Raw genomic sequence first — 53,791 nt, 5'->3', positions numbered from 1 at the left:
ACTCGGAGTCTGCTCATAAAATAGTTCAAGATGATATTTAGCCTCTAAATAATCCCCTCCATCCCTGGCTATTATTATGGAAAACTGTGCTTTTGGGTCAATCTCCTTTATAAGCTTCATAAGGTCTTTGAAGTTCTCTCTCTCGACGTTTATCCAAACCCTCTTTCTCGGATGGGGAAGTTTGTTCTCACGAACTTCTCCCTTGACATCAGGGAATTTTGTTAAAATTATCTCTAAGAACTCTTCAGGAGTCATTCTTTCTCACCTTCTATCTTTTTTATGAGTTTTTCCAATCCTAAAACCACACCATAGAGTATTGCCTCCGGCCTAGGTGGACACCCTGGAACAAAAACATCCACTGGGATGTGTTTGTCTAAGGGGGCATTTGTAAAGGGACTTTCAAAAAACACACTACCACCGGTAGGACATGCTCCTACAGCAACAACAACTTTTGGATCCGGAGTTTGCTCATATATCAATTTAACTCTCTCAAGGCTTTGATCTGTAATGGGGCCAGTTACCAGCAAGATGTCGGCATGTCTTGGTGTTCCAACAAGCTTTACCCCGAATCTCTCCGCATCGTATCTAGGGGTGAGAGCGGCTATTATCTCAATGTCGCATCCATTGCATGAGCCGCTGTTAACGTGAAATACCCACGGTGATCTTCCAAGATACTTACAGAGCTTTGATATTCTTTTCTCAAGCATTTCTCTCTCACTCATAGTTTCACCCCCCAATGACAAGCGCTCCAAGCACTATTGCTATAGTGACCAAGAGATATGCAACGTAATCCGTAAGCAGGCCAGTGTGTTCCCTTCTAAACACCAAAAACATTCTATGAGCTCCTCTTATCAAGCCCCACATTACATGTCTTCCTGTGAAATGACCCCTAAGATGCTCAAAATGAGGAATGACTTTATCCTGATCCTCACCGCTAATGTAAACCTTCGTTCCATCTCCTGTCCTTCTAGTGCCCATACTAACTTTTTCTGCCCACTTCATGAGCAAGTAGCTAATCAACAAACCGATGAAGAAAGCATAAATGAAATAGAGAGCATCCCAATAACCGAACATTTCATGCACCTCCAATGAATTTTAAGAGAGCAAGTACGTACTCACCATTGAGTTGTTCAAGCATTTTTGCAGCTGGTATCATTATTTTGTCGCTTATCTGCCACGGAAGAAGTCCCATTACAATTATTGCCGCCACTAAAATTATCATTGGAACTATCATGCCCTTTTCTGGTTCTTTTGCGTCCCTTACCCTCTCACTCTCCCCGCCCAAGAACGTGAAGAGCACTCTGGTATATGCAGCAAGAGAAAACACCGTGCCAACAACAGCAATAGCAGCGAGGATTGGATTATACATGGCAGAGCTTTCGTAAATGATCCACTTGCTAGCAAACCCATTTAGCGGTGGAAGACCGATTATTGCGGCGGCTCCTACTATAAAGGAGAACGTCGTTAACGGCATTCTTTTTGCCAGTCCGCTCAATTCATTGAGGTTCTTTGTTCCTACCTGATGGATAACCGCTCCAGCCACAAGGAAGAGCAGAGCCTTTATCAATGCATGATTCACTATGTGGTATATCGCCCCAGCCAGCGCCAATTCTCCTGCCTCAGTGCCATATGCTAAAGTTCCAATCCCAATTCCAAGCAGAATATACCCTATTTGGCCCACGCTTGAGAAGGCAAAAAGCCTCTTCATGTCAGTCTGCACAACTGCCATGGCATTTCCGACAAGAAGTGTTAGGCAAGCAAAGAACACTATAACCCAGCCAATTACATTCATATCGATTGAGGGAGCATTGAATGTTCTCAGGTATGTATGCAATCCGGGGTTGAAAATGCTGAATATTATCCTCGCTATAGCGTAAACTCCACCAGCTTTGATAACTAAACCTGAGAGCATAGCACTAATTGAACTTGGAGCTGCCGGGTGTGCATCAGCCAACCACATGTGAACCGGAACCGCACCGCTCTTAAAGAGCAGTCCCCCAATAAGGAAAGCCAAAGCAACTTTTGCCACAAGTGTTGGATTTTCGGCTATTTTTATGGCAAGATAACTCATTGTAAGCGTTCCATACTGACCATAAAGCAAGGCAATGCCCAAGAGAATAAAGGAACTTGCTAATGAACCAACGAACATGTACTTAATTCCCGCTTCAATTCCTTCCCATGTGTCGTTTCTGAAGGCGACTAGAGCATAGCTTGCAATGCTCATTATCTCCAAAAATACGTAGAAGTTGAAAATATCACCTGTGATAACAATTCCCAGCATTCCCAGTTCCAAAACAAGCACTAAAGTGTAGTACTTCTCTAAGCCAGTGTCATGCTTCATATATCCGAGAGAATAAATTATTGCCAAAAAGCCCACAAAAGTTATTGTTAATGCCAAAAGTGCTCCAAATAAGTCTACCTCCCACACAATCCTGATTGGGAAATTCACTCCCCGACCAATTGGATTATCGCTTCCGAGGGTATAAAGAAGGATTTCATTGTTTCTCCATACTGTGTAAAATACTTTAGCGGCAACTGCAAACGTAGCGCCGCTGATGATAACTGCCCAATATTCCTTGAGCTTCTTTCCGAGCAAACTAATTATTGGCATTGAAAATGCTCCAAATAATGGAAGTATAATCAGAAACGGGAGCGTCATCCTCTCAACCTCCTTAACTTGTTAACGTCAAGTGTCCCATAGTGTCTGTAAGCGTTTATTGTTAATGCCATTGCTAATGAAAGGACACAAACCCCAATTACTATGCTCGTGAGCACTAAAGCCTGTGGTATCGGGCCAACCATTGGAGTCCCCTTTAACGTTTCATATCCAGTGTAGATGGGTGCAGTAGGAAGGAGGCCGTTTTCTAATCTATATCCGAGGCTTATTAACAGGAGATGTATACCCGCATCAATTAAATTAAGGGCCAAGATTAGCTTAATGAGGTTCCTTTTGTACAAGAACGCATAAACACCCATGAAAATCATTAAGAATGCCGTAACAAATTGGAGAGGTATCACTTCCTCCACCTCCTGAAAAGAGCCATTGCGAAAACAGCACTCACCAGACCGGTATAGACCTTTAGGCCTACAGCCAAGTTCATTATTGGTAGGTAACCTGCTGAGAGAAGCGTACCGGGTTCTCCATTGAAAATTGGGCCATTATGCCATAGTGCGTTGTAGAAGAATGCTACGCCAAGGCCAAGCATGCCAGCTGCTAAAAAAACTAATCCTCCTAATCCTTCAAGGGCAGAGTATAAGCTTTTGTTTATCTTTTCCTTGGCTTCGTTGATTCCAAATGCTATAAGGAATAATATCCCTGCCCCAGCGATTGTTGCCCCACCCTGAAAACCTCCACCGGGTGTTAGATGACCATGAGAGATCACGTAAGCTCCAAAAATCCCAATGAGCGGTATCGTAGCCCTCGCCATTGTTTTGACTATAAGTCCCATGTCACTCCTCATTTTCCTCCCTCCATTTTCTAAGCAATGCAACAGCTCCTGCTATTGAGGTGAAGAGAACTGTTGCTTCTCCAAGAGTATCATAACCTCTATAATCAAAGACTATGTCAGTAACAACGTTGGTTCCCCCCACCTCTTCAACGCCGTGATCTATGTAATACTGGTCGGTATAGCGATATTTTTGCCAGTCTTCTCCCCCTAATCCAAATTTTAAGCCATAATTTGGATTGGCGATTAAGAGCAACATTCCAAATATGAAGAGCAGGGATAATGCCCCAAATGTCTTTCTCATGGACCCTCACGCTCCCATCTCTCGGTTTTTGAGATTCCATAAACAACTATTGCAGTAACAACACCTGCCCCAACAGCTGCTTCTGCTATAGCAACATCTGGTGCATGGAGCATATAGAATTCCAAACTAAGAAGGAGGCTCATAGCTGCAGAAGCTAATGCCGCTGAAAGCAGATCTCTTGTAGTTATCATCCAGTATGAGGAGAGCAGTATTCCAATAAGCAGCCCTGCCTGAATAGCCATATCAACGGTCAATACGTTCATGTCCCTTCACCTCTTAACTTCCCCTCATATGCATCGATAACAGCTTTTGCTGGCTTATAACCGCTCAAATGTGCAGCTTTCGCTATTGCATGAGCTCCCGTTGGGTTTGTGAGCATCAAAGCTATCAGAGCAACCAAGCTGTGAAGAGCCATTTGAAGATACTTTGGATCCCCTGTTTCCTTTATCTGCCAAATCGCATGAACAACTACAGCCAAAACAGCAAATATTGTCCCAAAAGTTGTGCACTTTGTGGCCCCATGCAGTCGGGTATAAACATCAGGGAATCTGTGAAGTGAAAAGCTCCCAAGTAAGTTGAATGTAATGCTAATTGCCAGAAAAACGTAGATTATACTTTTGATCATTCCAATCCCCCCTGGAGATACTTGGCAATTACCAAAGTTCCAATATAGCTGAGCAAGGCATAGACTATGGCTATATCGATATAGATTACTCTGTCGTAAGCTGCCCCTAGGAGAATCATTCCAGCTACAACAAGCGTGTTTAGTGTGTCAACGCCAACAACTCTATCAGGAACACTAGGACCAAGCATGATGCGAATCAAAGTTATAAACGCCCCAAGGGCAATTGCCATCGCTCCATAGAAAAATTCAGCGAAAATCATTTTCCTAACCTCCTTGCCCATTTTTCAAAAGAACCAGCGACAGACTCGGAGCTTTCTGGCTCTTCTTCTTTTGCATAAATCCAATGAACGTAGAGAGCTTTTTCTTCTGGACAAGCATCTACAGTCAAAGTTCCAGGAGTGAGAGTAATTGAATTGCTTAATATCGTATACTGAGCCTCATTTTCAAGATCAACAGGTACTCTAACAATCCCGGGTTTTATTTTTCCGGTAATTACTCTGTAAGCAACGTCTAAATTTGCTTTTGCCATTCCCCAGAAGAGGGGACCCAAGGCATAGACAATAAATTCAAGCCATTTTATTGGATTTAGAAATCTCTGTGTTTTTTCTCCTACGATGTTCCTTGTTGAAAATCCGATTATCATGGCAAATATAAGCCCTGCTATCACCTCTTCCATGCTCCAGAGCATTCCATTGGTACCTGCCGTAAGTACAAGCCAGAGCACGAGCGACCATATAAATGCAACAATGAAACTCATTTTTCCCACCCCGAATTTCAATTTAAACTCCAATTCTCACCATTTTTTGCTTTTATCGATATGGATTTCAGCAGTTTCTTTTAAAAGGCTTTTGTAAAAGTCTAAATTAACAATAAAGGTATAAAAAGCCTTGTTTTTAACCAAAGGTTATGTAGAAAAGCGTTTTTTTCTGCAAAATTATAAGCTATGCCGCACAATAATAGACACTGGGAAACTTTTAATTACTTAGATCATTACCATTGTACATGGTCAAAACAAAATGCAAACCTTTATAAACCTCTAAAAGAACTAAATTCAGCGCTCTTCTAGGGTGCTGAAAATTTGAAAGGAGATTGTTGGAAATGTATGGAGATAGATTTGGTGGAAGAAGATTTGAAGCTCCAGTTAAGGTTGGAGAAAGATATAAGGTAAAAATAGAGAGCATTGGACAAGGCGGAGATGGAATTGCTAGAATTAAAGGATTTGTAGTATTCGTTCCAAACACAAAAGTTGGGGACGAAGTAGAGATTGTAATTAACAGTGTGAAGAGAAAATTCGCCTTCGCCGAGGTTATCTGATATTATTTTATCCCTAAAAGTTATTTAAAGATTTAAATTTGAGCTTTTCTCTTAATTTTTACCTTTGAGCTGCGAAAGGTTTATTTATTATAACCATAGTTAGTTTCTATAGTGGCAGCTATGGAGTATTACCAGGCCATTTTTATTGGGCTCTTGCAAGGGATTACGGAATGGCTACCAATAAGTAGTTCTGGGCAGGTAATGTTATTGCTAATAAACTTTCTGAAGATCCCTCCAGAGCAGGCCTATTCTTACTCCCTGCTTTTGCATTTAGGGACTCTTATGGCCTTATTTTTTAAGTTCAGATATGATTTAGGCAGGATTCTACTCAAATTAGTTCTCTTTAGATGGGAAGAGGAGGAAAGGTTTTTATTCTATTCTACTCTATTCACGGGGATAATAGGCCTGCCAATTTACAAAACTTTCAAAATTGTCGCATCCTCATTTAACGGAGAAGCGATTAACGGGGTAATAGGCATAGCCCTAATACTTACCGGCATAATTTTAAAGAAAGCTCAAGAAGCCCCTCTGGAAAAGCTGGAAAAAGGATTAAAAAAAGAAAAAGAGGAAGTGACAATATTTGACGCAATAGTTGCGGGAGTTGCACAGGGAGTGGCGGTAATCCCTGGAATATCGAGATCAGGAATGACAGTAGGGACTCTATTGCTTCTAGGCGTAAAACAAGAAAAAGCTGTAAGACTTAGTTTTTTAATGGCCATTCCTGCTATTACAGGGGCGCTATTTCTAGAGCTACCTACAGTTTCAAGTACTTCTGAACCTCTAACACTCCCATTAGCTGCAATAATAACTGCATTTGTTGTGAGCCTTCTTATGATTGAGATTATGCTGGAAATTGCCAAGCGACTTGATTTTTCCAAGTTCTGCATTTTCTTTGGTTTCATAGCTTTGATAGCATCTCTCTTGGGGGTGTTGGTATGAAGGGTGTAGTGCTCGCAGCTGGAAAAGGTGAAAGACTGAGGCCTCTCACAGATGATAGACCAAAAGTTATGCTCAAAGTTGCAAATAAAGCAATAATAGATTATGTTTTTGAAAATATATATCCCTTTGTTGATGAGTTCATAGTAATTGTGAGGTACCAAAAGGAAAAACTTATAGAATACCTCGGAGACGAATACGGCGGGAAACCAATAACCTACGTGGAACAGGTAGAAGGAGAAGGAACAGCAAAAGCTATCTATTCCGCAATTGAATACATCGAAAATGAGGAATTTTTAGCCGTCAATGGAGACATATACTTTGAAAGAGAAGGCATAAAGACTCTTTTGCAGTCCTTCAGAAAAAGTAATGCTGATGCTGCGTTGCTTGTGAAGAGATTTGAGGATCTAACTCATTTTGGAATGGTGGAAGTAGAGGGAGAACTCGTAAAGGGTATTAGAGAAAAGCCCGGAGCTGTTTCTGGGTATGCAAACTTGGGAATTTACTTGTTCAAGCCAGAGATTTTTAAGTTCATAGAAAACACCCCACAGAGCCAACGCGGAGAATATGAAATAACAGACACAATAAACCTCATGATAAAAGAAGGTAGAAAAGTTACATATGCAGTTTATGAGGGTTACTGGAACGATATAGGGAGACCATGGAATCTCTTAGAGCTAAATGAGTATATTCTCAAAAACCATCTCCAGCACAGCATAAAGGGTATTGTGGAGGAGGGAGCTACAATTCTTCCTCCCGTGGAAATCGGAGAAGGAACAGTTGTTAGAAGTGGAGCGTACATCATAGGGCCAGTGAAAATTGGAAAAAACTCCAAAATAGGACCTAATTGCTTCATAAGGCCCTACACAAGCATTGGAGATAAGTGCCATATAGGAAACGCTGTTGAAGTCAAAAACTCAATAATAATGGATCACAGCAACGCTCCTCATTTAAATTATGTAGGGGACTCAATTGTTGGAGAAAACACCAACCTAGGGGCTGGAACAATAACGGCTAACTTAAGACACGACAACAAAACTATAAAGGTGGAAATAAAAGGCAAACTCGAGGATAGCGGAAGAAGAAAGATGGGGGCAATAATAGGACACAACGTAAAAACAGGCATTAACGTAACAATATACCCGGGAAGAAAAATAGGAAGCAACTCCTTTATTGGTCCGGGTGTGATAGTTGATAAGAACATTCCCCCCAATGTGCTGGTTGTTGCCAAACAGGAAAAAGAGATTATAGAAAGGTGAGGGGAATGGCTTTCATTCCCTACCTTAATTTCCTATCGAGATGGTTGCTTTTCCTTGCCGTGTTTTATAAAGCCGCAAAAACCAGGGAAAAACGCTGGGGACTAATAACCACAGCATTATTTGTAAATGCCCTCGATGTGGAAAGTTATATCCTAACTCCTCTCGGCGTTTCCATTAGACAAGGGGCATATGACATTGCATCCAATATACCAAACTTCCTTGTAGCTGGTCTCCTAACTTGGGGAGGAATTCAGCTAAGGAAAGAAAGGAGCGAGTTTAAAGACGTTGTAACATTGGGAATATTCGCTATTGCAGCATATATCTGGCTCTTTCTGCTAGCGACAGAGTTTTTTGACAGGTTTGAACATTCATTTGCAATTAAATCATCATTTCCCAGCTTTGTCTTTGGAGCCTCTTTAATTTATGTTGGATACGTGTTGAGGAACTATGTAATCTCCAAGAACACGCTTGAGGAGCTCTTTCCGTGGGGGCTGATTCTTCTGGGGGCAATAAACCTCACATATCCTTTTACAAGAAACATTGAGTCAATAGCCCAAGCAGCGTTTCTGCTAGCGGCAGTTTTTCGATTAATGGCTGCAGCTGGAGCACTAAAATTCGCAATATATCCCTCTAAAATGGCAGTATTCGAGACACCAAAACAGCAAAAACTTCCAGAAATTAAGGGAGCATTTATTTTCAAAAGCAAAGAAGATCTGAAAAAAGCAATCCCGAATTTCTTTGATCAAAATATCATTATGATAACAAGAGACCTGCCAAAAGAAAAAGTCCCAGAAAATACCCTAGTTTACTGGCTAACAAAAATTGAAGAAAGTGGCATCAAAATGGACGGGAAAATCTACCCAGTATCACCAACAAGAATAGATGTCTTAATTCATCTCCTAACCAAGAACCTTGAAAGTGGCTACAATGCGGTTTATATAGATGGATTTGAGTATTTAATGATAGAAAACGGATTTGAGAGTGCCGTTAAGTTCCTATTTGATTTAAAGGACAGAGTTGTAAGCGAGGGGAAGGTTATAGCTCTAATAATAGACCCAAGAACCCTAACCGAGAAGCAGGTGGCACTCCTAGAAAGAGAATTCAGCAGCAGAATATAAAAAGAAAACTCAGAAGCCAAGATACTCTATAAACCTCCTGGTGTGCTTTGTCTCTCTTTGAAGCTCCACTTTTTGAAGTATCTGCCTTTCTATAGCTCTTAAGGCATCATGAACTGCCTGTATTGCTCCCCATGTTTCACCCGTGGCTATAAACTGCCCTTTGTCAGTCACAATTCTCATCCTTGCTTGGTAGAGGTGAACCCCACGTAGTTTCTCCGGGAATCTCCTGATCCTAAGGTAGATTATTCCTTCATTTCCGAGAAGGTCTTCATATCCCTCAACAAATCTCCTTATGTCGGAGATTATTCTCTCCCTTGTAAAGTCACTTAAATAGTGGGCATCTCCACCAAGCTGTAAGTAGAACCTGGCCTTCTGCTCGACCATTCTTGAAATTGGTAGCAGGAGATCCTTAACCGTAAGAACTCCTCTAACTACGTTTTCATTATCAACCACAACAAGGCCATCGATGTTGTGCTCCCTCATTAATTCTACAGCTTCCCTAACGCTTGCTTCAGGCTTTATTGTTATCACTCCTCTAAACATAACTTCCCTAAGCTGAGTTGAGAACGGTGGGATTTTTTCTCCAGCCACTTCTCCAAACTGTGCTCTGAATCTGGGTTTTATAAACCTGATAATCAGGTCATGCAGTGTTACCAAGCCTTCGAGCTTTCCTTCTTCGTTTACAACTGGGATTCTTGAGATAGCATGATCTCTCATTGTTGCAAGTGCCTTAGCCACAGTATCATACGGTTTAAGGGTAATTACGGTACTGCTCATAAACTCTTTTACGAGTCTTTTTCCAAATTCTTCCTTGGCAACCCTCTCAAGTAGGGCAATATCGCTTATTACACCAATAACATTGTTCTTATCCTCCCCAACAGGGAGTGAACGTAAGTCAGTCTCTATCATAAGTTTAGCTGCTAAACTTAGATCTTCATCAGGTTTTACAACGGGTGCGGGCTTGTATACATCCCTAACCTTAGCCTTTGTCGGATCCCACTTTAAGTGGGAGCGGATTATCAAATCTTGGGTCAATACACCCTTATACAGCTTTCCATCAAAAACAACAATTAAATCCGGATCTTCTTTTTCAAAAATTCCAATCGCCTCAGAAAGGGGGGCGTTTATGTCGATTTTTGCAAATTTTTCTGTCATAACTTCCTGGACAGAAATCCCGACCATTCTTGACACCTCCTTCAATTTTATATTGGTTTTCATACCATTTAAACCTTTCCGAGATGAGATTTATTTACATTAGGTTAATAAAGTTTTTGATTGCTTAATGCTTCAAATCCATTTCAAATGGGTACCCTCCTTTGAGAACTAAGTACAGAGCAAACAATCCCCAAATGCGTTCATAATAATGTCCCTCAGTTTATTCTCAGCATCCTCATGAATAAACGAAATTTCGCTTTCACTAAGCTTTTCAACAACTTCCCATCCAAAACTTAAAATGAAAAGAGCCAAAAAAGAATAAAGAACCAATTTTCTTTTTGTTAACCTTAAATACCCTTCATCTGATAAATTAAGGAGAACTTCAGCAATTATAGCCCAAACAGCCATTCCTCCAAGGAAGTGGCTTATCATGTCCGCGTTTCCCCACTCTTTGTGGAATAGGTCAACTGTAGTGAAGGGAACGTTTACAAGAGAAACATGAACCGCTATAAAAATTCCCAAGAGTACCATCGTCTTTTTGTTGTAGATTGGAGCCAAAAATGGTCTTAATTTAGGATTAGGATTTGAGAAATATCTATCAACCATATCAGGAATATAAAGGCCTATCAAAGCCACAAGAGTCCGGTATATGTGATCCACCCTTTGATAGATGAGAGCAGTTATAAATCCTAGGAAAACAATGAATCTGCTTATATTGAGAGCTGTTTTTGACTCTATATGAATCACCAAAATAGCAATACGAGGATATTCCATTTAAAAGTTTCTGAAGAAAAAGTAAAAGAGGATCAGCCGATAGCGGCTTGAACAGCTAAATCCGCTCTAACTATTCCATAACCATAGTCTGCATCCCATCCATTTGAATTGACATCATCAGCTGTCAAGTGTAGGATTCCCCTAACAGTATTATTGCTCATGTCATCAAACGCTCCAACTGGAAGGACATACCCATATTTGTTGTAGTATGCTGCCTGAATTAATGCCACTACTCCACTAACGTGAGGTGTTGCCATTGAAGTGCCACTAAGTGTTTCATAGGTATCGTCCGGATACGTGCTTAGTATATCAACACCAGGAGCACTCACTTCCACTCCTCTGTTGCTCCACCAAGGTACTTGGTCATTAATGTCAGTTGCACCAACGGCTATGACTTCTGGGTAGGCTGCCGGATAGCTTGGACTTGAAGAACCTTCATTACCACTTGCTGCAACAATGACGACACCGTAATTGTACGCTTCTATTATTGCATCGTGAAATGCTTGGAGATCGCTTGGGCCTCCAAGGCTCATGCTTATGACTTCTGCAGCATCATCATCCGGATCACCCACTATTATTCCATCTCCATCCCTGTCGAGAACTCCATCGGGGCCAAGAAGAGCTTGCTCTATTCCAAGGATTATGTCGCTATAAGATCCTCTACCGCTTGCATCAAGAACCCTAACAGCATAAATCTCCACAGCTGGAGCAACTCCAACAACTCCAATGTCGTTGTTAAGTGCCGCTATAGTTCCAGCCACATGAGTTCCGTGTCCGTTTTGATCTTTGTAGTCCTTGGGCTTTGTGGATACTTTGCCCCTAAGTACACTTACCGCCCAAGCAATATTATCCGCTAAATCCGGGTGGTCATAATCAATTCCCGTATCGAGGATTGCAACCTCAATTACTCCACCACTTGAACCATCAGTTATGCTCCATACATCCGGGGCTTTAATCCTTTCAATTCCCCATGGAATCGTTTGAGCTGGTTGTGAAGGCTTTGGCTTGCCTGTTCCCGGTGGTTTGCCTTTTAATATATGGGCCTCCGCATCGTATTCTACTCTAACAACACCCTTAGCATTCTTTAATCTCTCAACTGCTCTTGGAGGGAGTTCTGCAACAACGATTGGAAATATCTTTCCTCTTGCAACAACGTTGCCTCCAAGTGCAAAGATGGAGTTTTCGTTAAAGTCCTTGTCTATTGTTATTATTACTCGAACTTTTTCAACTGGAGCTGCCCCTACTATCCCTGCTGTAGCTCCAAACACGACAAAGACTAACAGCAGAGAAAAAACTTTGTTAAATCTCATAACTTTTCACCTCATACTCTGGAAACTTTTTTGTTTCCTTATGATTTATCTTGATCTCCAAACTATTTAACACTTTAGGTGTTTATTTGAACTAATTACAGCAACCTCTAGTTGGAAAATGAAGGTTTTAAAAAAGCTTTTATTTGGTGTTACCTTATCAAGACTTGGTGCCATCAGATAATCAAAGGAGGTGAACAATGTGCACATCCCTGATGGGCTGTTAAGTCTTCCTGTGATAGTGGTAACATATGCAGTGACGATTGGAATACTCGCATATTCATTAAGGAAGTTAAAGAACTTCCCAGAAGATAAAATTCCTCTCCTAGGACTGTTTGCAGCTGGCATCTTTGCTGCCCAGATGGTAAATTTCCCAATTATAGGGGGAGTAAGCGGGCATTTACTCGGAGCTGTACTCGTGGCAGTGCTCTTAGGGCCATACGCAGCAGTGCTAGTAATGACGGCAGTACTATTGATCCAGAGCCTCCTCTTTGGAGATGGAGGAATAACTGCCATAGGGGCAAACATACTAAACATGGGGGTAGTTGGGGCTTTTGTTGGATACTGGATATACTCCAAGTTCAAGAACTTCAATGAAGCATTTGGAATAGCATTGGCTTCCTGGTCGGCGGTAGTTTTAGGGGCATTGTTGGCTTCAGTGGAGATAGGTATAAGTCACAGTCTCCCCTTTGGAAAAGTGTTAAGCCTAATGGTCGGTTACCATGCAGTGATAGGCATTGGAGAAGCCTTAATAACTCTCTTTGTGGTGAATGCTCTCAAGTCCAAACTTCCTGAGATAGGGGGTGTTCCAGCATGAGAAACATCGTAAAAGGGCTGTTCATAATCCTTCTCCTGCTCGCAATTACTTTGCCATTTGCATCTGAAAACCCGGATGGGCTTGAAGCAACAATGGAAAAAGTACATCTGGAGGAATCCCCAGTTTACAGTGCTCCCCTTGACTACGGCGAAACATGGGGACAAAGCATTATAATGGGAGCAATCGGAATAGCACTTGTGTTTAGCATAGCTTATGGGCTTGGAAAACTGATAAAGGGTGTCTGACTTGTACCTCATTTTTATTTTTATTTACGCACTGCTGATCGTCACAAGAACAAGCTTAACTGAGCTATTTTACTTTCTCCCAGTACTGATGACGTTGATATTATTGCTCAAACCAAAAAGAGCGCTTTTTAAACATTTGGGATTTCTTCTGGGATTTGAAGGGTTCCTGTTTATTCTGGCGTTGTTTACACCCGGAAAACCCGTAGTAACAACCCCTCTTGGAATAATAACCTACGAGGGCATTCAAAGATTTTCCCTCCTACTTGGGAAGGCATTTCTCTCGTCCTCTGCTGTTGTTGTAGTCTCGAATTCTTTGGGATTTCCATATGTACTAGCCGAGATGGAAACCCTTCACTTTCCCCGGATACTGGTGCTAACTCTTGCGTTTACCTACCGATATCTTGAGCTTTTTGAAGAAGAAGCCCTTAGGATGAAGAGGGCACTTGACTCCAGGGCATTTAACATCGGGAAAATAGAGTACTACAGAAAGCTAGGAATGCTTATAGGAGAGATATTTGCCAGAGCATACATGAGAAGTGTGAGGATACACTGGGCAATGCTCTCTAGAGGCTTTGGAGAGTTTCCCAAAGTAGCAGAAGAAAGGAGACTTGAACCCCTACTTTTAACCCTAATTGCATTGGGGGTGGTGTTGCTTTGATAGAACTCGTGAACGTCCATTTTTCGTATAACGACCGAGAAGTACTGAGAGGCATTTCACTTAAAATAGATAAAGGAGAAGTTTTTGGAATCCTGGGCCCAAATGGAGCAGGAAAATCAACCCTTATAATGCACTTAAACGGCATACTGAAACCTAAAACGGGCAAGGTTATTGTAAACGGGATAGAAGTTAATAAAAACCCAAGAGAAGTTAGAAAAATAGTTGGGATAGTATTTCAAGATCCAAATGACCAGCTTTTTTCTCCTAAAGTATTTGACGATGTTGCCTTTGGTCCTTACAACCTGGGTTTGAGGGGAAGAGAATTAGAGGGGAGGGTTGAAAAAGCTCTAAGGCTTGTTGGTATGGAGGAGTATAAAAACAGGGAAACAAAGGAACTTAGCTTTGGAGAAAAAAAGAGGGTAGCTATAGCAACAGTACTTGCAATGGAACCGGAGATTTTAGTGTTTGATGAACCCTTTGCTAACCTTGATTTTCGTGGAAAGAAAATGTTGAGAGAGTTAATTGAGAAATTCAAAGGAGAAAAAACCATAATTTTATCTTCCCACGAGGCTGAATACCTTACACTATGTGATAGAATAGCCCTTTTGGATGAAGGCAGAGTTGTAAAAGTTGGAAGCCCAGAGGAGATTTTAGGAAACGCCGATCTCCTCAGGGAGCATAATCTAGATGTTCCCCCCTTAGTAGATTTATTCTCAGCTCTTGGACTGGAAATGCCCAAGAGCATAGAGGAAGCGAAAATAAGGCTAAGAAAGGTTTTGATATAAATTCGTCCGTCGCTTTTTATTTTCTCCAAAATCCTTATAATGTATCACTGCGAATGAGTAACAAAGTTGCATGAGCTTGTGGGGTGATACCATGGAAACTGTTGTTAATCAGATAAAATCAAAACTCCCAGAAAATTTAGAAGGTCTTTTAGACTTAGCTTATAACTACTGGTGGAGCTGGAATAGAAGAGCCACAAAACTCTGGGAAAAGATAAATCCCGAACACTGGCGGGAATATAAAAATCCAGTTAAACTTCTCCTTGATACCCCAGAAGAGAGATTAAAGGAACTTTCGAAAGATGATGATTTCATAAACCTGTACGAGCTCGTCATTGACCAGTTTAGGCATTATATGAACCCAGAAAGCACATGGTTCTCAACTAATTATCCAAAGTGGGAAGAACCCGTGATATATCTGTGTATGGAGTACGGGATAAGCAAGAGCCTCCCAATTTATTCCGGTGGACTTGGAATACTTGCCGGTGATCACGTAAAAACGGCAAGCGATTTGGGAATACCATTTATAGGTATCGGTCTACTTTACAAGCACGGATATTTCAAACAGGAAATTGACAAAGATGGAAAACAGATAGAGGTGTTTCCAGAGTACAACCCAGAGGAGATGCCGATTAAGCCCTTAACCACAGATAAAGGAGAACCACTTCTCATAGAGGTGCCAATAGAGGACAGAATAGTATATGCAAGAGCTTTTGAAGTCGATGTTGGGAGGGTAAAGCTGTACCTTCTCGATACTGACGTTCCCCAAAACTCTCCCGATGATAGATCCATATGTGATTACCTTTACAACGCTGAGATAGACAAAAGAATAAAGCAGGAGATACTCCTAGGTATTGGCGGGATGAGGCTTCTAAGAATGTTGGGAATTAATCCAGCTGTTATTCACCTTAATGAAGGGCATCCAGCCTTTGCAAACTTCCAAAGAATAGCCTGGCACATGGAGGAGGGTCTAAACTTTTTGGAAGCTTTAACCGTTGTAAGGGGCACAACGATTTTTACGACTCACACTCCTGTGCCAGCTGGACATGACAAATTCCCAATAGTCGAGGTTGAGAAGAGACTTGCCAAATTCCTTAAAGGTCTTCCAAAGGAGGAGTTCCTTAATTTAGGCAGAGAAGGAGATCAGTTTAACATGACCCTTCTCTCAATAAGGACCTCAAGCTATGTAAACGCTGTAAGCAAGCTCCATTCAAAGGTAACTAAAGAAATGTGGAGACACCTCTGGAGTGGTGTTCCTTTAGATGAAATTCCGGTAGAGGGTATCACAAACGGCGTCCACACAAAAACATGGCTTCATAACGAGATAAAGAAGCTTGTTGATAGATACATTGGGAGAGTCTGGAGAGATTACGCAGAGCTCGAGGGTCTTTGGTATGGGGTGGAGAGAATTCCGGATGAAGAACTATGGGAAGCTCATTTAAGGGCAAAAAGAGAGTTCATAGAACTTATCAAAAGGAAGATAAAAGAGAGAAATGAACGTCTTGGAATTGAAGAACCTCTGCCCGAAATAGATGAGAACGCTTTAATAATAGGCTTTGCAAGGCGTTTTGCAACCTATAAAAGAGCAACGCTAATTTTAACCGATTTGGAGAGGCTAAAAAGGATAGTCAACAACCCAGAAAGACCGGTATATATAATCTTTGGAGGAAAAGCCCATCCAAGGGATGAAGCAGGTAAGGAGTTCCTTAAGAAGGTCTATGAAGTATCTCAGATGCCCGAATTCAAGAACAAAATCATAGTGTTTGAGAACTATGATATGGGCTCCGCAAGGGCCATGGTGGCAGGGGTTGATGTGTGGCTTAACAATCCAAGAAGACCATTAGAGGCTAGTGGAACCAGTGGAATGAAAGCGGGATTAAATGGTGTTCTAAACCTAAGCATCTATGACGGATGGTGGGTTGAAGGTTACAACGGCAAAAACGGATGGGTCATAGGAGATGAAAGCCTCGAACCGGAAACAGAGAAAGATGACATTAGAGACGCTCAGAGCCTTTATGATCTCCTTGAAAATGAAGTAATCCCCACATACTACGAGAACAGGGCAAGATGGGTTTACATGATGAAGGAGAGCATAAAGAGCATCGCACCAAAGTTCAGCACTCACAGAATGGTAAAAGAATATGTTGACAAGTTCTACTCAAAAGCCCTAGCGAATGCTATCCTTCTCCGGAGAGACAGCTTTAAAGCAGCAAGGGAAATTGCATCATGGAAAGCGAAGATCTTCAGCTCTTGGGATAAGGTGGAGATAGAGCGCATTATAACCCATGATGCCAGCGGGGTTGAAGTTATAGTAAACCTCGATGGTCTAAGCCCCGAAGATGTGAAGGTTGAAATCTACTACGGAGTTAAAGCGGAAGGATACGCAATAGAAAAACCATACGTCATAGAGCTTAAACATCCTCAAAATCTCGGAGGCAACAGGTGGCTTTATCGCTATGAAGGAAACGCACTCAAAAATCTCGGCCATCCCTGCTGGCATTATGCTGTTAGAGTTTATCCATACCACGAAAAGCTTCCCCACAAGTTTCTACTAGGTCTTATCAAATGGAAGGGATTTTTTGAGTTTTGACCTTTTTATTTTATTTTGGAAAACGTTATAAAGCAAACAGCTCCTACTTAAGGAGGGTTACCATGAGAATAGTGTTCGACATTGGAGGTTCTGTTCTGGTTCCCGATAAGCCCGATGTTGAATTCATAGAGGAGATCGCCTATCAGCTGACAAAAATCAGCGAAGATCACGAGGTAGCAGTAGTTGTCGGAGGAGGAAAAGTAGCGAGGGAATACATCCATGCCGCAAAGGCTTTTACTCCAAACGAAACATTCAAAGACTACATCGGAATACACATAACAAGGGCCAATGCAATGCTTCTCATTGCGGCACTTAGAGAAAAAGCGTACCCATTTGTAGTGAGCGATTTTAGAAAAGCGTGGGAAGTAATGCAACTCAAAAAGATACCTATAATGGGGGGAACACATCCAGGACATACAACAGACGCTGTTGCCGCTCTCTTAGCTGAATATCTCCAAGCAGATTTGCTGGTGGTTATAACAAACGTTGATGGTGTCTATGATAGTGACCCCAAAAAGAACCCAAATGCAAAGAAGTTAGAGAGAATTTCAACTGAAAAGCTCGTAGAAATAGCTATGCAGAGCGAAAGCAAAGCGGGTGGGAGTGGTGTTGTCGACGCCCTAGCTGCCAAATTCATCCAGAGAGGCAAAATAAGAACCCTAATTATCGGCAAGGATGATGCAAGAAACCTGTTTGATGCGATAAAGGGCAAACACAAGGGGACTCTAGTTGAACCTTGAGTTCACAATTTTTTTATACTCTCCGGCTTTTCTCCTATGTGGTGATAGTTATGAGAATAGTGGTTATTGGTTCCGGGACAGCAGGAAGCAATTTTGCTCTCTTTGCAAGAAAGCTTGATAGAAAAGCGGAAATCATTGTGATAGGAAAAGAAAAAACAATGCAATATTCTCCCTGTGCGTTGCCCTTTGTTTTAAGCGGGAAGATACCAAAGCTGGAAAACATCATTGTATTCCCAAACGAGTTCTACGAAAAGCAAAAGATTCAAATGATGCTAAACACTGAGGCAAGGGAGATAGACAGGAAAAGGAAGGTCGTGATTACGGACAAAGGTGAAGTTCCCTATGATAAGCTTATCCTTGCCACCGGCTCTAAGGCCTTTATTCCCCCAATAAAAGGCGTGGAAAGTGAAGGGGTTTTTACCCTAAAGAGGATGGATGACGTAAAGAAGATCCAAGCGTATCTGAAGGAGAGAAAACCAAAAAAAGCCGTTGTAATTGGAGCGGGCTTGATAGGGCTAGAAGGAGCGGTGGCATTTAGGGAGCTTGGACTGGAAGTTGTTGTTGTCGAACTGCTTGAGCATTTGCTTCCAACAATGCTAGATAAGGATATTGCCTCAATAGTCCAATCCCATCTTGAAGAGAAGGGAATAGAATTTAAATTTGGTGTTGCAGTAAGTGAGATTCTTGGAAACCCTGTGAGGGCTGTTAAGATAGGGGAAGAAGAGATCGAAGCAGACCTCGTTCTTGTGGCAACTGGTGTAAGGGCTAACGTCGATCTTGCCCGAAAGGCCGGATTGGAAGTTAACAGAGGCATTGTCGTTGATGAATACCTTAGAACAAGCGATCCTGATATATACGCCATTGGAGATTGTGCCGAAGTCTTCGATGCCGTAACTGGAGAGAGAACATTAAGCCAATTGGGCACTACAGCAGTGAGAATGGCAAAGGTAGCGGCAGAAAACGTTTTTGGGAAAGGTATAAAATTCAGGCCCGTCTTCAATACTGCCATAACCGAGCTCTTTGACCTAGAAATTGGAACGTTCGGGATCACTCAGGAGAGGGCAAATAGAGAGGGTATTGATGTTGTTGTGGGCAAATTCAAAGGTTCAACAAAGCCAGAGTACTATCCCGGAGGAAAGCCAATAATCGTAAAGCTGATCTTTAGAAAGGAAGACAAGAGCTTAATAGGAGCACAGATAGTTGGTGGCGAGAGGGTGTGGGGCAGAATAATGGCCCTAAGTTTTGCTGCTCAAAAAGGAGCTACAGTGGAAGATATAGCTTATGGAGAAACTGCCTATGCCCCACCAATAAGCCCAACCATTGATCCCATAACAGTAGCAGCTGAGATGGCACTGAGAAAGTTTAAGTGACGCTTCTCTTTTTTAATTTTGATGAGCCATGAAAGGGAAAGAGGAATTCTTAAAGAGTAGGGAGAGAGTTAAAATCAGCAAACTCATGAGCTATATCCTAAGGCATGCTCCATGGGAGTTTGGAGTTGACGTCGATGAGGCAGGGTTTGTCAGCCTTGATGAGCTCATCAAAGCCCTCAGAAAAGTCCATCCCTGGATAGAAGAGAAGCATGTCCTATGGATAGTCGAAAACGATCCAAAAGGCAGGTTTGAAATTAGAGGAAACAAAATAAGAGCCAGATACGGACACACTTTTGATGTCTCTTTGGATCATGAAGAAGATGTTGACGTGAAGGTTCTCTACCATGGAACTCCTAGAAGAAACCTTGAAAAGATATTGAGAGAAGGCATAAAATCGATGAAAAGAAAGTTTGTTCATTTAACAACAAGCAAAAAAGAGGCCTACGAAACAGGACGCAGATACGGAAGAGATGTGGTGGTTATTTTAGTAGATGCTGAATGCCTGAGGAAAAAAGGATACAGAATTTATAAAGCTGGAAAGAATGTTCGTATAGTTGAATTTGTTCCTCCTGAGTGCATAATTCTCTACGAATAACCAAAAACCCTTCCTAAACTTCAACTTTTTTGACATAATGACAAACAAAACTGGAAAATATTTTTATAGGGGAAGAACATTCCAATGCGTTGATGCCCTATGACGTTCAGGAGTGAGTGTTTTTGGGAGTATAGTTGGTGAACCTATTCTATTGCTAGTTCAAGGTAGGGATTGTTTTTGGCGCTGATCCAATAAAACCTTTTGGAGGTGTAGTTTGTGGCAAGAGAAACCTGGGGAAGTAGAGTAGGGTTTGTTGCAGCTGCAATAGGAAGTGCAGTAGGCTTAGGAAACATCTGGATGTTTCCAATGAGAGCGGGTCTCTACGGTGGGGCAGCATTCCTGCTTCCATACTTAGTGTTGCTTTTTGCAGTGGGAGTTGTAGGGCTTACAGTAGAGTGGACTCTAGGGAGGGCAACTAAAGGAGGTCCAATAGAGGCATTTGCCAAAACACTGCCAGGAGGAAAGTACCTTGGAATACTTGTAAACGCGATAATGGTCATGATATTTGCCTTTTATTCCTTGGTGCTTGGATGGATACTTAGATACTTCATAGCCTCCCTTACTGGGGAACTTACGGAAGTCAATCCAGGAGCGTTTTTTGACACCTTAGCCTTCAGCAAAGAGGCCATCTTATGGCAGTTCATCGTGATAGCAATAACGGTAGCCATAGTAGCTATGGGAGTTCAAAAGGGAATTGAAAGGGCAAATAAAGTCATGATGCCCGCGTTATTTGTGCTGTTGGTGATATTAACTATAAGGAGCGTTACCCTGCCCAACGCTTATGAAGGGCTTAAATTTTATCTCCTTCCCGACTGGAGTAAAGTGATGAGCGGAAAAACCTGGATGATAGCCCTGTCACAGATGTTCTTTTCTCTAAGCGTCTTAGGAACCACAATGGTAGTTTATGGAAGCTATCTAAAAGAGGAAAGTGACATCCCGTTATCGGCAATAGCAACGGCCTTCGGAGATACAGCGGTAGCTGTTACAGCTGGATTTCTAGTATTCCCTGCAGTTTTTTCATTTGGTCTTGAGCCCACAGCGGGTCCTGGTTTGGTGTTTGTGACATTACCAATGGTCTTTCAAAAAATGCCCGGAGGAATGCTCTTTGGGGCATTGTTTTTCCTTCTGCTGATATTCGCTGGACTTTCTTCAACGGTTTCAATGCTTGAAGTCTACGTAGATTCAGCCATTACAAAGCTCAACATGAGCAGAAGAAACGCTTCGATCCTTTTAGGAATTTTGACCTTCTTGGTAGGAGCACCTTCCGCAGTTAACCCATCCTACTTTGACTGGCTGATCAACATTTCGACAGTTTACATAGGGCCATTGGGAGCTTTGATAGCAGCTCTAGCTCTGATAAAGCTTGGAGTGGATAAAGCGTATGAGGAACTTAAAAAGGGAGCTCTAATAGAAGTACCAGAACTCTGGAAGCCTTGGGTAAAGTTCCTGTATCCAATAGTGATAGCTGTGATATACATCTCACAATTCCTGCTGGGGTGATCTAAATGGATGCAGTTTACATAATAGCCCTGTTTGTAGTGTTTATAATCTATGGACCTTTGATATGGGCTCTTTACAAACTTTCAAAGGTTCCTAACCCCTAATTTTATTTTTGGTGGTGTTGATGCTTCCAAAGAACATTGAGGACATAGGTAGAGATTATGGGAAGAACCTACCAAAAGGAGAATACCTAGACTGTGCCCTCGCGTATAATCCGTTTGGATGTTCTAGCAGAGTGATTGAAGGAATTAAAAACTCTAGCCCTCAAGCTGTCTATCTCTACCCAAAGGAAGAGGAAAAGCTCAAAGAGGCTATAAGCAACTATTGGGGCTTGAAAAATGAACAAATTTTCTTAGGGACAGGTTCCATGGGATGTCTCCAGAAGATCAACAAGCTCCTCTCCCCAGGTTCAGTTGTCCTTGGCTACGCCCCACAGTTTCTCCCATATATCAACGACGCTAGATTAAACGGGGCAGTTTATGAATACATATCCCTTAGAAAAGAAAACGACTTCACAATAGACGTCGGAGAGATAATAGAGAAAATAACAGAAAAGACTTCGTTTGTTTATATTGACAATCCGCACAACCCTACAGGACAGATTTTAAAGCTAAAACAAATTGAAGAAATTGCAGAAGTGGCGGATAGAAAAGGTGCAATCTTGATAGTAGACGAAGCTTTTGGAGAGTTTATGGACAAAAAGAATTCAGCAATAAATATTGAGTTTCCAAACATTGTCGTTACAAGGTCTTTCTCCAAGGGCTTTGGATTAGCTGGTCTGAGAATCGGGTACTGCATCGTTAAAAGCGATGGCATGAAAAAGGCCATCTCCAGAGTTGATTTCCCTTTTTCGGTAACAACGCTTTCAATCCTCGCCGCATTAAATGCCCTAGAAGATCAAGGCTTCCTAAGAAAAACTGTAGAACAGACAAGAAAAAACAAAGAGAAACTCATGAGAGTATTGGGCAAAAACTTCCACATTGCAAAAACTGACAAATCAACGCCAATATTCCTTTGTGGTGGAAGCGGCAACACCTATCAATATTTCCTTAGCAGGGGAATTTTAACGGTACCCGGTGGGGAATTCATGAACCTTGACAACAGCTATGTCCGGATAAGGATTCCCAAAAGTGCAGAGGAATTCATAAAGAAAATCAACGCCGCTTGAGCTTTATAATTGCTTCCACATGGGGAGTATGAGGAAACATATCAACTAAAATGGCATCCTCCACTCTGTAGATATCTCTCAAGTGGGAATAGTCCCTACTAAATGCTTGGGGGTTGCAAGAGACGTAGACGATGTTTTCTGGTTTTTCTTTTTTTATGGTGTTTACACCGTCTTTCAAGCCTTTCCGCGGAGGATCAACGATAACTGTATCATACTCCCCTATCGGGAAAGACTCCGCATCCCCCACCAAAAAGCTTGCCTCCACACCATTTATTCTTGCATTCTTATTAGCCATTTCAATTGCAAAGGGATTTACGTCAACTCCCTTAACCTTAAATCCTTCTTTTGCTAAAAACACTCCAAAAGTTCCCACACCAGAATAAAGGTCGAGAATTTTATCTCCTTCAACAAAATTTAAAACAGCTCTTAAAAGGATTGGAAGGGCATAAGAATTTGTCTGGAAAAAGCTGTTTGGATGTATCAAATAGACAATCCCATCAATTTTCTCCTTTATAAATGGAAACCCGCTTACAAGTTTTGGCATGCCCTTGGGATCGTCTTTAGGATCTCTTTTAAAGCTCCAATAGATGGAATCCGCAAAGTCAAAATAATCCGGGAAACTTTGTGGCGCTTTTTCAACGTGTGCAATTACATTCACCATAATTTCTCTGGTAAACTTTCCCTCTCTAACGGAAAAGTAGTGGACATCGCCACTCTTTTTCCTTGAATTCCAAGGGGAGAGCCTTTCTTCATCCATGAAGTGCTTTAAAGCCTTTATGAACTCTGAAGTGCGGTTGGAAAAAACGGGGCACTGCCTAATGTTCACAATACGCTGAGAATCCCTCTGTTTAAATCCAATGCCCTCTGTTGAAACAATAAAATTGCTTACGTTTCTAAAACCCCAAAGCTTAGGAGAACCTTTTATTGGAGCTGTAATTCCAGTTATGCCCTCAAAAATTCTCTTCTTAAGATTTAACTGCTCTCTGTACTTCACATGTTGCCAAAAACAGCCTCCACACTTTCCGAAATATGGACATTTGGGATTTTGTCTCAAAGGTGATTCCTTAATGATATCAAAGTCCTTTGCAATTAAACGTCCAAACCTTCTAAATGTTTTTTTGACCTCTAAAAAATCTCCAATAAGGGTATAAGGAACATTAACCTTCTTTTCAAGCTTCAAGACTCCGTAGCCGTCTGGACTTATTTCCGTTATATATCCCTTTCCTTTCATTGCTCTCACTAATGACCAAACTTTATCTCATTTTTAAATTCGTCGCTGGTTATAAGCACAAGGCAAATCGCAGCCAGAAAAGTCAAACTGGCAGATGCAGGCTCAAAGCTTACTAACACCCACAGTATGCCAAAAATAAGATCTAAAAGTGTTATATATGTCCCTATTTGGATAACAACCTCCTTGCTTAGCAGAATCCCCACCAGAATAATGAAGTGGATCAAAGCGATTATAAAAAATCCAAATGCAGTTGATCTTTCACTGGAACTCAACACTCCCATTCCAGCAAAATACGTTCCCATTAAGAAAAAGAAGAGAGAAACAACAGGTTTAAACCTCATCTCCAAGTTCCTCCACCGGCAACTTCATTCTTGACACTGCTATTAAGGTCAATATTCCCAATATTGGCATGAATGCAAGCTCTGCGAGCGCTAATGCTTCACTATGCCTTGCTAGGGCTTCCGTTATAGAGGGGGCAATTGCATTTGCTGAGTTGGAAATTAGTCCCAGGGCAAAGGATGCTCTGGGATAGATGCTTTTTGGATAAGTTGCAGGAGCAGAAGTCCAAAATGCTGGTCCTGTACCTTGGAGAGCACCAATAAGCCATACTGAGGCCAGTGCTAGTGAATAATTCCCTTGGAGCATTGCTCTAGAGTAAACGCTCAGTCCAATAAACGCCACAGCATAGGAAAGTATCATGACCTGAACGATTGCCTTAAAGAGACCTCTTGGACTTGGATTTTTCCTAGAAAGCTGGAAGCCAACGAATCCCATAAGTATTGACCAAAGGGCTTTTGATATGTTGAGATTCGTGCTTAAAGTGGCCACTTGATTTTTGCTCCAACCGGCCTCGTACCCTAGGGAGGATGAAAAACCAACTATTGTAAAGATAACCCAGAGTGCTGGGAAGAAAGTGAATCCAAGCACCCACGTAAACTTCATTTTCCATATGTTCACATTTTCTTCGCCTTCCTTTCTATGAATTATCTCAAAGTCTTCTGTAAAGAGCCACCATATCAAAAGAACAGCATACATTATACCAACAGTTATCAAGAAAGCTGCCTTCCATCCAAAGGCACTCACCAAGTACTTGGCACTCATTGAACCAAAAACGCCTCCCCAAAATATACCTGAAAGGATAATACCCTTAGCAAACGGCCTTTCTGCTACGAAGTAATTGGCTATTTGAGTACTAAACAGCGGAACCAAGCTCACAACAAACCCCTGGATAAATCTGAGAAAGACAACAATATACCAGTTCCCAACATAAGGAATTAACCCCTGGGGTATTGCGGCGAAGCTGAGAGCTATGGCAACACTCCTTTTGAAACTACCTTCGTAAAGCCTTGTGTGTCCAAGCAAGAACGCTATAAAAAGACCAAAAACATATGCTACGTGCTGGAGATCATAGGCCTCGGCACTTATTCCAAAGTGGGAAATTATATCTGGCTTTGCAACACTCATCATGCTTAGAGTCCCGAATCCTGCAGTCATGACCAGTGTGTCCAATATGACGGATTTCCAGCGTTTCATATTTATCACCTCACAGCTTTCCAAGCAACATCAGTACTCCAAAGACAACAAACAAAATTCCAGCTCCCTTGTGGATAACTTCAAGGGGTAGCGCATCCCCTATTTTATCTCCCAAAACGGCTCCAATCAAATTGACCAGTGCTAAACCAAAAATTGCTCCTAAAAAAGCTTTGATCCACCCGTATTTAGAAGCAAAGGCAATTGTGGCTAACTGAGTCTTGTCCCCCAATTCTGCAAGAAATATTGCAACAAAGACATAAAGGATTTCTTTCACATTACCACCTCAAAAGAATATTAAAGAACTAAAGCTCTTCAAGAGCCTTTTTCATTCTTTCCATAGCCTCTAAAAGTTTTTCTTTCTTTGTTGCATAGCTTATTCTGATGTAGCCTTCACCATTGGGGCCAAAAGCTGTTCCTGGAATAACAACCACCTTTGCCTTCTCCAATAGCCATTCTGCAAACTCCTCGCTTTTCATTCCCGTATCCCTTATATTAGCGAAGATATAAAACGCTCCCTTTGGTTCAAACGCCTTTATGTAAGGCATTTCTTTTAAGTGCTCTAAAACTAGCTTTCTCCGCTCTGCATACTCCTTGCGCATCTCTTCCACAGCTTTCCAGCTTGCCTCTTCTCTAAGAGCTGCAACTCCTGCAACCTGGACAAAAGAAGCAACGTTTCCGATGATGTAAGCGTGAAGTTTTATCATATCTCTTATTATTTCCTCCGGAGCTATTGCAAACCCTAAGCGCCATCCAGTCATTGCAAAAGTTTTTGAAAAACTGTTTGCCAGGACTGTATTATCGGGGGCATACTTTATCATCGGAAGGTGTTTTGCCCCATCGTATAGAAAGTGCTCGTAGGGTTCATCGCTAAGAATGTAAATGTTGTAGTCTTGAGCAATATCGGCTATAGCTTTTGCCACTTCTTCATCCAAAACCGCACCAGTAGGATTGTTAGGATAGTTAATCACGATCATCCTTGTCCTCTTGGTTATAAGTTCAAGAAGCTCGTCTGGATCTGGCTGGAAGTTGTTTTCCTCTTTCAGGGGCAATCTAATGGGCTTCGCCTCTGCGACCTTCGCATCTTCAACGTAGCATACAAAAGCTGGATCGGGGATTATTACCTCATCACCATCTTCCAGCAGAGTTTCAAAGGCAAGGTACGTAGCCTCATAGGCCCCAGCCGTTATGATTACTTGCTCTGCTGGGACATCTAAGCCATAATGACCTCTGTAGTACTCTGAAACTGCCTCTCTAAGCTCTGGGATACCTGCATTTGGTGTATAGTGAGTCCATCCTTCATCAAGAGCCCTCTTTGCAGCTTCCTTTATATTTTGAGGAGTTTCAAAATCTGGTTCACCTATTCCAAGCGAAATGACGTTCTCCATCTTTGATGCTCTTTCAAAAAGCTCCCTAATCTTTGATCTCTGAATAAGGTTTATACGACCCGCAACGAAATATTTATGCTTTTTATAACGCATGATTCATCCCTCCAAGAGCATTTATGAGTGAGGCCAAATTCTTATAAATTTATCGAGAGGAAAGTTCTAAAAGTAGGCACAAATCACAAAAATTCTTCGAAATTTTAACAAAAAATGAGTAATTATGCCAGTATCAGAGAACATCGACTAAAGCGGCCTTTTCAAAGAGTTTCTTTACTTCCTCTTTTTTGCAGTCTTTAAATGGTATTTTCTCCGCAGGGATCTTCGAAAGAACCTCTCTGAGATCCTTTTCTGCATTCTCTCCAAACGCCACTATGAAGTTCTCACCACTTTTTGCCCCAACCGCTCTAATAGCATCTTTGATCTGAAGTGTCCCACTTGCCCTAAGAAGGATCTCCCCTTTGATTGTTTTCGCTTTGTTTGTTTTTCTTTCAAACGATTTTAGAGCCAATATCGTAGAGAAAACCACCTGCTCCCAACATTCTACGTTCAATATCTGGACATTATCTGGAAGAATTTCAAAAATATCTGCAGTATTTTCAAGCAGAATCTTTGCAATTGCGATCTTAACTGTGCCGCAGTCTAATACCTTCATTCTATCTCCCCAATCTTATTGTTTCGTTGTTTATTAAATTTTTTGCTTATACAGAAATGGGTATTCAATAAAAATATTTTAATTATCCTCCAATTTTCTTAAAAATTTTTGAAATTAATAATATGACAATATTAACACAGAAGCAAAAAGTATTTAACTAATTAAAACTAGATATACGTTAGATGCACTCATGTAATGGTGGGCAGAATGGCAAAGATGAGAATCATTAGTGTCCAGCTGCCACAGGGACTCATAAATGCTCTCGATGTCTTAGTCAAAAGAGGGGTGTATCCCAACAGGAGTGAAGCAATTCGGGAAGCTATCAGGGAACTTATAAAGAAGGAATTGTACACAACAGAGGCAGAAGAAAAGGAACTTCCAGAGTACGTGGTTGAATAAGAATATTGGGGGGAATTAAGATGGTGTTCAAACTGCTAGAACAAGCTGGTATTGATTTGGATGTTGATAACAACGGTAGCAAAACACAAGAAGCCCTCAGTGATCTGGAAACTTCTAAATCTTTCATTAAGATAGCAATCATAGGTGTTGGCGGTTCCGGAAATAATACAATAACAAGACTGTATGAACTAGGAGTTGAAGGAGCAGAGTTAATAGCCATGAACACCGATGCACAGCATCTTTCAAGAACCAAGGCCCATAAGAGAATCCTTCTTGGAAAGAACATTACTCACGGAAAGGGCTCCGGTGGAAATCCAAGAATTGGATATTTAGCTGCAGAGGCCAGTAGAGACGAAATAGCGGATGCAGTTAGAGATGTTGACCTCGTGTTCATAACTGCCGGTATGGGTAATGGAACGGGAACAGGAGCGGCACCTGTTGTTGCTAGGGTAATAAAAGAAGAAGCAAGGAATTCTGGAAGGATTCAAGAGCCACTTGTTGTGAGCGTTGTGACATATCCCTTCAAAAACGAGGGGACGAGAAGAATTGAAAAAGCAAAAGCGGGCATACAAGCTCTTCTGAAGTATTCAGACACTGTTGTGATAATAGAGAACGACAAACTTCTTGAATTGGTGCCAAAACTCCCAATTTCAGCCGCATTTAGATTTGCCGATGAGATAATAGCGAGGATGGTTAAGGGTATAACAGAAACAATAATGCTTCCCTCCATGGTAAATATAGACTTTGCAGACGTATACAGCGTCATGAAAAACGGTGGTGCTGCTTTAATTGGAATAGGCGAGAGTGATTCAAACAAGAGAGCTGTTGATGCCGTAAATAACGCCTTGAGCAACAAAATGCTTGAAGTGGAGTTTGGAAGTGGGGAAGCTGCCCTAGTACACTTTACAGTCGGCCCAGACGTCAGCCTCGGAGAGATAAACGATGCGATGCAGATTGTATATGAAAAGCTTGGAGCAAAGTCAGAGATAAAATGGGGAGCAAGAATAGACAAAGAGCTTGGAAAGGTTGTTAGGGCTATGGTAATAATGACCGGAGTAAGGTCTCCTCATATCCTCAGCAGCGACGTTAACGCATTAACAACAGAGGATAACGTGATAATTTCAAATCCAATAACCAGAAAAATAAACAAGGACTCAGAGATTGAAAACCTATTCGATGAGGTTTCAGGAAAGAAAAAGGCCAATGTAATTGTTAACCCCGAAATTGAGAGGATTGTGAGGGGAGCCGTAGATTACGACTTAAGTTAAATCTTTTACCTCTTTATAATCATCAAAGGGTTAAAATCAGAAGCTGCTAAAATCATTCGCAAAATATTTCTACTATTTTTTGAATTATTTTGCTTGTTTTGGCCACGTCTGTTTTATATGCATAAGGTATTCTAATAACCTCCGCTTCAATACCATGTTTTCTGAGCTCTTCTTTTAGGGCACACAGGTCGAAGTTTTGATCTGGACCCAAGGCAATAACATCTGGCTTAAGCTTTTTAACAAGTTCGAAGCTTATGTGATCAGGTTCCCCAATTACAACTCCATCCACCATCTTGAGCGCCTTTAAAAGCTCAGCCCTTTCGTACATAGAGTTTATCGGTGGTCTGCCTTTTCTTTCTTTTACCGTTTCATCGTGAGCTACTATTACTATAAGCTCATCTCCCAGCTCTTTCGCTTTTTTCAGAAAGTGGATATGCCCCACATGGAGAATATCAAAAACACCTCCAACAACAACTCTTATCTTTTTCTTTTCACTCATACCGCAGTCAACTCCCAAATTTTATCTTTTGCGTGGTGTATCACTTTCACAGCCTTCCCCTTCGTTTTCTCCTTCATAGTTTTTCCATCCATCAATGCGATCCCAATTGCCAACGGCCTACCGTATTCCTCCTCCACTACAAACACAAAATCGCCCTCTTTTATTCCCTCATCTGCGTCAACTATACCCGGAGCCATCACATCGGCACCGTTCAATATGTATGGAACAGCACCCTGATCGACAACAACCCTACGCTTCCATTTTCTTAAATCTTCCTTGTCGGAAATCTCGTACAGAGTTATCACCAGTGGAAATATAAGCTTCTCCCTCCGTATAAAGCGAGGCTTTCCGTTAACAAACAAAATCTGGGTAGTTTTATCAAATTCACCCACCAAAACTTGGTCATTTTTTGATATTAACTTTTCGGCTACTTCTTCTCCGAAGATTTTAGCCATCTCTTCCATTATCTTCTTAACTTCTTTTTTGCTCAATGGGTGCTTTATTTTCATTCCAGAGCACCTCACTCAATAAGTTTTTTGATTTCCTCTGGCAATAATTCTCCTTTTAAGCTCAATGCTACATGAATTAAACTTTTCAAAGCGTCCGCTTTGTTCTCAGCCCACGTAACAATTACAAGATCACCATCCTCAATAGGGAGCTTTTTAAGATCCTTGGATAGTTCAGGGAGGGTTTCCCTTAGAGGCCTTCCATCCTCTGGAAAAACTATCTCACCGTTCTGTACTGTTAAAATCATGGCGCCCTTAGCGAAAAAACGAATTGCCTCGTCTCTAAGTTCTATACTCTTAAACTCCGGAGGGTTTCTCACGACGAGTGCATATGTCACAAAACCTTCGAGGGGAGTTACCTCCAAGGGTTCTGATAACAGCTTTGAAATTTCCTGGATGATTTTAACACCCTTCTCACTCAGTGAATGTCCCTTTTGCTGAGATTCAACAAGCCCAATTGAGGAAAGCTTCTTTAAAAGCGTTCTAACAGTCCCCTCTCCAAGATTCAGCTCTTCAGAAATCTGTTTTCGTCCTTTGGGAGTTTTTAATAAGAAAAGCACGGCAACAACATCCTCAATTTTAAACTCCGGATATGCACCTCGCTTCCAATCCATCTTTTCACCTCTGTTTTCGATTTAATGGCAAAAATATAAAAACTTTAGGCTAATCAACAAAAGGATGTCCGCTCCAAAGCTCTCTAATTTCCCTTGTAGCATCTGGGTAAACTCTCTTAAATGTAATCCTCCAGTAGCCTTGGGGCATTTCTTCTATGTCCTCTATGTGGATCTTTAATCCCAGACGTTCAAAGTGGGATACCATCTTATAGGCCGTTTCTATGTGCTTTACTCTCACAGTAAAAACTTCTGCTATTTCTTCTCCAGCGCTAACGTCCCATATGCTTTCCACAAAGGGTTCCAGAAGGGCTCTTCCTAAAGCACTCGCATATCTTTCGAATTCCTCGTCCTGTACTCTCTTTTCGGCCAAGTAAAAAGCAAGTCGTTTTATTCTCTGCATAAAGTATCCATGCGGTAGATCGAAGAATATCCTCGCCCCGATTTTAATGTCATTAACATTAGCATAAGGGGTGACGTACTTTACGATTTTCCTCATATCAGGGCTTTTCATGACTATTCCTTCTCTCCTCTCCCTGCTTAATCGTTCTATAAGGTCCCTAAGCTCATCAATTTTTGATATGTCGTATATTCCAAACACCTCAACACTTGGAATTCCGTATTCATCCGCTATTTTAAGCCTCTCTTCCACAGTAAGAGACCTTCCAGTTTTCTTTTCTTGAATGTCAAAAAGAAAGAACTCTATGTCTTCTTTTACATAAGGGGGCCCCTCGACAAGATACGGGCTTTCTGGTCCTGCCATTTCTCCACAGAGAACCAAATTCGGATAATCCTTAAAAAACTCCATATTAACAAAATCCTCGATTCGCTCCGTAGTGAATGGACATATGAAACCACCCCTAGTAAAGGCAAAAACCCTTCCCTCAATTTGAGCAACCCTTATATTGTACCCATCGACCTTTTCTTCCACGTAGAAGGGCTTTCTCTTGAATACCCTCTTTATTCCATTTTCCAGATGAACTACCCTCTTTATGTGGGGAAAGCCAAGTATGATGTTGTGAGAATCAAAAACGACAGTCCCCCTTCTTAAGCTTCCGGCAGAATCCTTAAACCTAAGGTACCTTATTCCCTCGAACTCATCCTCCACTATGCCCCCTTTACTTTCCAGTATCTCAATACGCTCCCTACTGATACCAAGCTCAAGAAGAAGACTTTTGAAATGGGAACTCACCATCCTCAGCACCATTATTATTTTCTGGTTTGAGGTTTATAGGTTTTTGGACGTTACTTCCAAGACCTTCCAAATGTTCAATCTCTACAAAAGCTTAGAAGAAAAGAAAAATAAACCAAAAGCACATTAGCCGTTAAAAACTGCTATCTCATTTCCCTCTGAATCAAGAACGTGAAGAACTACATTTCCGTTGAGTTCTTTCTCAAGATCAGAGAGCATTTTCTTGTATTCACCCTCTACAGAACTTATTTCTTCCCTGCTTGTGAAGCCGCTCATTGCCCTTACATGATATGTGTCACCGCTTTTTTCAAGGATGATGTCCCAAGGTCCTTCTCCCACAAGAGAAAGCGCGTAATTTAAGACTGTGTTTGCTTTGTCCTCGCCTACTCCAGAGTACCACACGTATATCCTGTTAGATGTGACGTAGTGATACTTGCTCTCCGTGGAAAAGAGAACGTTTTTCTCCTCATCAAGGAGTTGAAGCGTTACATGGGAGCCTCCAAAGACCTCTTGTGACATCTCCGAGGCTATCATGGGGAGATAAAATTTGAGCAAATCTTCTATCTCTTCAGGGGAGGTATAAGTAGTCACCAACCCTACAGTATAACCGTTATCCTTTTTCACATAGGCGCTCATCTCATCGGGATTTAGAGTGTCCTTTATGAAATTTATAAGTGCCTTTGCTTCTGAGGCACTAACATCACCTGAATAGTGCACGGTTATCCCGTTCAAGGTAAGCGTTTTTTCTGCCTCAACATTCACCTCCGGACTTTCACAACCGCTCGCAAGCATTACTAGCACGAGCAGCAGAGCCGAGAGCATGTAAACTTTCTTCATTTTCTCACCTCACTCTTTTACCAATAGATATATACCAACTGTAGCAGTGTAACTCTCGCCGGGATTCGGCGGTGCATAATCAATTCTTACTACAAATGGCTTTGCTGAGCCGTAGATTAGTTTAGTGCTATCCTCATAAGTTGAAATGATTTCCTTAGTGTCAGGATCTAGTATCTTGATGGCCTTGACGATGCCCGTTCCCCCTGCCTCGATCTTATACGTGCCAGGCTCAAGGGTGTGTGAAAGGTAAAAGACCTCTCCACTCACAGTATCGCTCTTCACTTCCACGGGAACCTTCTCGTAGAAGGTCTCGTAGTAGTACTGCATGCCGAATGCTCCAATTATCCCAAGCACGAGCAGAATGAAAAACCCTACAACAAGTTTCTTGAAAAGCCCCATTTTCACCACCTACTCCAAAACTCTACGTTTTTACCAACCACTTTATTATACGCCAGCCAGTCCACATGAGAAGGGCTAAAATTCCCAAAAGAAGAAAAAGCCCTATCAGTGGGCCAAAAACATGAAATCCGGTTAAAGGTCCCGTTTCAGCCCCCTCCAAGGTTTGTATACTTTATTGTTATTCTGTGGGAGCAGTCTCCAGTTTTCTCGTGGGAGACGAGCTCGAATGCGGTTAGGCTTCCATCGGAGTTGAGGTTCACATAGACATGGCCCGCTTTTATCTCGCCGCTCACTTCCTCCGTTGGATAACCGGAGGTCGGCACCGTGCTAGGGTCTAAGTTATCGAGGCTCCCCTCACCGAGCTCTATGTAGTGACCGAGTAAAGCAGGATACTCGACGCACCACGGTTCGAGCATAATGTCAATGTCATTCCACGTCAAAGATTGGTCAGAGCTCCTTAGCTCACCCGTGGAAAACTTTACTCCCATACCCCCCTCAGTATCGAGAGTCACGCTTTTAATTTCTCCCATTTCTCCATTGGAACTCACGGAAGTTGTAGTGGTTAGAAAAGACTCGTAGCAGGCTCTAGCCTTCTGGTATTTAGCGTAGGCTTCCTGAATTTCTTCGTTGCTAGCTCCCGAGGATTGGAGGGAGGTGACGTTGTTGTAGGCCTGGACGAAGAGTCTATATGCTTCTTCCTTGTTTGGAGCACATGTGGATTCACTACTCTCCCCGATATTTCCAACGCTTATGTGGACTATGCCGGGAAGCTCTTCTGCTATGATTTCCCCTGAATGGAGCCTCAAAAGGTCGTCGCTTGAGGTGGAAATCGTTAAACTCCCGTTGTCAGTGAGATAGGTTATAGAGATCTCCTTAACCCATGGAACATCTTCAAGAACTAAAAAGGCCATTGCGAAGTAGTCTTTCCAGAAACCCTCCTCGTCGGCAAGGTACTCAAGGATAACGCTGGCGGTATCATTGATAACCGTGACGTTGTGGACGAGAACATCGAAGAGCCATAGATCCGACTCCACCTTGAATTCAGGTCTCCTTATGTCCTCGAATTCAGGGTTATCAAAGTCACCATTGTTCACGGTGAGCCCCAAAATGGGCTCGCCAAGGTAATACGCCTCCACCCTGACTTCATTTGTAGGGTTAGTTTCGTAGGCCTTCTTTGCCACCTCATAGGCCATGCCCATAAGGGCCTCGTCCACGGCTGAAGCCTCGAACTGGACGAGCGTTCTTTCACTTGAGAGGAAGACATAAGCATCTGAAGCGCCCATAGCAATTACAGCATCCCTCAAGTCCCCAGCAAGATTTGGAGTACTTTGAGAATTACCATGGGAATATGGATTGTTATCGGGGCCTAGGTTATCTGGAATCTTTATGTAGCCGCTTATGTAGAGATAACCCCCTATCAGGATGATCAATAGAAAAATGACTTTTCCCTTCATATCTTACCCTCCTCACGGAGCTTTTTGAGGTAGAACTTCAGCCTCTCCCTCTGACTCTGGTACTTCCCCTTGGACTGGGCATTCATCGTCTGAACCTGGCGGGAAAAGCTCGTCTCCTCTTCAACGTCCCTTATCGTCAGGGCAACAATATCTTCGTATTTCATGCCGGCTTTTTTGTAGTACATTGCCGTCTTTGCCGTTTTTTCAAACTCCCACTTGTAGTTGTTTGCTAGGTGTCGCTTGAACCCCTTTTCCAGTGCACCAAAAGTGAACTCGAATGGCTTGGTCAGCGGATTCGATGGGGCGAGGTTCTTGTAGGGCGACGATGCGAGCTGTCTATCTTCAATTCCGCTCATCTCATTGTAGCTTTCAGCCCCTTCCTTGCTCACGTGCAGATCCTGCATGGTCTTTTTAGTTGCCTCATCTCCCTTGAAGAGCTGGCTGTCCTTGTAGGCCTTGACGTAGTCCTTAAAGAGGCCGACCGGGGATGGCATGACTTTCTCTACCAGGCTGTCGAGGGCCCCCGTTGCGGAGTCGATGACCTTGTCGAGGGCCTTGCCAGTGTAGTATTTGAGCTTAAACCAGAGGGAAGAACCCTTTTTTGCTTCAACTTTCTCGTCTTTCTGGAGAACCTTGACGTCCTTTCCGTAAGGAGTTTTTACTTCAACAGTTTCAAGGCCCTCAGTACTCCCTATCCCCTTGAGCTTGTCGAGGGTTATCTCCATCCGGACATTTGCCTCTTTGCTGAGCATCCCTTCCACTCTTATCCCTCTGAAGGGATTATTGAACTTCGATGGGTCTCCAGCTTCCTGTTTCCCCTCTATTGGAGCTCTGCTTGATGGTGGTGTGCTTGTAGTGGAAGAAACGCTAGGGGTGGTAGAACTAGTGGATGGGACTGCAGAGCTCGTGGAGATAGGTTTCTTCAGAAGGTAGACGGTTATAGTTTTTTCGACTTCATTCCCGGTAGAATCTCGGGCGTAAGCTTTTATCTTTCCCTCCCCCTCTGCAATCTCATCCGGTTGGAGGGTTATAACTTGAGAACCTGTTCCTCCGCTTGAACCGAGCTTTGGTTCAAGTTCCCCACCTATCATAATAGTTTTCGGTGTTCCGCTCTCATAGTGTGCCCCCGCATATGTCAAATCGTCATCCTTGACTGCTACTTTAATGGTAAATGTCAAAGGCTTTCCGGATTCGAAATATAAAGTCTCACCATCTCTTGGTGAAAGGATTTGAATTTGAGGGGCTGTCCCCTTATATTCCCCTGAAATCTTCGAAGAGACTAGATTCATGACGCTCCTTCCAAGAGGCGGGAGAGGATTTGTTATGTTATACTTAGTGGTAACAAAAACCTCAACACTTATAGCACCCGTTTCAGAACAGAACATTGAAGGATCATCCGCACACACTTCAACTTCTCCTATGACCCTTTCGCCCCTATAATAAGAGTGATACTGATAGACATTGGGATTCCACTCTGCGGAATTGTCTTTTTCAACTTTTATACATTCAAGGGTTCTTTCGTTAACAGCAGAGCACTGGTATCCCTCTCCGCTGTAAGATTTAATTACGCTGTTAATTGTTGGCCCTTGTGTAAACCTCGTAATAGTTATTTTTACTGCTACAGGAGGAGTATCCGGAGCATTGTACTTTCCAGAATAGGATTTATACACTCTGAGATTCTTGAAGTTGTGGCTATCGTACATCTTTACGTTATAGAGATTCATACCTTCAAACTCGCTGTTTGTGGGGAAATACCTGTCAAAGTCTACTTCTGCTAATATCTGCGATAATTGAAGAAGCATCAGCCCCATAAGAATAATAAACCAGACTTCCTTCTTCATCTTATCACCACATTACCTTTACCGTAGCTCAGCTTCTCTCGCAGAAAAGAAAAGCGAGATAGACATAGACCAGCTTTAATTTTTCATATTTCACTTTTGATCTTAATAAAGTTTTGGTCAAAAATTGTAAAGATTAACCAAAAATTCTTCGATTGATAATGGATTATATAAAATCCACTAATACAAAATGTCCAATTGTCTAATGTTACCGGGCCAACATAGAATCAATAAAGTTTAAAAAAGCAAAAACCAACCTCAATCTTTCAAAAACGCCTCAACTAAGTTTCTTGTTTCCTTGAGAGCCTCTAACGGGATTCCTTTTGGTAAGCCGCCAATCTCACCCTTTACATCCTTTAAAACTCCTTCTCCCGCTCCCAAGAACATTCCTTCGCTTGTTATTCCTCTGAAGTTTGCGGGGGGTAAAAGTGCCACAGCAACTCTGTGACCTTCCTTCACGGTTAAATCGTTTGTGACCACAGTAACCGCCCTATCCCCTATGTTGACATTGCATACGAGAAGCTTATCTGCATTTGGATGCTTACCAGCGCTCATGACTTCCCCGACCTTTATGTCTACGGCAATGACGGGATCGTTTATCTTACCAAGTGCCAGCCTCTTATCAAGGTTAAGAATTGTGTTTAGGAAAAAGCGAACCTTTGCGATGCTCTCTTCAACCTTCTCCCTCTCATTTCTATCAGCCAGCTCGAGAAACTTGATGTACCAGTCTTCACCACCTAAGGCTTCAATTATTCCCAAGGCTTTTTCCTTTAGTTCTTTCATCTGGGGAGTATCAATTAACTCCTGCGGCTCTAGATATGAGTAGCGCAACGCCTGGAGTTCGGGAATCATTTCTTTTGCCAATTTTACTGCCCTCTTTTTGTCCCACTTTCCCTTGAATTTAGCCCCTTCAATGGTTTTCAAAAACAGCTCAACTGCCTTTTCAGCAACCAGCAACCGATAATCCTTACTCGTGTCCCACATTTTCCTCACCCTCGATCGCTTTTAAAACATCTCTCTTAATATTTTCGTCGGAAATCGCCTCCGCAACCGTAATTGCCTTGAGCTTTTCACCCCTCTTTGCATAAGTTAAAGCAATTTTTTCAAAAACTCTGGACGCTATTCTATCGTCAGAGATAATTGCCCCTACCGTCAAAGCTTCCTCAATCCGACCTATTTTTAAGAACTTTAATGCAATTTCCTCAAGCTTTTCGTCGTTTGGCTTTATTTTTCTTTCTGCAGCCATCCTAAATGCATCTTCAACAATACTCTTTGCAAGACCCTTTTTGTCATGGAGGAAGAGCCAGTAAGCTATTTCCAAGAGCGCCAAGACTTTTTCTTCATCTGGTAGGTATTTGATAACAAACACCGCGTTATCAACATCTCTCCTCTCGAGGAACTCAGAAACAAGTCTACTGCCCTTTTCAAGCGCCATTTCTATTAAAGATGCCTTTTTCTTCAGCTCCTGTGCACTTAAGTGCCTCTTTATGTCTTCATAAATCTCTGCGGCAAGTTCGTAGAATTCCTTAGCTTCAGGGGAATGTATCTTCTCAGCGCTTTCCAGAATCTGCTGGGCTAATCGGTACAGAAATGACAGGACTTTTGAATAGGGCTCAGGAGATTTTTGAGCAGTTTCGTATGCTATATTGTAATAATAAAAGGCATCATCATACTTTCCTGCAAGTGCCATATAATATGCAAGATAGCCGTAACCCTCGGCTTTCCAAAGAGAGTAGTCAATTGCCTTAATAGCTTGATGGGCCTTTTTAAAGAAGTACTCGCCCTTTTTGTCCCCAGTGACAGTAAGAGTGTATCCAATTAATGCCAATGCCCTAGCTTTTTCTAAAAGTCCCTCAAATGAGTCAACGATCTCGAGCATTCTCCCCAGCACAGCTTCCCTGTACTCACTTTCCTCTACGTATTGATATATGTATGAAAGGGCTTCAAGCCTTGAAAAGGGATCCTCAATCCGAAGGGCAAGTTCCAGTGCACTTGAAAAATTTCCTCTCTGGAGAAGGTCGGAAATATCTTCCATCATAAATATCACCGGGCGCCTTTAACTCTCTTATCCCATTCTTCAAGCATTAAATCCAACGCCAGAAGATTAGTAAGCTTAAGCCTAACCTTGTTGTTGCTGTAGTCTATCGAGCCACTAAACTCATTTATAAGTTCAAAAACTTTTTCAGCCTCCCTAAGATTCAGATTTCTCCCATAAAATTCCTCGCCACATTCGGGGCATTTGAAGGTAAAATCCTCCAAAGCCGATAAGAATGCACCCTTATCTTTAAGCAGCTCCTGAAAGTTATCGAGGATGAGCATCTGTTCTATTAAATCCTCCCATTTAATGGTTTTCCCGCATATGGGGCATCTGGACATTAAATCACCCCAACTTCTTTAGAAACATTTCGATTTCTTTCACTAAAAACTTAACGGCTTCCTCAAGATTTCTCTTTCCGTTAGCACCTGCCGCTCCAGAGTGACCTCCGCCAGAACCATCTATAATTGGGCCAACTTTCTCCATGAGCTTTCCTAAATGAAGACCCTTCTTGACAAGGTTTTCTTTTGCCCTTGCAGAAATCCTAACCCCCTTCTTATCGCTCCCAACAATCGCAACATCAGCCCCAAGCTGAAGGAAAATCTTACAGGCTAAAGATTCATAGGCAGAAACCTTTGAAATAGCTATTATGTAATTGCCGACTTTTTTGATTTCCATTCTCTGGCAGGCCTTTAATATGGCCATTCTCTTTGCCTGGTCTATGTTCTCATCACTCACTGGAGCAACTAAATTGTATATCTCCCCCATCTGGATATCAAACCTCTCCAAGATTTTAGACACCGTTTTGAAGGTTTTCGAGTTTGCGTATCTAAAATTGGCAGTGTCTGTGACTATTCCTGCTAAAAGAACCTTTGCAGAAACTTCATCGTAGAAGTCAAAGTACTCCAAAAGCTCCCACACAATCTCTGCAGTGGAAGTCCTTGAGGAGTCAACGATTTTTATGTCAGCCCTTATCGGGTTCTCCTTTTCGATGTGATGATCGATAATGATTACATACTTATCATCCGGAACTTTAACAGGCTCCAGCTGTTCAAGGGATGAAGTATCAAAAATTATAACCACGTCCTCTAAAACGGCTGGATTCTTTTCTACCTGAGCGAAGTTGAGAAGGCGTTTTGCATAAGATGAGACGCTTTGGGCAACACCTATTCGGTTTTTTAAGCCTAGACTTGTAAGGTACCTAGAGAAAGCTATAGCGCTACCCAAAGAGTCCGGGTCGGCGTTATGATGGCACAGCAACAAAAAAGAATAATCTCTCTCCTTTGCGTTATTCAGAAAGTTCTTGAGCTTTATTTTGCCCCGCAATTTTTCTCAACCTTTTTTCAACTTTTTCATAAGCCTTCTCAAGTGCTTCATCAATCAGCTTTTCCACATCCACCCTCACGAATATTGGCACCTCAAGATAAACCTCTATCTCCAAGTCCAATGTATCCTCACGGTTTATCCTCGTTGTCACTTCTATGTCTTTCACTTCACTTCTTGTTAAATGCTCAAAGATGTATTCTATGACCTGCTCTTGGGCTAATTCGCCAAGGGATATTAGTTCTTCTTCACTGAGTTCTGGAAGTCCTATGTGAAACACCCTCTTCATCTACACCCCTCATAAAATGTTGAAAAAAGAACTCACCCAGCGACTCCTCTCAGAGAGCTCTGTATTTGTTGTGTGAGCTCTTTAATTTTTTCATTGAGCTTCTGTTCCTGCCTCTCTAATGCCCTTAGACGAACCTCTAGAGTTTCTACTTTCTCTTTAAGCTCCTCTAATGCCTTTGCCTTCGTTGCCCTGACTATCAGGGTGCCAACTGTCTTGTATATAGGGGTCTCTTCTTCAACTTTTTCAATCTCCTCAAGGGCTTTTTTAGCATCGTTAAGCTCTACTTGAATTCTCTGCTTCTGCTGGATTACAAGCTGGAGTTGCTGTTGATAGCTCTCGAGCTGTCCCAATAAAGCCTGCACCTGAGGTGGAATGTTCTGCATGATAACACCTCCTTTTAGTCCGAGGCTATACTCTCAGAGAAGATTTAAATAGTTAACTAAAGCTCGACCACATCGAGTGCAACTTTAATCCATCGAAGATAAGAATTTAGGGTTCCCCTTAAGGCAGAGTTATCCTTCGCAGTAAATTCCATTACAACTTTGTTTTCCTTTAGAGAAAAGTTCATCTTGCTCCTCCGGTAGGGGACCGTTTTATGCTCAAAAAGAACACTCTCATAAACAACTCTTGCTATCTCATTATTAGGGAGTTCAATCTCGATTGTCCCTCTTATCATTTCTCATCCCTTTTGATGCCGAGCTTTTCTTTATAGTCCCATCTTCTTCCGTCTTCCATTATCCATATTTTAACACTTATCAAAGGCCCCACCGGTTTTTCTCGTGAGATATCAAGGCGGTAGAAGTTTACGGCCATTCCCCTTGGATGGCGTTCAATTACACCCAAAACGTCTGTGTTGTATTTATCTGCTATGTACTGCAGGCTCTTTTCTCCTCTTGGGACGAATTTCCCATTGGTAAGCTCCGCAAAAACCTGACCAAAAACGATGTGATCAAGCCCAACCCTTTTGGCAGTTGTAACTATAAAGGGCATTTCCTCCCTGATCGGGCGAAGGTTTCTAAACCCCATTTCCCTCTGAAGCTTGATGCCATGGAGGTAAAGATAACCCATATACCCCCAATCCTCTGGAGAAACCTTTATAAACGTCATCTTGAGCGGGTTTCCCTTCCAAACATTGATTATCAGAAGCCTTTCGTAACCTCTGTCATAAGCCTCCATAAGAAGGTCTTGAATGGTCTTCTTTCCCCTAGTTAAATAAGTCGAGTTAGGAAAAACCCTCTCTAGGTCGTGTCCGAAGCTTCTAGTCCTCCTTGTGGGTCTGTGGGATGTTGTTATCAGCATCATCTCTGATCACTTGGGGATTTGACAGAAAGGGGTTATAAATCTTTTCAATAGAGAAGAGGATACTGTTAGGATAAGCTGTGGGGTGTCAGGTTTAAGTTACTGGCAGTACTTTAGAAAAAGAAGGGGGAACATGAAGTCTGAAACCATTATTTACTGGGTGGTTTCAGCCTTAAAACCCTTTCGTCGCAACAAAATCCCACCAGAAAAGAAAATCAGGGGAGTAGAATTATACCTGCGAGGCCTCAGTTACCGGCAAACCGCCAGAATACTCAAAATCAGTCACGTAACAGTCTGGGAGGCAGTCCAAAAACTCGCAGAAGCAGTTTACAAGCCAAAAATCCTCGCAGTCAAAAAACAGCGAAACTTCATCGCAGTTGACGAAACAGTAATAAAAATCAACGGGAAGAAAAGATACCTCTGGGCTGCAATTGACGTTGAGAGCAAGGAAGTTTTAGCAGTCTGGATTACGACTGTTAGAAACTGGTGGGTTGCCAGGGATTTCATTCTGGTTGTTTTAAAGTCGTGTGAAGGGCAGCCTGTCTTTCTGGTTGACAGGGCGAGCTGGTATAAGTCTGCTTTTAAGAGTTTGAGGTTGGGTTATCTGCATGTGACTTTCGGGCCGAGGAACAGTGTTGAGCGCTGGTTTAGGACGTTGAAGGAGAGGACGAAGCGTTTCTGGAATAATTTCAGGGGTAAAGACTGGAGGAGGGTTCATAGGTTTGTTTTTCTGTTTGCCTTCTGGTATAATTTTGTCAGAATTCATTCTAGTTTTGGTGATCCGCCTGGTGATGTTACTGAATGGCTTCAGGAGGTGATGCCCCAGTTATCCTAACAGTATCAGAGAAGAGATAGGGCTCAAATTGCCTTAATCCTTCTGGCAACTTTAGGCCTAGGCTTGTAGATTATCTTCGCTCCGCAGTATGGACAGCGAATTTCTCTCGCAATAGCAAGATCCATTTTAAACTCTTTTCCACATTTTGCACATTTATACAGTGCCTCTACCATAACGATCACCAAAAAAATGTTTTAAGGGGTTTATTGAGTTGTTACACCCCTCTTAGCAATCCTTCCAGCCGGGGTTGCAGGCAAGTAAGCGCCTCCTGCAAAGGTTGCACCACACTTTTGGCACTGCCATATTCCGGTGCTTATTCTCTTGACAGCTTTTCTTCCACATACCGGGCAAGTATGCTTTTGTCTCATCTTTTCTTCTACTGCAGCGACTCTTCTCCTTATCTTAAGACCATATCTTGGCCCAAATCTTCCAGCGGATCCAACTTTCTTTGTTCTTGGCATGATCATCACCTCTAATGATTATGACTGAGATGAATTTTAGGAAGCCATTTAAAAGCCTTTTCCTTCAAATTAAGCCAGCAAATAGTGAAGCTACTCCCTTTATAAACTTTTGCTAATGAGTTTAAAAAAGAAGAAAAACAAAAAGGTCACTCTTTCTTTATGCTTTCAAGAACCACTTTTCTTATCTCTTCAGCTTTTTTATACGCCAAATCCACGGCATAAACAACTTCTTCAAGTTTGAAACTTCCTCCTTCGCTTTTCTGCACAGCTGAGATGTATCCGTTTTCATCGGTTGTTATTGTAAGTTTGCCATCCATTACCTGCTCCTCTTCAAAGTTTGGATCTACTATCAAGGTGTTGCCTATTTTAGCAAAGCTCACTGGAATTGGGACTTTTGTTACGGGTAAGGGTTCATATTCGTCCAGAAGCTTTACTTCTCCAGTTTCCTCATCGTACTCAACTTTTGGTATTTTTGTACTCAGTAAAGCAGCAATTGCACCGATTCCAGAAGCATCCAAGAGGTTTCCATCATGATCCAAAACGTGCACGTCTATGAAAATCACCCTTACAAGCTTTCCGGGTACTATTACAAGCTTACTCAGATCCACAGCCTGACTTTCCCTTATTCCTCTGTCCACAACCCTAGCTAGTTCTATCGCCCTCTCGTCCGGCGGTCCTGGTTCAAAGGTGGGAGACGCTAAAGGAACGAATTCAACGTTAGTTGTCATGACACCCATTTCCGGCAAATCTGGGAACGGCTCTCCAAAGTCAACTTTTATCCCAACAAGAACCTGAGTATTACCGAGTTTTACAAGTGCAGATCCCTCAGCCTTTTCTATCACGTTTGTTTCTATGGTTAGAGGCCTCAACTCTTCCGGCCCTCTTCCATCGATTCTTTTACCTTCCCTCAAAAGATTGAGGATATGATCCCTCATTATTGATGCCATTACTTCCATTTTACTCACCTACCTCTTCCGCTATTTTGAGATACTTCTCCTTCAGCGCCTCTCTCTGTTTTTGATACACTGCTTTAGCCCCTTTTATTGCAAGCCTTACTGCTTCAAGGAATTCTTCTTTGGTGAGGTATCCATCCATCTGAAGCAGGGTTATGTCGTTCTTAATGGGCATTATGGCCACTGGAACATCTGCCTCTCCATAGTTGTCCTCTTCTTTGTTTAGGTCAAGAACAATCTCTCCATCTATCTTTCCAGCGGCACATGCTGCAACTAGGTCTCTCATAGGAATTCCGGCATCTGCCAAAGCAAGAGAAGCCGCAGTAATCCCAGCTACCCTTGTACCCGCATCTGCTTGAAGCACCTCTATAAACACATCTATGGATGTCCTTGGGAATAGTTCAAGAATAACAGCTGGTTCAAGGGCTCCTCTAATAACCTTGCTTATTTCTACGCTTCTCCTATCCGGTCCGGGTTTTTTCCTCTCTTCAACGCTGAATGGTGCCATGTTGTACCTAACTCTCAAAATTGCTCTGTCAGGCTTCTGAAGGTGCTTTGGATGAATCTCTCTAGGGCCATAAACTGCCGCTAAGATTTTATTCTTACCCCATTCCACGTATGCAGAACCATCCGCACTTTTTAAAACCCCAACTTCCATTTTAATTGGTCTCAGCTCATACTTCTTTCTTCCATCAAGCCTCTTGCCGTTCTCATCAATAAGCTTGAGTCCTTCAGGCTTTCCCATCATTTCCCTTCACCTTCTCCAGTTTGGGGAACTTCTTCAATAATCCCCTGTTCTTTAAGCTCATGTAATCTCTTAATCAGCATCTCCCTAACTCTGTCAGTTAATCCTTGGGTGTGGCTTTCTCTGTCTACTTTTAGAATGGCCTCTATAGCCAGCTTTTCCAGCTCCTCGTTTCTTCCACTAACCCATACCCATCCGTTCTGTCCTACTATTATCCTCGTGTTTGTAAGGTTCTTGATCATGTTTATCATTGAGCCTCCCTTACCTATAAGGCGGGGCACTTTAGAAGGCGTTATCTTTACAAGCTGTCCTCCCTTCAGAGGTCCTCCATTGAAAGGCATTCCTTTTGTTATCAGGTCTATTTGATTGATTTCATTAAACGCCTTTACTTTTGCATAGATTATGTCGCCTATATCGAATATTTTTCTCAAATCTGTCTTTAAAATGTCGATTTTCCCTTCAACAGCATCCTGAACTCTCAGCGTGGCTTGATAGGGGGCACCTATATCAACCACCCAGTTTGAAAACTTTACGTCAACTATCTTCCCTATTACGCTATCTCCCACTTCCGGAATGTACGGACCTTCTAGCGGAACTACTGAAACCGTATCGTTTGAAATCCTGACTAATCCAACTACCGTTGAGTAAATTCTGTTTCCCTCTTTAAAAGTCCCTCTTCCATTTTTGAACGGTCCCTGGGCCAAAAGCGTTCCTGGAACCACTAATTCCCTATTTTTTACAAAAATCTTCTTCATAGTCCCTTCCTCTCTATAAGTTTAGTTATTGCAGTACCCTTTGTGAGGGCGTTTAATTTCTCATAAAACTCTTCCTCAACTCCTCCAGGAATCTCTATTAAAAACATCCAAGAGCCATCGCTTGCCCACTCTTCCCTCTTTATATTTCCGAACTTTCTAACTTCTCCGTAGGCTTTTCCACTATATTCAGAAGGTATTTTCACTGCTATGACCTTTGTTTCTATTTTAAGAGGCAGAGCTCCCCTTAAAGCTTTTATAACATCTGGAACCTGAGCTTCAGCATCTTTAAATATATCCACCCTAACCCCGACTTCTTCCATTGCCTTCAAAATTCTCTCTGGGGGGTGAGGGTAGCCAGTTCTCGGATCTACAGCGTGCCTATGGATTATCATTGCTATCTGCTTCTTCTTCTCTTCCAGCATTTCTCTTCTTTGCTGAGCTGTCAGCTGTACTTCTCCCTTCTTGAGGATTATCTTTGCCACTTCATAGGGATCGCTCGTCCCAAAAATCTTCTGCATTTCATGTTCACTTGCCTTATCTCCCTTATGGGCGTCTTTAAAAATATAAGGGGTGGCAAGGATTTCTTCAATCGGAACTTCTTTGCCCTCTTTGAAGTCTCTGGCTAAATACGGATCCACTAGTATTTCAAAAACTTCTCCATGAGTCTTCAATCGAGCAATCACTGCTTTGTCGACGCTTATGGGCATGCTGATCACCTCAGTAGTTGCTGTCTAGCTCGCTGTAGTCCTCTTCCTTCTCCGGAACCTCTTCAGCTTCCGCCTCTTTCAATGCCTCTTCGAGGCATTTGGCAACCTCTTCCTTGCTGATTTTCTTGAACCTCTTCTCCTTCACTGTGATTACTGCCACTTCAATGCTCTCTGGAGATGGTTCTTCCATTGTCTTTGCAAGAGCTAGCACCGCAAGCTTTATGGCCTCCTCAAGTGTCATATCATCTTTGTACTTCTCCTCAAATATTGCCATTGCTGTGTTTCTTCCGCTTCCTATTGCAACCGCCTTCCATTCAAAGTAAGCTCCACTTGGGTCTGTTTCAAATAATTCGGGCTTTTCATTTACGCCCGCCATTAAAAGAGCTGCACCAAAAGGTCTAACTCCACCGTATTGTGTATGCATCTGCTTTAGGTCACAGATTTTCTTCACCAAAACTGTGAGCGGAACGGGTTCTCCATAGGTTAAGCGATAAATTTGGGCTTCCAAACGTGCCCTATCCACGAGAACTCTTGCATCGGCTATTATTCCACTTGAAGCTGCAGCTATGTGGTCGTCAATTTGGAAAATCTTCTCATAACTTTCCGGCTCTATAAGTTTGCTCGTTACTCTCTTCTCTACAGCCAGAACGACACCATCTTTGCACTTTACTCCCACGGCAGTTGCTCCCCTCTTAACTGCCTCCCTAGCATATTGCACCTGGAAAAGTCTTCCATCTGGGCTGAAAACCGTTATTGCCCTATCATATCCAGCTTGCGGTGGTACAAACGCCATTTTTCATCACCTCTAAAGTTATCGTAATCGGCTATATTAGGAATTCCTCAATTCCCTTTATATACCCTCCGATGTGTAAGTTATCGGGTTAATAATTAAATTTTTCTCTACCTTATTTCCATCCAAATTCCCTCAAGAATTTTAGCTTAAGCCTCCTTATAGTTCCAGACACCCCAAGCGTTTTTATTATTGCTTTTGAGCCGTTTATCTCAGTAATCAGGGTTAGAGCAAATCGGAGCTCTTCAACATACCTCCTATCGCATCTCACAATTCCAGTCTGGGTTTTCTCATCAAATTTTATAAACCAGGGTTTTACCCTTGCGGTGCCAAGTTCACCCAGAGTTCTAAGAGAGGCTTCCCAGATGGCTTTTTTTATCTCCTCCTTTTTGAATTCCCTCTCTCCAATTATCTGAAAAGCTATGTAGCGATGTTTGTCCCGCAACGTTGGAGGCAAAGTTTTCGGCTTCTCCCTCATGAGAGAGCTTTCCGCATTTTGGTTTATTAAATTATCTCAAAAACTTTTAATGAATGAAGCCAAATTATTGATGATGAGAAGAGGCATTGCAGAACTTCCTTTGCATGGTGGGCATGTTCCGAGATGGTTGGCCTTAAGGATGAAGAGGTTAGCCGAGCTTGTCTTAAAGATTCTTGTAGATGAATACGGCACTCAAGGGGTTCTTGAAAGATTAGCTGACCCAGTGTGGTTTCAAGCGCTTAACAACCTAATTGGCATGGACTGGGATTCATCAGGTTCAACCACTGTAACAGCTGGGATTATAAAGGAAGTTCTTTCGAAGGAAGAACTCGGAATAAAAGCCGCTGGCGGAAAAGGAGCAAAAAGCAGGCAAACTCCCGAGGAGCTAAAGGAAATAAGCAAGGTTTACAATTTAAATCCCGATGAATATATAAAGACGTCAAAGTTAGTTGCCAAAGTAGATACAGTTGCCCTACAAACAGGATATCAGCTCTATCATCACGTTTTCTTTATTGACGAAGAGGGGAGATGGGCAATAATCCAGCAGGGGATGAACCCAAGCGTTAAGCTCGCGAGAAGGTATCACTGGTTCTCCGAAAAAGTTGAATCTTTCACATTGGAGCCCCACAAAGGGATAAGCGGGATAAAAAGGGACTATGCATTAAACACAATTGCCAAGGAAAGCAGGGAGTACCAAAAAACTCTTCTCGATGTAATTTCCGAAAGCCCTGCAAGAATTGAGAGAGAAGTCAAAAGCTTAGAAGCACTCTCAAAGGGCTATGCTCTACTGTTTTACAAACCCTACGAAAAAAGGGAAGTAGTATCTATAGTGAGAAGGTATGAAAGCCTTGGGAAGCTTGAGCTCAACAAAAGGGCTCTGGAACTAGCGAGAGAGCTAAGCGTCAGCAACTATGATGAGCTTTTACTTATTAAAGGCCTTGGGCCCAGCACTTTAAGGGCTCTATCTCTCGTTCTTGAGTTAGTTTATGACGTCCACCCCTCGTGGAAAGATCCCGTCACGCATCCACCAGATCCGTTTAAGTTCGCGTATGCCGTTGGTGGAAAAGATAGGGTGCCGTTTCCGGTTGAAAGAGCCACTTATGACGACTTGATTTCCTTCCTAGAAAAGCTCCTTGAAAAAGGGAAAGAAGAGAGAGAAATTGTAAAGCAGGTAACAAAGATAAGTAAAAAATGGAAGTTCCCGGAAGAGGAAAAGAGACCCACGTAAACAAGTGTGCATATAGGGATCTTTCAATACCATTCTTGTAGAATTGCAAAGGAGTTTATTCTAAATGTGCCAATGCTCTCGGTAGAGAGTTTTATATAAACAAACATTTTATATAGCAAATACTCGGAAAACTATTGGAGATGAGTTATTATGGCAATGCTGGACAAACCTCTGCCCTATGTGGGCATAACACCGATTCAAATTATAACGGCCCTAGTAGTTCTGGTGGTTGGATACATCATGGCAAAGATAGTTGTAAGGATATTCAAGAAGGGCCTGAAGAAGACAAAGCTCCCAGAACTCGTAGTTGAGTTCCTCGCAAGGTTCCTCAGTGCGCTCCTCTACGTGGCAGTGATACTTCTCGCAGTGAGGGCTCTCGGCATCGAGGTCGGTTCAATAGTCCTAGGCCTCTCGGCGGTGATAGGCTTAATCCTGGGCTTCGGAATGCAGGATACACTTACCAACCTCGCCGCCGGCGTCTGGATAGCCGCTTTGAGGCCCATTGACATTGGCGAAGTCGTTGAAGTTGCCGGAAAAGTCGGAAAAGTCAACGCCGTTGGCATAATGAGCACCGAGCTGCTGACTCCAGATAACGTCTTCATAACGGTTCCCAACAAGCTCGTCTGGGGCAACGTGATAACCAACTACACGAGGATGCCGACAAGGAGGGTTGACGTAAACGTTGGAGTGGCCTACGGCACCGACCTTGATAAGGCCATTAAAGTGGCCATGGACCTCATGCAGAACCACCCGAAGGTTCTCAAGGACCCAGAGCCGAGCGTCGTCATAACTGAGCTCGCTGACTCGTCAATAAACCTCCAGCTGAGGGCATGGGCAAAAACCGAGGACTATTGGGCCGTTAAGGGCGACCTGACTAAAGGCATATACAATGCCTACATGAAGGAGGGAATAGAAATACCATTCCCACAGATGGACGTACACATAAAGGAAATGCCAAAGTGAGCTTTTCTTTTTATTTTTACAATGAAAAGTTTTGGGTGTATCTTTGAGTTTCTCCTTTGGTAATCCACGTTTTAGATTGGAGTTTAAGTTTAACCGACGCCCGAAGGGTGTCAAAGGAGGAGAGTTCCCACTTCAGAACGGCTGTTCAAGAGGAAAATCCTGTAGGATTTGACTATTTAGAAGGAGCTGTCAACTTTGATCAAACTTCTGCCGAGCAAAAGTTTGTTTTCTGGTGGGCCCGCGGGGATTCGAACCCCGGACCTCCACCTCGTAAGGGTGGCGTCATAACCAGCTAGACCACGGGCCCGCCCAAACCATTAAAGTCAAAGTTTAAATATAAATCTTTCGCTCATGGGTTTTTCTTAAGCCTCTCTTTAATAACTTCCGCTATAGCCCTCGCAACCGTCGGTGGAACGGATTCTCCAACACTATCATACTGCACGTTTCTTCCTCCAAGAAAGATATGATAATCTGGGTAGCCCATTAACCTCGCATGCTCTCTGACAGTCAAAAGCCTGTCCTCAAAGGGATGAACAAATCTGCTTGTTCCTCTAACCGTTGGAGCCGGCTTGTGGGGGTGAAGCCTTATCCAGTTCTTGAATCTCCCTCCAAAAGAGTGCAGTGCCTCTCCCCACCTGAGCTTTGAAATCGCTCTCCTTTTCTTTGCAGAAATTGGAACGTACTCGTGGTTTGGGACTCCTTCAGATACTCTCGGATCTGGTAGATCTCCTATCGCGTCCCAAACTGTAAGTTTTTTCTCAGCCTTTGGAGGATTCAAAGGAATGTTGGAGATGAACACTCTCTTCCTTATCTGAGGAGTGGCATAGTCATAAGCGTCTAAGAGGTTAAAATAAACCTCATAGCCTGCTTTTTTGAACTCTTTCTGAAGGGCTTTTCTTAAAGGCCCTTCCATAATCTGAGGAACTTCCTCCATAACGAAAATCTCAGGTTTAAAAGCCTTCAAAAATCTGACAAAATGGAGAACCAGTCTTCCAACAGGATCGCTGTAAAGCCTGTCGAGTGGATCTTTTCTTCTCCTCAGGTTTATTGCGGTAAAGGGTTCACAGGGAGGACCTCCTATAAGTACCTCAACCTCTCCAACTTCTCTCTTGAGTCCCTCTGCGTTGAGTCTTTTAATATCCTCCACAAAGACCATTGCCTCAGGAAAATTAGCCTGATAACTCTTTGCTTTTGGAGGAAAGTTTTCTACAGCGGCAACTATTTCAAATCCCGCCTCTTTAAACCCTCTACTAAATCCCCCTGCACCGGCAAAGAGATCAATTACCCTCATCTCTCCACCGAAAAAGGTATAAAAGCTAAGACTTATAAGGGTTTCAAAATACTCAAAAGAGGCGAGACCGGTGGAGCGAGAGATCACCGAAGAGAAGCTTAAAAAGTATTTTGAAATCACAAGGAAAGCCCTTGAGAAGCTTGAGATAGCAGTCCATGAAAAAAGCCTCCTCTTCTCTGTAGCGCAAGACTTTTTAACCATGGCAAAAAGCTACTATAGCGACGCTGAATACTACTACAAGAAAGGGGACTACGTCACAGCATTTGCCGCTTTGAACTACGCACATGGCTTTATTGACGCAGGAGTAAGGCTTGGAGTGTTTAAAGGTGAAGATGACAGACTATTTGCATTCGGGTGAGGAAGATGGGAGATTATATAGTCGTCCTTGAAGCTCCAATAATAGTGAGAGACGTTGAAAGTGCCGAAGATGCGATAAACGTTGCCGTATCAAAGGTGGCAAAGGCACTAAACAAGGAAAAACTCGACTTTGTGAGGGTTGAAATCGGCTATTCACAATGCCCTGTTTGTGGGTCACCATTTGAGAGCGCGTTTGTTATTGGAAATGTGGGCTTGGTTGGAATTTACCTGACGCTTAAGGTGTTCAATGCTCAAAGCCTTGAGCACGCGGAGAGGATAGCCAAAGCTGTTGTTGGAAAAGCTCTGAAAAAAGTGCCTCTAAAGGTTTTTGAGATTAAAGAGCTCCATAACGGAAAAGAAGAAGAGGGGATAGAGATAAACGATAACAACGGCGTTTGAGTTTTACAGCCTTTTTCCATTTTTCGCTGGGATTTATAATTTGGAGTTTATCGTTTTTAGCTTTTTCTAAACAAAGCTTTTAAGCTTCCTTGCTGCAAAGGACAACATAACTTTTGGAGGTTTTGACATGGCAAAGTTCATCTTTGTAACCGGTGGGGTTGTGAGTGGACTTGGAAAGGGAATAACGAGCGCTTCACTGGGCATGCTCATGAAATCTAGAGGATTCAGAACTACAAACATCAAAATTGACCCGTACATCAACTACGATGCCGGAACAATGAGTCCATACCAACATGGAGAGGTCTTCGTGCTCGACGATGGAGGAGAGGTTGACCTCGACCTTGGAAACTACGAGCGCTTTTTGGACACAAACCTAACATTTGACCACAACATTACAACTGGAAAGGTATACTCCACGGTTATAGAAAAAGAGAGAAGAGGAGACTATTTAGGCGCAACCGTGCAGGTTATACCCCACATTACCAACGAGATTAAGGAACGCATAAGGAGAATAGCCGAGGAGTATGATGTTGTCGTCGTTGAAATAGGAGGTACAGTTGGAGACATAGAGAGCATGCCCTTCCTTGAGGCAGCCCGTCAGATGCAGCTTGAAGAAGGGAGAGAAAACGTTGCTTTTGTTCATGTAACCTACGTTCCAAAGCTTAAAGTTGTTGGAGAGCAAAAAACAAAGCCTACACAACACAGCGTTAAGGAGTTGCGCTCCCTTGGAATTCAGCCTGATGCAATAATAGCTAGAAGCGAGGATCCTCTGGAAGAAGGGGCTAGAAAGAAGATAAGTCTCTTCACAAACGTGCCAGAAGAGGCGGTAATAAGTGCCTATGACGTTGAAGACACCTATGAAGTTCCTCTCCTCCTTGAGAGGGAAGGGCTTGGCAAATACTTAACCAAAAGGCTTGGACTAGAAGAGAGGGAGCCAGAGCTAAGGGCATGGGAAGAAATGGTCAGGAAATACAAGGGATTGAAAGATGAGGTGGAGATAGCGATTGTAGGGAAGTACGTTAAGCTTGCCGACTCATATCTCAGCATAAAGGAAGCACTGAAGCATTCAAGTGTTGCCAATGATGTTAAGGTAAAGATAAGGTGGATTGAGGCAGAGGACTTAGAAAAAGAAGGCTTCAAGCTCCTTGAAGGGGTTCACGGTATAATAGTGCCCGGCGGATTTGGTGCAAGGGGAAGCGAGGGCAAGATTATGGCCATCCAATATGCGAGAGAAAATGATATCCCCTTCCTTGGCATCTGCTTTGGATTCCAGCTAACCGTTGTGGAGTTTGCAAGACACGTTCTCGGTCTTGAAGGAGCAAATTCAACCGAAATAAATCCACAAACGCCGTATCCAGTTGTTGACCTCATGCCGGAGCAGAGGGGGCTTGACAAGCTCGGCGGCACGATGAGGCTTGGGGCATATCCAATCAAGATAAAGGAAGGCACCCTTGCCCACAGGCTCTACGGTAAGGAGCTTATATACGAACGCCACAGGCACCGCTGGGAGGTAAACCCTGAGTACATCGAACGGCTCGAAAAGGCCGGTCTTGTCTTCAGCGGCATAGCTGGAGACGATGAAAGAAGGATGGAGATCCTTGAGTTGCCGGATAAGCGCTATTTCATAGCGACCCAGTTCCATCCAGAGTTTAAGTCAAGACCTATGAAACCTGCACCTGTGTTTAGAGGATTGGTAAAAGCGGCAAAAGAAATGAAAGGCTAAAATTCAAACTCCAATAGTTTTTCTTCTTTTTCCTTCTCCGAAAGCTCAAGATAGAGCATCAAACCCCCAATGGCTACTAAAGCTTGAATTATCGCCTGGAATGGAGCTTGTAAAAGGTTGGCTATTAAATTCGCCATAAAGTCGGTTCTCCCAAAAAACAGCACACCAATGAAAGATGCCGGAACCGCTAAAAGGAAAAAGATCGATACAGCAAGCAACGCTCCAAAAGTTACGGAAGAGAGTTTATTTCTAAACGCCAGTGAAAAACAGGCTAAGGAGGCGCTGATGGAATTGCTCATAACATAGATAGGCACTGCCATCGAGCTTGCCCCTATCACAAATAAAACGAGTGGGATTTCAACTAAGAATAGGAGAAAGACCAATGCCGGATTTCCTCCAGAGATGAAGAGCAAAACTCCGAAGACGAAGAGGGGGATTGAGAGTACTGCGAAGCTTATAATTCCAACGATCAAAATCGTCAAAAACACCTGAAAGACGTGCATTATTCCCTCGTATATTAGATCAACGAGGGAGTATTCCCTCCCCTCCTCCGCCATTAAAGCCCCTTTTATCATGGCATACTCACTCAACGCCTGGAGGAGAAGGGAGATAACCATGAAAATCAGTAAAAACTTGAAAAAGTTTGCAAACTCGGC

General features: G+C 42.5%; 68 protein-coding genes and 1 tRNA gene (2 of these 69 cut by a window edge). 22 read left to right on the top strand and 47 right to left on the bottom strand.

The window, feature by feature from the left end:
* The 11 genes in view from ACZ5NL_RS09710 to ACZ5NL_RS09660 are tightly spaced (at most 4 nt apart) and all read right to left on the bottom strand, a layout consistent with a single transcriptional unit that may run on beyond the window.
* Nucleotides 1-255, bottom strand: partial view of an NADH-quinone oxidoreductase subunit C gene (locus ACZ5NL_RS09710; RefSeq protein WP_464842108.1) — the beginning only. It extends 267 nt beyond the left edge of the window; 255 of the gene's 522 nt are visible here — the first part of the coding sequence; it begins with the start codon at nt 253-255; the stop codon falls past the left edge of the window.
* Entirely contained in the window at nt 252-722 is a 471-nt protein-coding gene (locus tag ACZ5NL_RS09705) for an NADH-quinone oxidoreductase subunit B family protein (RefSeq protein WP_464842107.1), read from the bottom strand. Before ACZ5NL_RS09705 ends, ACZ5NL_RS09710 begins: the two co-directional genes overlap by 4 nt.
* Before the next feature lie 4 nt (nt 723-726).
* The gene (locus ACZ5NL_RS09700) at nt 727-1,074 is read right to left on the bottom strand and encodes a hydrogenase (protein ID WP_464842106.1); all 348 of its coding nucleotides are present in this window, start codon (nt 1,072-1,074) and stop codon (nt 727-729) included.
* Nucleotide 1,075: 1 nt separating this feature from the next.
* Nucleotides 1,076-2,659 (bottom strand): proton-conducting transporter transmembrane domain-containing protein, encoded by a 1,584-nt coding sequence (locus ACZ5NL_RS09695; protein ID WP_464842105.1) that lies wholly within the window; start codon nt 2,657-2,659, stop codon nt 1,076-1,078.
* Entirely contained in the window at nt 2,656-3,018 is a 363-nt protein-coding gene (locus tag ACZ5NL_RS09690) for an NADH-quinone oxidoreductase subunit K (protein WP_464842104.1), read from the bottom strand. Before ACZ5NL_RS09690 ends, ACZ5NL_RS09695 begins: the two co-directional genes overlap by 4 nt.
* Nucleotides 3,015-3,461, bottom strand: coding sequence for a Na(+)/H(+) antiporter subunit B (locus ACZ5NL_RS09685; RefSeq protein WP_464842102.1), 447 nt, complete (start codon nt 3,459-3,461; stop codon nt 3,015-3,017). The genes ACZ5NL_RS09690 and ACZ5NL_RS09685 overlap by 4 nt, the downstream gene beginning before the upstream one ends.
* Nucleotides 3,451-3,750 carry a hydrogen gas-evolving membrane-bound hydrogenase subunit E gene (mbhE, locus tag ACZ5NL_RS09680; protein WP_464842100.1) on the bottom strand — a complete coding sequence of 100 codons (300 nt, stop codon included), beginning with the start codon at nt 3,748-3,750 and terminating at the stop codon, nt 3,451-3,453. Before mbhE ends, ACZ5NL_RS09685 begins: the two co-directional genes overlap by 11 nt.
* Entirely contained in the window at nt 3,747-4,013 is a 267-nt protein-coding gene (locus ACZ5NL_RS09675) for a DUF4040 domain-containing protein (RefSeq protein ID WP_004066478.1), read from the bottom strand. Before ACZ5NL_RS09675 ends, mbhE begins: the two co-directional genes overlap by 4 nt.
* Nucleotides 4,010-4,375: a monovalent cation/H(+) antiporter subunit G gene (mnhG, locus tag ACZ5NL_RS09670; protein ID WP_464842098.1), complete on the bottom strand. Its 366-nt coding sequence runs from the start codon at nt 4,373-4,375 to the stop codon at nt 4,010-4,012. The genes ACZ5NL_RS09675 and mnhG overlap by 4 nt, the downstream gene beginning before the upstream one ends.
* The gene (locus tag ACZ5NL_RS09665; RefSeq protein ID WP_004066482.1) at nt 4,372-4,635 is read right to left on the bottom strand and encodes a cation:proton antiporter; all 264 of its coding nucleotides are present in this window, start codon (nt 4,633-4,635) and stop codon (nt 4,372-4,374) included. The genes mnhG and ACZ5NL_RS09665 overlap by 4 nt, the downstream gene beginning before the upstream one ends.
* The gene (locus tag ACZ5NL_RS09660) at nt 4,632-5,132 is read right to left on the bottom strand and encodes a monovalent cation/H+ antiporter subunit E (protein ID WP_464842097.1); all 501 of its coding nucleotides are present in this window, start codon (nt 5,130-5,132) and stop codon (nt 4,632-4,634) included. The genes ACZ5NL_RS09665 and ACZ5NL_RS09660 overlap by 4 nt, the downstream gene beginning before the upstream one ends.
* A gap of 341 nt (nt 5,133-5,473) precedes the next feature.
* Between ACZ5NL_RS09660 and ACZ5NL_RS09655 the strand changes: the two genes are divergently transcribed.
* From ACZ5NL_RS09655 to ACZ5NL_RS09640, 4 genes are all read left to right on the top strand, one after another.
* On the top strand, nt 5,474-5,689 hold the full coding sequence (locus ACZ5NL_RS09655; RefSeq protein ID WP_004066496.1) for a TRAM domain-containing protein: 216 nt from the start codon (nt 5,474-5,476) through the stop codon (nt 5,687-5,689).
* A 120-nt stretch (nt 5,690-5,809) separates the two neighbouring features.
* Entirely contained in the window at nt 5,810-6,628 is an 819-nt protein-coding gene (locus ACZ5NL_RS09650) for an undecaprenyl-diphosphate phosphatase (RefSeq protein WP_464843468.1), read from the top strand.
* Nucleotides 6,625-7,884, top strand: coding sequence for a bifunctional sugar-1-phosphate nucleotidylyltransferase/acetyltransferase (glmU, locus tag ACZ5NL_RS09645; RefSeq protein WP_464842095.1), 1,260 nt, complete (start codon nt 6,625-6,627; stop codon nt 7,882-7,884). The genes ACZ5NL_RS09650 and glmU overlap by 4 nt, the downstream gene beginning before the upstream one ends.
* Nucleotides 7,885-7,889: 5 nt before the next feature.
* Nucleotides 7,890-9,002: a DUF835 domain-containing protein gene (locus ACZ5NL_RS09640; RefSeq protein ID WP_464842094.1), complete on the top strand. Its 1,113-nt coding sequence runs from the start codon at nt 7,890-7,892 to the stop codon at nt 9,000-9,002.
* A gap of 9 nt (nt 9,003-9,011) precedes the next feature.
* Here the strand turns inward: ACZ5NL_RS09640 and ACZ5NL_RS09635 are convergent, their stop codons facing one another.
* From ACZ5NL_RS09635 to ACZ5NL_RS09625, 3 genes are all read right to left on the bottom strand, one after another.
* Nucleotides 9,012-10,184 (bottom strand): CBS domain-containing protein, encoded by a 1,173-nt coding sequence (locus tag ACZ5NL_RS09635; protein WP_464842093.1) that lies wholly within the window; start codon nt 10,182-10,184, stop codon nt 9,012-9,014.
* A 141-nt stretch (nt 10,185-10,325) separates the two neighbouring features.
* The gene (locus tag ACZ5NL_RS09630) at nt 10,326-10,904 is read right to left on the bottom strand and encodes a hypothetical protein (RefSeq protein WP_464842092.1); all 579 of its coding nucleotides are present in this window, start codon (nt 10,902-10,904) and stop codon (nt 10,326-10,328) included.
* 59 nt (nt 10,905-10,963) lie between these two features.
* Nucleotides 10,964-12,241, bottom strand: a complete 1,278-nt coding sequence (locus tag ACZ5NL_RS09625) for a S8 family peptidase (RefSeq protein WP_464842091.1) — start codon at nt 12,239-12,241, stop codon at nt 10,964-10,966.
* 199 nt (nt 12,242-12,440) lie between these two features.
* Between ACZ5NL_RS09625 and ACZ5NL_RS09620 the strand changes: the two genes are divergently transcribed.
* From ACZ5NL_RS09620 to ACZ5NL_RS09575, 10 genes are all read left to right on the top strand, one after another.
* A complete protein-coding gene (locus ACZ5NL_RS09620) occupies nt 12,441-13,055 on the top strand; it encodes an energy-coupling factor ABC transporter permease (protein WP_464842090.1) in 615 nt (204 codons plus the stop codon).
* Nucleotides 13,052-13,300, top strand: coding sequence for a PDGLE domain-containing protein (locus ACZ5NL_RS09615; RefSeq protein WP_464842089.1), 249 nt, complete (start codon nt 13,052-13,054; stop codon nt 13,298-13,300). The genes ACZ5NL_RS09620 and ACZ5NL_RS09615 overlap by 4 nt, the downstream gene beginning before the upstream one ends.
* Before the next feature lies 1 nt (nt 13,301).
* The gene (locus ACZ5NL_RS09610; RefSeq protein ID WP_464842088.1) at nt 13,302-13,958 is read left to right on the top strand and encodes an energy-coupling factor transporter transmembrane component T family protein; all 657 of its coding nucleotides are present in this window, start codon (nt 13,302-13,304) and stop codon (nt 13,956-13,958) included.
* A complete protein-coding gene (locus tag ACZ5NL_RS09605) occupies nt 13,955-14,743 on the top strand; it encodes an energy-coupling factor ABC transporter ATP-binding protein (RefSeq protein WP_464842087.1) in 789 nt (262 codons plus the stop codon). The genes ACZ5NL_RS09610 and ACZ5NL_RS09605 overlap by 4 nt, the downstream gene beginning before the upstream one ends.
* Nucleotides 14,744-14,834: 91 nt before the next feature.
* A complete protein-coding gene (gene malP, locus ACZ5NL_RS09600) occupies nt 14,835-17,330 on the top strand; it encodes a maltodextrin phosphorylase (RefSeq protein ID WP_464842086.1) in 2,496 nt (831 codons plus the stop codon).
* A 62-nt stretch (nt 17,331-17,392) separates the two neighbouring features.
* Nucleotides 17,393-18,070, top strand: a complete 678-nt coding sequence (gene pyrH / locus ACZ5NL_RS09595) for a UMP kinase (protein ID WP_004066515.1) — start codon at nt 17,393-17,395, stop codon at nt 18,068-18,070.
* Between the two features lie 50 nt (nt 18,071-18,120).
* Nucleotides 18,121-19,440: an NAD(P)/FAD-dependent oxidoreductase gene (locus ACZ5NL_RS09590; protein ID WP_464842085.1), complete on the top strand. Its 1,320-nt coding sequence runs from the start codon at nt 18,121-18,123 to the stop codon at nt 19,438-19,440.
* Nucleotides 19,441-19,468: 28 nt separating this feature from the next.
* Nucleotides 19,469-20,035 (top strand): RNA 2'-phosphotransferase, encoded by a 567-nt coding sequence (locus tag ACZ5NL_RS09585; protein WP_464842084.1) that lies wholly within the window; start codon nt 19,469-19,471, stop codon nt 20,033-20,035.
* Nucleotides 20,036-20,251: 216 nt separating this feature from the next.
* Nucleotides 20,252-21,535, top strand: coding sequence for a sodium-dependent transporter (locus ACZ5NL_RS09580; protein ID WP_464842083.1), 1,284 nt, complete (start codon nt 20,252-20,254; stop codon nt 21,533-21,535).
* 124 nt (nt 21,536-21,659) lie between these two features.
* Entirely contained in the window at nt 21,660-22,703 is a 1,044-nt protein-coding gene (locus ACZ5NL_RS09575) for a pyridoxal phosphate-dependent aminotransferase (RefSeq protein WP_464842081.1), read from the top strand.
* Here the strand turns inward: ACZ5NL_RS09575 and rlmD are convergent.
* The 6 genes from rlmD to cgi121 all read right to left on the bottom strand — a co-directional run bounded on the left by rlmD (nt 22,690) and on the right by cgi121 (nt 27,501).
* Nucleotides 22,690-23,934, bottom strand: a complete 1,245-nt coding sequence (gene rlmD / locus ACZ5NL_RS09570; protein WP_464843467.1) for a 23S rRNA (uracil(1939)-C(5))-methyltransferase RlmD — start codon at nt 23,932-23,934, stop codon at nt 22,690-22,692. The two genes, ACZ5NL_RS09575 and rlmD, sit on opposite strands and share 14 nt — an antisense overlap.
* Before the next feature lie 8 nt (nt 23,935-23,942).
* Nucleotides 23,943-24,275 carry a hypothetical protein gene (locus tag ACZ5NL_RS09565; RefSeq protein WP_464842079.1) on the bottom strand — a complete coding sequence of 111 codons (333 nt, stop codon included), beginning with the start codon at nt 24,273-24,275 and terminating at the stop codon, nt 23,943-23,945.
* The gene (locus tag ACZ5NL_RS09560) at nt 24,265-25,467 is read right to left on the bottom strand and encodes an MFS transporter (RefSeq protein WP_464842077.1); all 1,203 of its coding nucleotides are present in this window, start codon (nt 25,465-25,467) and stop codon (nt 24,265-24,267) included. The genes ACZ5NL_RS09565 and ACZ5NL_RS09560 overlap by 11 nt, the downstream gene beginning before the upstream one ends.
* Before the next feature lie 10 nt (nt 25,468-25,477).
* Nucleotides 25,478-25,741 carry a TMEM165/GDT1 family protein gene (locus ACZ5NL_RS09555; protein WP_464842075.1) on the bottom strand — a complete coding sequence of 88 codons (264 nt, stop codon included), beginning with the start codon at nt 25,739-25,741 and terminating at the stop codon, nt 25,478-25,480.
* Between the two features lie 28 nt (nt 25,742-25,769).
* Nucleotides 25,770-26,945: an aminotransferase class I/II-fold pyridoxal phosphate-dependent enzyme gene (locus ACZ5NL_RS09550; protein ID WP_464842074.1), complete on the bottom strand. Its 1,176-nt coding sequence runs from the start codon at nt 26,943-26,945 to the stop codon at nt 25,770-25,772.
* A gap of 133 nt (nt 26,946-27,078) precedes the next feature.
* Entirely contained in the window at nt 27,079-27,501 is a 423-nt protein-coding gene (gene cgi121, locus ACZ5NL_RS09545) for a KEOPS complex subunit Cgi121 (RefSeq protein WP_464842072.1), read from the bottom strand.
* A 207-nt stretch (nt 27,502-27,708) separates the two neighbouring features.
* Between cgi121 and ACZ5NL_RS09540 the strand changes: the two genes are divergently transcribed.
* Both ACZ5NL_RS09540 and ftsZ read left to right on the top strand, forming a co-directional pair.
* Nucleotides 27,709-27,900, top strand: a complete 192-nt coding sequence (locus ACZ5NL_RS09540) for a ribbon-helix-helix domain-containing protein (protein WP_253305303.1) — start codon at nt 27,709-27,711, stop codon at nt 27,898-27,900.
* A 20-nt stretch (nt 27,901-27,920) separates the two neighbouring features.
* Nucleotides 27,921-29,168, top strand: a complete 1,248-nt coding sequence (gene ftsZ / locus ACZ5NL_RS09535; protein WP_464842071.1) for a cell division protein FtsZ — start codon at nt 27,921-27,923, stop codon at nt 29,166-29,168.
* 52 nt (nt 29,169-29,220) lie between these two features.
* Here the strand turns inward: ftsZ and ACZ5NL_RS09530 are convergent, their stop codons facing one another.
* The 16 genes from ACZ5NL_RS09530 to ACZ5NL_RS09455 form a co-directional block, all read right to left on the bottom strand.
* Nucleotides 29,221-29,667 carry an FAD synthase family protein gene (locus ACZ5NL_RS09530; RefSeq protein ID WP_464842069.1) on the bottom strand — a complete coding sequence of 149 codons (447 nt, stop codon included), beginning with the start codon at nt 29,665-29,667 and terminating at the stop codon, nt 29,221-29,223.
* Nucleotides 29,664-30,176: an RNA-binding protein gene (locus ACZ5NL_RS09525; protein ID WP_464842068.1), complete on the bottom strand. Its 513-nt coding sequence runs from the start codon at nt 30,174-30,176 to the stop codon at nt 29,664-29,666. Before ACZ5NL_RS09525 ends, ACZ5NL_RS09530 begins: the two co-directional genes overlap by 4 nt.
* An 11-nt stretch (nt 30,177-30,187) precedes the next feature.
* Nucleotides 30,188-30,787: a DUF4443 domain-containing protein gene (locus ACZ5NL_RS09520; protein WP_464842066.1), complete on the bottom strand. Its 600-nt coding sequence runs from the start codon at nt 30,785-30,787 to the stop codon at nt 30,188-30,190.
* Nucleotides 30,788-30,836: 49 nt separating this feature from the next.
* Entirely contained in the window at nt 30,837-31,979 is a 1,143-nt protein-coding gene (locus ACZ5NL_RS09515; RefSeq protein ID WP_464843465.1) for an RNA ligase, read from the bottom strand.
* A 123-nt stretch (nt 31,980-32,102) separates the two neighbouring features.
* Nucleotides 32,103-32,813, bottom strand: a complete 711-nt coding sequence (locus ACZ5NL_RS09510) for a hypothetical protein (protein WP_464842064.1) — start codon at nt 32,811-32,813, stop codon at nt 32,103-32,105.
* 9 nt (nt 32,814-32,822) lie between these two features.
* Nucleotides 32,823-33,212, bottom strand: coding sequence for a hypothetical protein (locus tag ACZ5NL_RS09505; protein ID WP_464842062.1), 390 nt, complete (start codon nt 33,210-33,212; stop codon nt 32,823-32,825).
* A 146-nt stretch (nt 33,213-33,358) separates the two neighbouring features.
* Nucleotides 33,359-34,666, bottom strand: a complete 1,308-nt coding sequence (locus ACZ5NL_RS09500) for a hypothetical protein (RefSeq protein ID WP_464842061.1) — start codon at nt 34,664-34,666, stop codon at nt 33,359-33,361.
* On the bottom strand, nt 34,663-36,507 hold the full coding sequence (locus ACZ5NL_RS09495; protein WP_464842060.1) for a hypothetical protein: 1,845 nt from the start codon (nt 36,505-36,507) through the stop codon (nt 34,663-34,665). The genes ACZ5NL_RS09500 and ACZ5NL_RS09495 overlap by 4 nt, the downstream gene beginning before the upstream one ends.
* Before the next feature lie 255 nt (nt 36,508-36,762).
* Entirely contained in the window at nt 36,763-37,488 is a 726-nt protein-coding gene (locus ACZ5NL_RS09490; protein WP_464842058.1) for a tRNA-binding protein, read from the bottom strand.
* Nucleotides 37,472-38,542 (bottom strand): hypothetical protein, encoded by a 1,071-nt coding sequence (locus ACZ5NL_RS09485; RefSeq protein ID WP_464842056.1) that lies wholly within the window; start codon nt 38,540-38,542, stop codon nt 37,472-37,474. The genes ACZ5NL_RS09490 and ACZ5NL_RS09485 overlap by 17 nt, the downstream gene beginning before the upstream one ends.
* Before the next feature lie 5 nt (nt 38,543-38,547).
* The gene (locus tag ACZ5NL_RS09480; RefSeq protein WP_004066549.1) at nt 38,548-38,880 is read right to left on the bottom strand and encodes a hypothetical protein; all 333 of its coding nucleotides are present in this window, start codon (nt 38,878-38,880) and stop codon (nt 38,548-38,550) included.
* A gap of 4 nt (nt 38,881-38,884) precedes the next feature.
* Complete coding sequence (locus ACZ5NL_RS09475; protein ID WP_004066550.1) at nt 38,885-39,865, bottom strand: DHH family phosphoesterase; 981 nt, start codon at nt 39,863-39,865, stop codon at nt 38,885-38,887.
* A complete protein-coding gene (locus ACZ5NL_RS09470) occupies nt 39,828-40,151 on the bottom strand; it encodes a DUF3194 domain-containing protein (protein WP_464842054.1) in 324 nt (107 codons plus the stop codon). Before ACZ5NL_RS09470 ends, ACZ5NL_RS09475 begins: the two co-directional genes overlap by 38 nt.
* A 32-nt stretch (nt 40,152-40,183) precedes the next feature.
* A complete protein-coding gene (locus tag ACZ5NL_RS09465; protein WP_464842052.1) occupies nt 40,184-40,534 on the bottom strand; it encodes a prefoldin subunit beta in 351 nt (116 codons plus the stop codon).
* A gap of 56 nt (nt 40,535-40,590) precedes the next feature.
* The gene (pcc1, locus tag ACZ5NL_RS09460; RefSeq protein ID WP_464842050.1) at nt 40,591-40,827 is read right to left on the bottom strand and encodes a KEOPS complex subunit Pcc1; all 237 of its coding nucleotides are present in this window, start codon (nt 40,825-40,827) and stop codon (nt 40,591-40,593) included.
* Nucleotides 40,824-41,453 (bottom strand): ribosomal biogenesis protein, encoded by a 630-nt coding sequence (locus tag ACZ5NL_RS09455; RefSeq protein WP_464842048.1) that lies wholly within the window; start codon nt 41,451-41,453, stop codon nt 40,824-40,826. Before ACZ5NL_RS09455 ends, pcc1 begins: the two co-directional genes overlap by 4 nt.
* 130 nt (nt 41,454-41,583) lie before the next feature.
* On the opposite strand from ACZ5NL_RS09455, the gene ACZ5NL_RS09450 reads away from it, so the two are divergent.
* Nucleotides 41,584-42,285, top strand: a complete 702-nt coding sequence (locus ACZ5NL_RS09450) for an IS6-like element ISPfu1 family transposase (RefSeq protein WP_011011522.1) — start codon at nt 41,584-41,586, stop codon at nt 42,283-42,285.
* A gap of 23 nt (nt 42,286-42,308) precedes the next feature.
* Here ACZ5NL_RS09450 and ACZ5NL_RS09445 read toward each other — a convergent pair whose 3' ends face one another.
* The 8 genes from ACZ5NL_RS09445 to ACZ5NL_RS09410 all read right to left on the bottom strand — a co-directional run bounded on the left by ACZ5NL_RS09445 (nt 42,309) and on the right by ACZ5NL_RS09410 (nt 47,174).
* Nucleotides 42,309-42,458, bottom strand: coding sequence for a DNA-directed RNA polymerase subunit P (locus tag ACZ5NL_RS09445; RefSeq protein ID WP_464842046.1), 150 nt, complete (start codon nt 42,456-42,458; stop codon nt 42,309-42,311).
* Nucleotides 42,459-42,488: 30 nt separating this feature from the next.
* Nucleotides 42,489-42,746, bottom strand: coding sequence for a 50S ribosomal protein L37ae (locus ACZ5NL_RS09440; RefSeq protein WP_004066570.1), 258 nt, complete (start codon nt 42,744-42,746; stop codon nt 42,489-42,491).
* Nucleotides 42,747-42,892: 146 nt separating this feature from the next.
* On the bottom strand, nt 42,893-43,702 hold the full coding sequence (gene rrp42, locus ACZ5NL_RS09435; RefSeq protein WP_464842044.1) for an exosome complex protein Rrp42: 810 nt from the start codon (nt 43,700-43,702) through the stop codon (nt 42,893-42,895).
* 1 nt (nt 43,703) lies between these two features.
* The gene (gene rrp41, locus ACZ5NL_RS09430; RefSeq protein ID WP_464842042.1) at nt 43,704-44,447 is read right to left on the bottom strand and encodes an exosome complex exonuclease Rrp41; all 744 of its coding nucleotides are present in this window, start codon (nt 44,445-44,447) and stop codon (nt 43,704-43,706) included.
* The gene (rrp4, locus tag ACZ5NL_RS09425; protein WP_464842040.1) at nt 44,444-45,199 is read right to left on the bottom strand and encodes an exosome complex RNA-binding protein Rrp4; all 756 of its coding nucleotides are present in this window, start codon (nt 45,197-45,199) and stop codon (nt 44,444-44,446) included. The genes rrp41 and rrp4 overlap by 4 nt, the downstream gene beginning before the upstream one ends.
* Nucleotides 45,196-45,906 (bottom strand): ribosome assembly factor SBDS, encoded by a 711-nt coding sequence (locus tag ACZ5NL_RS09420; protein WP_464842038.1) that lies wholly within the window; start codon nt 45,904-45,906, stop codon nt 45,196-45,198. Before ACZ5NL_RS09420 ends, rrp4 begins: the two co-directional genes overlap by 4 nt.
* Nucleotides 45,907-45,916: 10 nt before the next feature.
* Nucleotides 45,917-46,699: an archaeal proteasome endopeptidase complex subunit alpha gene (psmA, locus tag ACZ5NL_RS09415; RefSeq protein WP_464842036.1), complete on the bottom strand. Its 783-nt coding sequence runs from the start codon at nt 46,697-46,699 to the stop codon at nt 45,917-45,919.
* A gap of 112 nt (nt 46,700-46,811) precedes the next feature.
* On the bottom strand, nt 46,812-47,174 hold the full coding sequence (locus ACZ5NL_RS09410) for a ribonuclease P protein component 2 (RefSeq protein ID WP_464842034.1): 363 nt from the start codon (nt 47,172-47,174) through the stop codon (nt 46,812-46,814).
* A gap of 70 nt (nt 47,175-47,244) precedes the next feature.
* Here ACZ5NL_RS09410 and ACZ5NL_RS09405 point away from each other — a divergent pair, with 70 nt between their 5' ends.
* On the top strand, nt 47,245-48,402 hold the full coding sequence (locus ACZ5NL_RS09405; protein WP_464842033.1) for a DUF763 domain-containing protein: 1,158 nt from the start codon (nt 47,245-47,247) through the stop codon (nt 48,400-48,402).
* Nucleotides 48,403-48,552: 150 nt separating this feature from the next.
* Nucleotides 48,553-49,365: a mechanosensitive ion channel family protein gene (locus ACZ5NL_RS09400; protein ID WP_464842031.1), complete on the top strand. Its 813-nt coding sequence runs from the start codon at nt 48,553-48,555 to the stop codon at nt 49,363-49,365.
* A 230-nt stretch (nt 49,366-49,595) separates the two neighbouring features.
* Here the strand turns inward: ACZ5NL_RS09400 and ACZ5NL_RS09395 are convergent.
* Nucleotides 49,596-49,672 (bottom strand) — tRNA-Val (locus ACZ5NL_RS09395).
* A 42-nt stretch (nt 49,673-49,714) separates the two neighbouring features.
* Nucleotides 49,715-50,656: a DNA cytosine methyltransferase gene (locus ACZ5NL_RS09390; protein ID WP_464842029.1), complete on the bottom strand. Its 942-nt coding sequence runs from the start codon at nt 50,654-50,656 to the stop codon at nt 49,715-49,717.
* A gap of 70 nt (nt 50,657-50,726) precedes the next feature.
* Between ACZ5NL_RS09390 and ACZ5NL_RS09385 the strand changes: the two genes are divergently transcribed.
* The 3 genes from ACZ5NL_RS09385 to pyrG all read left to right on the top strand — a co-directional run bounded on the left by ACZ5NL_RS09385 (nt 50,727) and on the right by pyrG (nt 53,135).
* Entirely contained in the window at nt 50,727-51,014 is a 288-nt protein-coding gene (locus ACZ5NL_RS09385) for a DUF357 domain-containing protein (protein ID WP_253305325.1), read from the top strand.
* A gap of 5 nt (nt 51,015-51,019) precedes the next feature.
* Nucleotides 51,020-51,412, top strand: coding sequence for a DUF555 domain-containing protein (locus ACZ5NL_RS09380; protein WP_004066880.1), 393 nt, complete (start codon nt 51,020-51,022; stop codon nt 51,410-51,412).
* 127 nt (nt 51,413-51,539) lie between these two features.
* Nucleotides 51,540-53,135, top strand: coding sequence for a glutamine hydrolyzing CTP synthase (gene pyrG, locus ACZ5NL_RS09375; protein ID WP_464842027.1), 1,596 nt, complete (start codon nt 51,540-51,542; stop codon nt 53,133-53,135).
* On the opposite strand, the gene ACZ5NL_RS09370 is transcribed toward pyrG, so the two are convergent.
* Nucleotides 53,132-53,791: the 3' portion of a hypothetical protein gene (locus ACZ5NL_RS09370; RefSeq protein ID WP_464842025.1), read on the bottom strand. Its footprint extends 225 nt past the window's final position; the window shows 660 of its 885 coding nt (coding positions 226-885); its start codon lies off the right edge, out of view; the stop codon is at nt 53,132-53,134. The genes pyrG and ACZ5NL_RS09370 overlap by 4 nt on opposite strands.

Source organism: Thermococcus aegaeus (assembly GCF_055393685.1).
Note: the sequence above shows the minus strand (reverse complement) of the source record. Positions and strands in the feature narration are given on the sequence as shown.

Coding starts and splice junctions, on each gene's coding strand:
- ACZ5NL_RS09705 (WP_464842107.1), bottom strand. CDS start 722: ATGAGTGAGAGAGAAATGCTTGAGAAAAGAATATCAAAGCTCTGTAAG.
- ACZ5NL_RS09700 (WP_464842106.1), bottom strand. CDS start 1,074: ATGTTCGGTTATTGGGATGCTCTCTATTTCATTTATGCTTTCTTCATC.
- ACZ5NL_RS09695 (WP_464842105.1), bottom strand. CDS start 2,659: ATGACGCTCCCGTTTCTGATTATACTTCCATTATTTGGAGCATTTTCA.
- ACZ5NL_RS09685 (WP_464842102.1), bottom strand. CDS start 3,461: ATGAGGAGTGACATGGGACTTATAGTCAAAACAATGGCGAGGGCTACG.
- mbhE (WP_464842100.1), bottom strand. CDS start 3,750: ATGAGAAAGACATTTGGGGCATTATCCCTGCTCTTCATATTTGGAATG.
- ACZ5NL_RS09675 (WP_004066478.1), bottom strand. CDS start 4,013: ATGAACGTATTGACCGTTGATATGGCTATTCAGGCAGGGCTGCTTATT.
- mnhG (WP_464842098.1), bottom strand. CDS start 4,375: ATGATCAAAAGTATAATCTACGTTTTTCTGGCAATTAGCATTACATTC.
- ACZ5NL_RS09665 (WP_004066482.1), bottom strand. CDS start 4,635: ATGATTTTCGCTGAATTTTTCTATGGAGCGATGGCAATTGCCCTTGGG.
- ACZ5NL_RS09660 (WP_464842097.1), bottom strand. CDS start 5,132: ATGAGTTTCATTGTTGCATTTATATGGTCGCTCGTGCTCTGGCTTGTA.
- ACZ5NL_RS09655 (WP_004066496.1), top strand. CDS start 5,474: ATGTATGGAGATAGATTTGGTGGAAGAAGATTTGAAGCTCCAGTTAAG.
- ACZ5NL_RS09650 (WP_464843468.1), top strand. CDS start 5,810: ATGGAGTATTACCAGGCCATTTTTATTGGGCTCTTGCAAGGGATTACG.
- glmU (WP_464842095.1), top strand. CDS start 6,625: ATGAAGGGTGTAGTGCTCGCAGCTGGAAAAGGTGAAAGACTGAGGCCT.
- ACZ5NL_RS09640 (WP_464842094.1), top strand. CDS start 7,890: ATGGCTTTCATTCCCTACCTTAATTTCCTATCGAGATGGTTGCTTTTC.
- ACZ5NL_RS09635 (WP_464842093.1), bottom strand. CDS start 10,184: ATGGTCGGGATTTCTGTCCAGGAAGTTATGACAGAAAAATTTGCAAAA.
- ACZ5NL_RS09625 (WP_464842091.1), bottom strand. CDS start 12,241: ATGAGATTTAACAAAGTTTTTTCTCTGCTGTTAGTCTTTGTCGTGTTT.
- ACZ5NL_RS09615 (WP_464842089.1), top strand. CDS start 13,052: ATGAGAAACATCGTAAAAGGGCTGTTCATAATCCTTCTCCTGCTCGCA.
- malP (WP_464842086.1), top strand. CDS start 14,835: ATGGAAACTGTTGTTAATCAGATAAAATCAAAACTCCCAGAAAATTTA.
- pyrH (WP_004066515.1), top strand. CDS start 17,393: ATGAGAATAGTGTTCGACATTGGAGGTTCTGTTCTGGTTCCCGATAAG.
- ACZ5NL_RS09590 (WP_464842085.1), top strand. CDS start 18,121: ATGAGAATAGTGGTTATTGGTTCCGGGACAGCAGGAAGCAATTTTGCT.
- ACZ5NL_RS09585 (WP_464842084.1), top strand. CDS start 19,469: ATGAAAGGGAAAGAGGAATTCTTAAAGAGTAGGGAGAGAGTTAAAATC.
- ACZ5NL_RS09575 (WP_464842081.1), top strand. CDS start 21,660: ATGCTTCCAAAGAACATTGAGGACATAGGTAGAGATTATGGGAAGAAC.
- rlmD (WP_464843467.1), bottom strand. CDS start 23,934: ATGAAAGGAAAGGGATATATAACGGAAATAAGTCCAGACGGCTACGGA.
- ACZ5NL_RS09565 (WP_464842079.1), bottom strand. CDS start 24,275: ATGAGGTTTAAACCTGTTGTTTCTCTCTTCTTTTTCTTAATGGGAACG.
- ACZ5NL_RS09560 (WP_464842077.1), bottom strand. CDS start 25,467: ATGAAACGCTGGAAATCCGTCATATTGGACACACTGGTCATGACTGCA.
- ACZ5NL_RS09550 (WP_464842074.1), bottom strand. CDS start 26,945: ATGCGTTATAAAAAGCATAAATATTTCGTTGCGGGTCGTATAAACCTT.
- cgi121 (WP_464842072.1), bottom strand. CDS start 27,501: ATGAAGGTATTAGACTGCGGCACAGTTAAGATCGCAATTGCAAAGATT.
- ACZ5NL_RS09540 (WP_253305303.1), top strand. CDS start 27,709: ATGGCAAAGATGAGAATCATTAGTGTCCAGCTGCCACAGGGACTCATA.
- ftsZ (WP_464842071.1), top strand. CDS start 27,921: ATGGTGTTCAAACTGCTAGAACAAGCTGGTATTGATTTGGATGTTGAT.
- ACZ5NL_RS09530 (WP_464842069.1), bottom strand. CDS start 29,667: ATGAGTGAAAAGAAAAAGATAAGAGTTGTTGTTGGAGGTGTTTTTGAT.
- ACZ5NL_RS09525 (WP_464842068.1), bottom strand. CDS start 30,176: ATGAAAATAAAGCACCCATTGAGCAAAAAAGAAGTTAAGAAGATAATG.
- ACZ5NL_RS09520 (WP_464842066.1), bottom strand. CDS start 30,787: ATGGATTGGAAGCGAGGTGCATATCCGGAGTTTAAAATTGAGGATGTT.
- ACZ5NL_RS09515 (WP_464843465.1), bottom strand. CDS start 31,979: ATGGTGAGTTCCCATTTCAAAAGTCTTCTTCTTGAGCTTGGTATCAGT.
- ACZ5NL_RS09510 (WP_464842064.1), bottom strand. CDS start 32,813: ATGAAGAAAGTTTACATGCTCTCGGCTCTGCTGCTCGTGCTAGTAATG.
- ACZ5NL_RS09505 (WP_464842062.1), bottom strand. CDS start 33,212: ATGGGGCTTTTCAAGAAACTTGTTGTAGGGTTTTTCATTCTGCTCGTG.
- ACZ5NL_RS09500 (WP_464842061.1), bottom strand. CDS start 34,666: ATGAAGGGAAAAGTCATTTTTCTATTGATCATCCTGATAGGGGGTTAT.
- ACZ5NL_RS09495 (WP_464842060.1), bottom strand. CDS start 36,507: ATGAAGAAGGAAGTCTGGTTTATTATTCTTATGGGGCTGATGCTTCTT.
- ACZ5NL_RS09490 (WP_464842058.1), bottom strand. CDS start 37,488: ATGTGGGACACGAGTAAGGATTATCGGTTGCTGGTTGCTGAAAAGGCA.
- ACZ5NL_RS09485 (WP_464842056.1), bottom strand. CDS start 38,542: ATGATGGAAGATATTTCCGACCTTCTCCAGAGAGGAAATTTTTCAAGT.
- ACZ5NL_RS09480 (WP_004066549.1), bottom strand. CDS start 38,880: ATGTCCAGATGCCCCATATGCGGGAAAACCATTAAATGGGAGGATTTA.
- ACZ5NL_RS09470 (WP_464842054.1), bottom strand. CDS start 40,151: ATGAAGAGGGTGTTTCACATAGGACTTCCAGAACTCAGTGAAGAAGAA.
- ACZ5NL_RS09465 (WP_464842052.1), bottom strand. CDS start 40,534: ATGCAGAACATTCCACCTCAGGTGCAGGCTTTATTGGGACAGCTCGAG.
- pcc1 (WP_464842050.1), bottom strand. CDS start 40,827: ATGATAAGAGGGACAATCGAGATTGAACTCCCTAATAATGAGATAGCA.
- ACZ5NL_RS09455 (WP_464842048.1), bottom strand. CDS start 41,453: ATGATGCTGATAACAACATCCCACAGACCCACAAGGAGGACTAGAAGC.
- ACZ5NL_RS09450 (WP_011011522.1), top strand. CDS start 41,584: ATGAAGTCTGAAACCATTATTTACTGGGTGGTTTCAGCCTTAAAACCC.
- ACZ5NL_RS09445 (WP_464842046.1), bottom strand. CDS start 42,458: ATGGTAGAGGCACTGTATAAATGTGCAAAATGTGGAAAAGAGTTTAAA.
- ACZ5NL_RS09440 (WP_004066570.1), bottom strand. CDS start 42,746: ATGCCAAGAACAAAGAAAGTTGGATCCGCTGGAAGATTTGGGCCAAGA.
- rrp42 (WP_464842044.1), bottom strand. CDS start 43,702: ATGGAAGTAATGGCATCAATAATGAGGGATCATATCCTCAATCTTTTG.
- rrp41 (WP_464842042.1), bottom strand. CDS start 44,447: ATGATGGGAAAGCCTGAAGGACTCAAGCTTATTGATGAGAACGGCAAG.
- rrp4 (WP_464842040.1), bottom strand. CDS start 45,199: ATGAAGAAGATTTTTGTAAAAAATAGGGAATTAGTGGTTCCAGGAACG.
- ACZ5NL_RS09420 (WP_464842038.1), bottom strand. CDS start 45,906: ATGCCCATAAGCGTCGACAAAGCAGTGATTGCTCGATTGAAGACTCAT.
- psmA (WP_464842036.1), bottom strand. CDS start 46,699: ATGGCGTTTGTACCACCGCAAGCTGGATATGATAGGGCAATAACGGTT.
- ACZ5NL_RS09410 (WP_464842034.1), bottom strand. CDS start 47,174: ATGAGGGAGAAGCCGAAAACTTTGCCTCCAACGTTGCGGGACAAACAT.
- ACZ5NL_RS09405 (WP_464842033.1), top strand. CDS start 47,245: ATGATGAGAAGAGGCATTGCAGAACTTCCTTTGCATGGTGGGCATGTT.
- ACZ5NL_RS09400 (WP_464842031.1), top strand. CDS start 48,553: ATGGCAATGCTGGACAAACCTCTGCCCTATGTGGGCATAACACCGATT.
- ACZ5NL_RS09390 (WP_464842029.1), bottom strand. CDS start 50,656: ATGAGGGTAATTGATCTCTTTGCCGGTGCAGGGGGATTTAGTAGAGGG.
- ACZ5NL_RS09380 (WP_004066880.1), top strand. CDS start 51,020: ATGGGAGATTATATAGTCGTCCTTGAAGCTCCAATAATAGTGAGAGAC.
- pyrG (WP_464842027.1), top strand. CDS start 51,540: ATGGCAAAGTTCATCTTTGTAACCGGTGGGGTTGTGAGTGGACTTGGA.